General features: G+C 39.7%; 46 protein-coding genes (1 of these 46 running past the window's edge). 26 read left to right on the forward strand and 20 right to left on the reverse strand.

All coding sequences use genetic code 11. The annotated features are described in order from the left end of the window. Window positions 1–29: 29 nt before the first annotated feature. Genes B3P23_RS13395 through B3P23_RS13405 form a run of 3 tightly spaced genes read right to left on the reverse strand, consistent with a single transcriptional unit; the run spans window position 30 to window position 6,474 of the window. On the reverse strand, window positions 30–1,868 hold the full coding sequence (locus B3P23_RS13395; protein WP_293926831.1) for a SusD/RagB family nutrient-binding outer membrane lipoprotein: 1,839 nt from the start codon (window positions 1,866–1,868) through the stop codon (window positions 30–32). 12 nt (window positions 1,869–1,880) lie between these two features. Continuing rightward, the gene (locus B3P23_RS13400) at window positions 1,881–5,276 is read right to left on the reverse strand and encodes a SusC/RagA family TonB-linked outer membrane protein (RefSeq protein WP_293926834.1); all 3,396 of its coding nucleotides are present in this window, start codon (window positions 5,274–5,276) and stop codon (window positions 1,881–1,883) included. A 22-nt stretch (window positions 5,277–5,298) separates the two neighbouring features. After that, a complete protein-coding gene (locus B3P23_RS13405) occupies window positions 5,299–6,474 on the reverse strand; it encodes an ROK family protein (RefSeq protein WP_094773309.1) in 1,176 nt (391 codons plus the stop codon). Window positions 6,475–6,717: 243 nt separating this feature from the next. Here B3P23_RS13405 and B3P23_RS13410 point away from each other — a divergent pair, with 243 nt between their 5' ends. Next, window positions 6,718–6,873: a hypothetical protein gene (locus B3P23_RS13410; RefSeq protein ID WP_293926839.1), complete on the forward strand. Its 156-nt coding sequence runs from the start codon at window positions 6,718–6,720 to the stop codon at window positions 6,871–6,873. Between the two features lie 47 nt (window positions 6,874–6,920). On the opposite strand, the gene B3P23_RS13415 is transcribed toward B3P23_RS13410, so the two are convergent. The 5 genes from B3P23_RS13415 to B3P23_RS13435 all read right to left on the reverse strand — a co-directional run bounded on the left by B3P23_RS13415 (window position 6,921) and on the right by B3P23_RS13435 (window position 14,612). Continuing rightward, a complete protein-coding gene (locus B3P23_RS13415) occupies window positions 6,921–7,175 on the reverse strand; it encodes a hypothetical protein (protein WP_293926842.1) in 255 nt (84 codons plus the stop codon). Between the two features lie 170 nt (window positions 7,176–7,345). Further along, on the reverse strand, window positions 7,346–8,173 hold the full coding sequence (gene murQ, locus B3P23_RS13420) for an N-acetylmuramic acid 6-phosphate etherase (protein WP_293926844.1): 828 nt from the start codon (window positions 8,171–8,173) through the stop codon (window positions 7,346–7,348). Window positions 8,174–8,280: 107 nt separating this feature from the next. Then, window positions 8,281–10,035, reverse strand: a complete 1,755-nt coding sequence (locus B3P23_RS13425; protein WP_293926847.1) for a RagB/SusD family nutrient uptake outer membrane protein — start codon at window positions 10,033–10,035, stop codon at window positions 8,281–8,283. Window positions 10,036–10,039: 4 nt separating this feature from the next. Then, window positions 10,040–13,327, reverse strand: coding sequence for a SusC/RagA family TonB-linked outer membrane protein (locus tag B3P23_RS13430; RefSeq protein ID WP_293926850.1), 3,288 nt, complete (start codon window positions 13,325–13,327; stop codon window positions 10,040–10,042). A gap of 40 nt (window positions 13,328–13,367) precedes the next feature. Continuing rightward, a complete protein-coding gene (locus B3P23_RS13435) occupies window positions 13,368–14,612 on the reverse strand; it encodes an exo-beta-N-acetylmuramidase NamZ family protein (protein WP_293926853.1) in 1,245 nt (414 codons plus the stop codon). Between the two features lie 430 nt (window positions 14,613–15,042). Between B3P23_RS13435 and B3P23_RS13440 the strand changes: the two genes are divergently transcribed. The 4 genes from B3P23_RS13440 (at window position 15,043) to B3P23_RS13455 (ending at window position 16,735) form a co-directional block, all read left to right on the forward strand. After that, window positions 15,043–15,501 (forward strand): sugar transferase, encoded by a 459-nt coding sequence (locus B3P23_RS13440; protein WP_293926856.1) that lies wholly within the window; start codon window positions 15,043–15,045, stop codon window positions 15,499–15,501. Then, window positions 15,480–15,734, forward strand: a complete 255-nt coding sequence (locus B3P23_RS13445; RefSeq protein ID WP_293926859.1) for a sugar transferase — start codon at window positions 15,480–15,482, stop codon at window positions 15,732–15,734. Before B3P23_RS13440 ends, B3P23_RS13445 begins: the two co-directional genes overlap by 22 nt. Window positions 15,735–15,977: 243 nt before the next feature. Further along, window positions 15,978–16,199, forward strand: a complete 222-nt coding sequence (locus B3P23_RS13450) for an ATP-binding cassette domain-containing protein (protein ID WP_293926862.1) — start codon at window positions 15,978–15,980, stop codon at window positions 16,197–16,199. Window positions 16,200–16,225: 26 nt separating this feature from the next. Next, complete coding sequence (locus B3P23_RS13455) at window positions 16,226–16,735, forward strand: ATP-binding cassette domain-containing protein (RefSeq protein WP_293926865.1); 510 nt, start codon at window positions 16,226–16,228, stop codon at window positions 16,733–16,735. Between the two features lie 131 nt (window positions 16,736–16,866). Here B3P23_RS13455 and B3P23_RS13460 read toward each other — a convergent pair whose 3' ends face one another. Next, window positions 16,867–17,067, reverse strand: a complete 201-nt coding sequence (locus tag B3P23_RS13460; protein WP_293926868.1) for a hypothetical protein — start codon at window positions 17,065–17,067, stop codon at window positions 16,867–16,869. A gap of 359 nt (window positions 17,068–17,426) precedes the next feature. Between B3P23_RS13460 and B3P23_RS13465 the strand changes: the two genes are divergently transcribed. From B3P23_RS13465 to B3P23_RS13490, 7 genes are all read left to right on the forward strand, one after another. Continuing rightward, a complete protein-coding gene (locus B3P23_RS13465) occupies window positions 17,427–18,824 on the forward strand; it encodes an AMP-binding protein (RefSeq protein ID WP_293926871.1) in 1,398 nt (465 codons plus the stop codon). A gap of 116 nt (window positions 18,825–18,940) precedes the next feature. Continuing rightward, window positions 18,941–19,996, forward strand: a complete 1,056-nt coding sequence (locus B3P23_RS13470; protein WP_293926874.1) for a polysaccharide pyruvyl transferase family protein — start codon at window positions 18,941–18,943, stop codon at window positions 19,994–19,996. Between the two features lie 322 nt (window positions 19,997–20,318). Continuing rightward, window positions 20,319–21,509 carry an exo-beta-N-acetylmuramidase NamZ family protein gene (locus tag B3P23_RS13475; RefSeq protein WP_293926877.1) on the forward strand — a complete coding sequence of 397 codons (1,191 nt, stop codon included), beginning with the start codon at window positions 20,319–20,321 and terminating at the stop codon, window positions 21,507–21,509. A 105-nt stretch (window positions 21,510–21,614) separates the two neighbouring features. Beyond that, window positions 21,615–24,047 (forward strand): outer membrane beta-barrel protein, encoded by a 2,433-nt coding sequence (locus tag B3P23_RS13480; RefSeq protein WP_293926880.1) that lies wholly within the window; start codon window positions 21,615–21,617, stop codon window positions 24,045–24,047. Window positions 24,048–24,252: 205 nt separating this feature from the next. Next, window positions 24,253–24,501: a hypothetical protein gene (locus B3P23_RS13485; RefSeq protein ID WP_045753003.1), complete on the forward strand. Its 249-nt coding sequence runs from the start codon at window positions 24,253–24,255 to the stop codon at window positions 24,499–24,501. A gap of 527 nt (window positions 24,502–25,028) precedes the next feature. After that, complete coding sequence (locus B3P23_RS21495; RefSeq protein WP_414713154.1) at window positions 25,029–25,373, forward strand: family 20 glycosylhydrolase; 345 nt, start codon at window positions 25,029–25,031, stop codon at window positions 25,371–25,373. Window positions 25,374–25,397: 24 nt separating this feature from the next. Next, entirely contained in the window at window positions 25,398–27,878 is a 2,481-nt protein-coding gene (locus B3P23_RS13490; RefSeq protein ID WP_293926884.1) for a glycoside hydrolase family 2 TIM barrel-domain containing protein, read from the forward strand. 519 nt (window positions 27,879–28,397) lie between these two features. On the opposite strand, the gene B3P23_RS13495 is transcribed toward B3P23_RS13490, so the two are convergent. Beyond that, the gene (locus B3P23_RS13495; RefSeq protein WP_293926887.1) at window positions 28,398–28,541 is read right to left on the reverse strand and encodes a hypothetical protein; all 144 of its coding nucleotides are present in this window, start codon (window positions 28,539–28,541) and stop codon (window positions 28,398–28,400) included. A gap of 40 nt (window positions 28,542–28,581) precedes the next feature. Between B3P23_RS13495 and B3P23_RS13500 the strand changes: the two genes are divergently transcribed. The 4 genes from B3P23_RS13500 (at window position 28,582) to B3P23_RS13515 (ending at window position 30,270) form a co-directional block, all read left to right on the forward strand. Further along, window positions 28,582–29,214 (forward strand): fibronectin type III domain-containing protein, encoded by a 633-nt coding sequence (locus tag B3P23_RS13500; protein WP_293926890.1) that lies wholly within the window; start codon window positions 28,582–28,584, stop codon window positions 29,212–29,214. 9 nt (window positions 29,215–29,223) lie between these two features. Then, on the forward strand, window positions 29,224–29,679 hold the full coding sequence (locus B3P23_RS13505; RefSeq protein WP_293926893.1) for a DUF5675 family protein: 456 nt from the start codon (window positions 29,224–29,226) through the stop codon (window positions 29,677–29,679). A 116-nt stretch (window positions 29,680–29,795) separates the two neighbouring features. Then, a complete protein-coding gene (locus B3P23_RS13510; protein ID WP_260947899.1) occupies window positions 29,796–30,116 on the forward strand; it encodes a hypothetical protein in 321 nt (106 codons plus the stop codon). Next, on the forward strand, window positions 30,103–30,270 hold the full coding sequence (locus B3P23_RS13515) for a hypothetical protein (RefSeq protein WP_293926898.1): 168 nt from the start codon (window positions 30,103–30,105) through the stop codon (window positions 30,268–30,270). Before B3P23_RS13510 ends, B3P23_RS13515 begins: the two co-directional genes overlap by 14 nt. A gap of 110 nt (window positions 30,271–30,380) precedes the next feature. Here B3P23_RS13515 and B3P23_RS13520 read toward each other — a convergent pair whose 3' ends face one another. Next, on the reverse strand, window positions 30,381–30,671 hold the full coding sequence (locus tag B3P23_RS13520) for a hypothetical protein (protein WP_293926901.1): 291 nt from the start codon (window positions 30,669–30,671) through the stop codon (window positions 30,381–30,383). 181 nt (window positions 30,672–30,852) lie between these two features. On the opposite strand from B3P23_RS13520, the gene B3P23_RS13525 reads away from it, so the two are divergent. Then, window positions 30,853–30,981 (forward strand): hypothetical protein, encoded by a 129-nt coding sequence (locus tag B3P23_RS13525; protein ID WP_293926904.1) that lies wholly within the window; start codon window positions 30,853–30,855, stop codon window positions 30,979–30,981. A gap of 220 nt (window positions 30,982–31,201) precedes the next feature. Then, complete coding sequence (locus B3P23_RS13530; RefSeq protein WP_293926907.1) at window positions 31,202–32,299, forward strand: PAS domain-containing sensor histidine kinase; 1,098 nt, start codon at window positions 31,202–31,204, stop codon at window positions 32,297–32,299. Here B3P23_RS13530 and B3P23_RS13535 read toward each other — a convergent pair. Next, window positions 32,296–32,631: a hypothetical protein gene (locus B3P23_RS13535; protein ID WP_293926910.1), complete on the reverse strand. Its 336-nt coding sequence runs from the start codon at window positions 32,629–32,631 to the stop codon at window positions 32,296–32,298. The two genes, B3P23_RS13530 and B3P23_RS13535, sit on opposite strands and share 4 nt — an antisense overlap. Window positions 32,632–33,075: 444 nt before the next feature. Here B3P23_RS13535 and B3P23_RS13540 point away from each other — a divergent pair, with 444 nt between their 5' ends. The 4 genes from B3P23_RS13540 (at window position 33,076) to B3P23_RS13555 (ending at window position 40,154) form a co-directional block, all read left to right on the forward strand. Beyond that, window positions 33,076–33,651: an RNA polymerase sigma factor gene (locus B3P23_RS13540; protein ID WP_045752992.1), complete on the forward strand. Its 576-nt coding sequence runs from the start codon at window positions 33,076–33,078 to the stop codon at window positions 33,649–33,651. A 108-nt stretch (window positions 33,652–33,759) separates the two neighbouring features. Beyond that, complete coding sequence (locus B3P23_RS13545; RefSeq protein WP_293926913.1) at window positions 33,760–34,950, forward strand: FecR family protein; 1,191 nt, start codon at window positions 33,760–33,762, stop codon at window positions 34,948–34,950. Between the two features lie 183 nt (window positions 34,951–35,133). Continuing rightward, entirely contained in the window at window positions 35,134–38,469 is a 3,336-nt protein-coding gene (locus B3P23_RS13550; protein ID WP_293926916.1) for a TonB-dependent receptor, read from the forward strand. Between the two features lie 8 nt (window positions 38,470–38,477). Continuing rightward, the gene (locus tag B3P23_RS13555) at window positions 38,478–40,154 is read left to right on the forward strand and encodes a RagB/SusD family nutrient uptake outer membrane protein (RefSeq protein WP_293926919.1); all 1,677 of its coding nucleotides are present in this window, start codon (window positions 38,478–38,480) and stop codon (window positions 40,152–40,154) included. Between the two features lie 149 nt (window positions 40,155–40,303). On the opposite strand, the gene B3P23_RS13560 is transcribed toward B3P23_RS13555, so the two are convergent. The 3 genes from B3P23_RS13560 to B3P23_RS13570 form a co-directional block, all read right to left on the reverse strand. Then, window positions 40,304–41,440: a helix-turn-helix domain-containing protein gene (locus tag B3P23_RS13560; RefSeq protein ID WP_293926922.1), complete on the reverse strand. Its 1,137-nt coding sequence runs from the start codon at window positions 41,438–41,440 to the stop codon at window positions 40,304–40,306. Window position 41,441: 1 nt separating this feature from the next. Next, window positions 41,442–41,615, reverse strand: coding sequence for a hypothetical protein (locus tag B3P23_RS13565; RefSeq protein ID WP_248755334.1), 174 nt, complete (start codon window positions 41,613–41,615; stop codon window positions 41,442–41,444). A gap of 161 nt (window positions 41,616–41,776) precedes the next feature. Continuing rightward, window positions 41,777–42,733, reverse strand: a complete 957-nt coding sequence (locus tag B3P23_RS13570; RefSeq protein ID WP_293926925.1) for a fasciclin domain-containing protein — start codon at window positions 42,731–42,733, stop codon at window positions 41,777–41,779. A 294-nt stretch (window positions 42,734–43,027) separates the two neighbouring features. Between B3P23_RS13570 and B3P23_RS13575 the strand changes: the two genes are divergently transcribed. The 3 genes from B3P23_RS13575 (at window position 43,028) to B3P23_RS13585 (ending at window position 47,553) form a co-directional block, all read left to right on the forward strand. Further along, the gene (locus tag B3P23_RS13575) at window positions 43,028–43,561 is read left to right on the forward strand and encodes an RNA polymerase sigma factor (protein ID WP_293926928.1); all 534 of its coding nucleotides are present in this window, start codon (window positions 43,028–43,030) and stop codon (window positions 43,559–43,561) included. A gap of 269 nt (window positions 43,562–43,830) precedes the next feature. Continuing rightward, a complete protein-coding gene (locus B3P23_RS13580; protein WP_293926931.1) occupies window positions 43,831–46,281 on the forward strand; it encodes a TonB-dependent receptor in 2,451 nt (816 codons plus the stop codon). A gap of 69 nt (window positions 46,282–46,350) precedes the next feature. After that, on the forward strand, window positions 46,351–47,553 hold the full coding sequence (locus B3P23_RS13585; protein ID WP_293926934.1) for a hypothetical protein: 1,203 nt from the start codon (window positions 46,351–46,353) through the stop codon (window positions 47,551–47,553). A gap of 411 nt (window positions 47,554–47,964) precedes the next feature. Here the strand turns inward: B3P23_RS13585 and B3P23_RS13590 are convergent, their stop codons facing one another. From B3P23_RS13590 to B3P23_RS13610, 5 genes are all read right to left on the reverse strand, one after another. Continuing rightward, window positions 47,965–49,023 (reverse strand): hypothetical protein, encoded by a 1,059-nt coding sequence (locus tag B3P23_RS13590; protein ID WP_293926937.1) that lies wholly within the window; start codon window positions 49,021–49,023, stop codon window positions 47,965–47,967. A gap of 93 nt (window positions 49,024–49,116) precedes the next feature. After that, entirely contained in the window at window positions 49,117–49,590 is a 474-nt protein-coding gene (locus B3P23_RS13595; RefSeq protein ID WP_248755340.1) for a hypothetical protein, read from the reverse strand. Between the two features lie 249 nt (window positions 49,591–49,839). Further along, a complete protein-coding gene (locus B3P23_RS13600) occupies window positions 49,840–50,439 on the reverse strand; it encodes a helix-turn-helix domain-containing protein (protein ID WP_293926941.1) in 600 nt (199 codons plus the stop codon). Window positions 50,440–52,001: 1,562 nt separating this feature from the next. Then, the gene (locus tag B3P23_RS13605) at window positions 52,002–53,579 is read right to left on the reverse strand and encodes a RagB/SusD family nutrient uptake outer membrane protein (protein WP_293926944.1); all 1,578 of its coding nucleotides are present in this window, start codon (window positions 53,577–53,579) and stop codon (window positions 52,002–52,004) included. 10 nt (window positions 53,580–53,589) lie between these two features. After that, on the reverse strand, window positions 53,590–56,721 hold the full coding sequence (locus B3P23_RS13610) for a SusC/RagA family TonB-linked outer membrane protein (protein WP_045752990.1): 3,132 nt from the start codon (window positions 56,719–56,721) through the stop codon (window positions 53,590–53,592). Between the two features lie 635 nt (window positions 56,722–57,356). Between B3P23_RS13610 and B3P23_RS13615 the strand changes: the two genes are divergently transcribed. Continuing rightward, a protein-coding gene (locus tag B3P23_RS13615; protein ID WP_281046689.1) for an acyloxyacyl hydrolase crosses the window boundary here: on the forward strand, window positions 57,357–57,671 show its start. It continues 870 nt past the right edge of the window; the window shows 315 of its 1,185 coding nt (coding positions 1–315); the start codon lies at window positions 57,357–57,359; its stop codon lies off the right edge, out of view.

Here is a 57,671-nt window from a genome sequence, read left to right on the forward strand (position 1 = left end):
TGATCAGGCCTTTTCTATGGATAAGGAGATTATTGTACATCCCAGAATATTCTTCCTTCTGTCTTATTCTGTTCGAGATATAATGGATTAGCAATCAATTTATTTAATGCATCATTATAATTGTTATTATTTGCCGCGTTTGGTACCGGTAGGGTAGATCTTCGAGGTATTAAAAATGTAGTGCCTCCAGATTTTATCTCATCTAAGAAAGCAGTACCATCTGCAGGATTAGCTTGTGTAAAAGTCTTAAATTTAGGAAGGCCTGTCCGTTTCCAAGTAGCCCACGCTTCTTCGGGTCTCATAAAGAAATTGACCCAAGCTTGTGAAATGATTAATTCCAATTTATGCTGCTGGCTTCCGGTGTACTGTACTTGTGGCTGTGCCAGGTACTGATCGATCTTTGTATTGTCTATCGGATTGTAATCGGAAGCTGTATTATTTGCGGCGGCAAGAACCTTCATTCTCACTCCCCATTCTTGATACTGCTCCATAGATGCTCTTATTCCAGATTCATACCATGTTTTTGCATCTTTTCCACCTTTTGAAGCACCTGCTTTCTCTGAAATTTCGGCCATCATAAAGCATACTTCCGCATAGGTGATCTGCGGAGAAAATAATTTCATCTCATCATTATTGTCATATCTCGGGTAGTCGATATTTCTTGCCCCACCAGCGGTTTCTGCATTTCCTCCATTTTTGACAAAATAACGGCTTTGGATCTGAGAAATAGCACGAACGGTATAACTTACAGGTCCTGTGCTGGTCGTTTCGTTAAAACTCACATATTCGTTATATTTTTCATCGGTAGACAAGTCGGGTGAGGCTGGCCTGCCAATATAGCGGTCTGTATATAATTTGTAGGCAGCATCAGTACTGTAGTTCGGATGATATTGCTTTAATCTAGCTTCAACGGCGTCATTGTCTGGATTATTATTTCCTGTACCAAATCCGTTTCTTCTCACAAGAAGCGGAAGTCGTGGATCACTATTCGATTCCAGAAAGGTGACAAACGCATTACTTGCTAAATATTGGTATGTCAATACAGCTGTATCCCAAGTATCGTTATTGTGTTCGATATTGTGGTAATAGATACAGGATTCAGCATTTGATGCTATCAATCCTCCTGGATTTGCCAGTACATCGGTAAGTACAGATTGAAAATGAGCATTGTCTACTTTTTCAAATCGTTGTGCCATTTTTATACGAAGGGTATTTCCAAATTTAATCCATTTATTCACATCTCCTCTGTAAAAAAAATCATTATTACCTAGCGCGATCTGATCTGTAGGTTTAGAATTCAGTAACGCAACGGATTCTTTAACCAAATTATCAAATAACTTGTAATTTTCCTCGTACATATCATATTTAGGCGTGCTATTTCCTAATAATCCCTGCAATGCGTCGGCGTATGGAGCAGCACCATGAGTGTCGAAGACCAGAAAAGCTTGATAGGTCTGCAGTATTTTGGCAATTGCCGCAATATTTTTAAAACGGTCTTTATCAATTCTATTTTCAATGACTGTACTGATCAGATAATTGAGTTTATTTCCATAATTATTATAATAATAATTATAATACGGTAGATATGGTGTAGGGTTTTTGCTTGCCGTTGGGTTTGCATAAATGGCGTCAGACCCACCATTGTTGCCGACAATATATTGCATCAGCTGCATGACACCACTGTATTTACCCGCTAAATCTCCGCGGGATGCATTATTCCAGTTTAAGGTCGCATTGGTGAATATAAATTTTGGATCGGTCGACACTAACAGTTCTTCGTTTGTATTCATCTCAACCATATCTTTTTTACAGCTTGCTAAAGTCAACGAGAAAAGACTAAAGAGCATTATTCTATTTATTTTTTTCATGATTTAATTCTTTTAAAATTTAACATTTAAGGAAACCGAGAAACTTCTGGAGTAAGGTACACCGCCATATTCATATGGAGTCAATGGGTTATTGGATTGTATGGATTCAGGATTCAAGCCCGCCTTTAATCCATTATAAATGTAAAATAGATTTCTTCCCGTGATCCCCAAACGGGCATATTCTAATTTGAATTTCTTCGTTAGTGATGCGGGCAGTTTATATCCAATCGTTATTTCACGCATCATGATCCATGAATTATCCATAATCGGGTCCTCCACATTGGCTCCCCACCCATAATTATAAGCATAGAAACTAGAAGCCATCATCGGATTTATTAACCCTGATTCTACCGCTTCCTTATAAGTCATTCCACCGACTGCTACCGTTTTGCTCGGATCCAATTTGGAGGGTGCTTGTGTTCCTTCTTTAAATACGCCATCTAGCATAATACCGTCATAAACAGTATTCCCTTTATAATCTGTTCGCGCAATGCCACCATGCGCTTGATCTCGGCCATAAAGTGATTCTTCAAGTGCTCCTCGTCCCATCGCATACTTATAGGTGTGGGAGTAAAACTGTCCACCTATACGTCCATCTGCCTGAGCATAGAAGTCGAAGTTTTTATAGTATAAACTGGTGTTAAGACCTCCAATGAAATCGGGTTCAATTTTTCCCAGAACTTTTCGTTCAGGCTTGCCCATATCTGCTTCGGTGCTCCAATAATAGACATAGGCAGGATTAGGACTGCCCGTTTTACCTCCGTATTCCAGTATTCTTTTTCCATTGTTTGGATCATTGGGATTACTTTCATTGTTGTATAGGGCTGGTGCAGATGCATAAGTATTATTATATCCAGAAGTAATGACTCCAAAATCGCCACCTTCGTAAGCCCATATCTCTGGTCCCGCATCAACTGAACTCATTAATTGCCATTCTTTGATGTCGGGATGCAATTTTTTGATCTTACCTCTATTGACCGTGTAGTTGAATTGAACATTCCAGCGTAAGTTTTCATTTTTTATCGCATCTACGTCCAACATCAGCTCAATACCTTGATTTTGAATATTTCCGGCATTTATTCTTCGTGTTGAGGATCCTGATTCAATCACATTTCCTAGCGTTAATATTTGATTGAAAGTATTAGTCTTATAGTAGGTGAAATCAATGCCAAATCGATCCTTTAAGAAACGGATATCGGTTCCGAGTTCTATGGATTGCTGAATTTCAGGTTTCAAATCTGTATTGGGTATACTGGATATATTAGGATTGGCTGAGATGATGCTGTTTTTATCCTGATCATATATCGTAGACTGGTTAAATCCTCCTGCACCCACACTTGTGGCATAGGCGGCAGACCCCATTCCTACTCTTGACCAAGACGCTCTTAATTTTCCAAATGAGAATGCTTCAGGAAGTTTGTCCCGAAAGGTATCTGTAAATACCCAAGAGGCATTGGCAGATGGATAGAAAACAGAGTAGTTATTTGTTCCTGCTGTGATCCATGTTGGATAGAGTAAGGACGAGTTCCAGTCATTTCTAGCAGACATTTCTAAGAATAATTGATTTTTATAAGCTAAGTTCAGCACTGCAAATACCCCAAGTACTTTATAATTCCCTTTTGTATAATTGTAAGTTGGATAAATGGTATTGACAGAATTGGAGAAAGCAAATAAGCCAGGAACCACCAACCCGCCATTTGTATTTTTACCCCAATTTTCATTAGCACCGTTCCCGTACATTTCTGACGCTACCTTTAAGTTGGTCGTTAAATCGCCATTTAAAAAATCCTTACTGCCATCGAGCATAAATAGGAAGTTATAATTATTACGTCTGGTACCATTAACCGCGTAATATCCGCCATTGCCTAAATATGGACCTGCACCATACTGTTTATTTGTGGTCAAGGTGTTGTATGTGGTGTAATTGGCTTGAGCTGAAGCTCGGATGTTTTCTGTTATTTGCGCGCGCAATGCCACATTCCCAATGATGCTTTCTTCATCCCTTACCTCATTATAATAATCGAGTCGGTGTAAGAAGTTGGCGAGTGTTCCATAGACTGATTGCGATTTTACAGCGTTTGTGACTGGATCGCGGTATTGTTTATAAAAGCTTGCCAAATCTAAGCTTCTAGGCATATAATAGGTGGTTAACAAGCCTAAATTTTGTCCTTCGCGATAAAAACCTTGATCATAGGCATTCTCGGCAGCTGATTTTGCATAGTTAATACCAAAATCAACCGAAAATATATCGTTGATCTTTCCACTAGACTTTAAACTCAGGGCATCTCTTTTAAATGAATTATTCTTTAAAACGCCTTTGTTGTCTGTGTGCGAATACGAGATTCTGAAAACAGCTCTTTCGTTACCGCCATTGATCGCAAAGTTGGTATTGGAATAATGGCCGTCTTGATAGAGTGCTTTCCAATTATCTTTCTGTGGAGAAAACGGTACTTTTTCTCCATCTGTATAATACTGGTCGACGAGCTGTCCTTCCATAGCTGGACCAAAATTTGAAGTCGAGGTATTGGGATTGCCCGAAGGTAGAAAGTTTCCCTCATAACCATTGCCGACGCTACCTGCTCCAAATATGTTTTGTAGCTTGACATGTGGTGCATAAATTTTTTGGATTTGATAGTTTTGAGAAAAATCTATTCCCAATCCTTTGCGTGCCATTCCCCCTTTGGAAGTAATAACAACTGCTCCGTTTGCACCTCGAGATCCATATAATGCGGTAGCGGCGGCACCCTTCAAGATATCAATGCTCTCATAGTCATCTGGATTTAAGTTTTTTAACTGCGACCCCCAGTCTTTCCCACCATAGGTGTCTGTAATGTTGTTTTCCATAACAATACCATCGACAACAAAAATCGGAGAGTTGTTTTTGTCGAGAGATTTTGCTCCACGTATGGTGATGCTTGACGATGACGTAACTCCTGATGTACCGACAGCATTGATGTTCACTCCTGCTACTTTACCTTGTAGAGCATTGACAACATTCACCGCATTGGCCCGCTGAATTTCTTCTGGTTTCACACTGCTCGCCGCATATCCCAATGCGCGCTGTTTTTTGGTAATACCCATCGCGGTCACGATCACTTCATCTAAAGCGCCAGCATCTTCTTCTAGCGTCATGTTAATCGTTTTAGTTGATCCGACAATAAGTTCGGATATTTTAAAACCGACGTTGGAAAAACGCAGCGTTTCACCCTGCGCTGCCTGAATCGTAAACTGACCATTTGCGTCTGTCTGTGTGACGCGGGTTGTACCTTTTACCGCTACCGTTACCCCCGAAATAGGTCCTTTTGCGTCTGTTACTTTTCCGGTAATAGACTGCTGTGCAAATAGGGAAGAGGCACTAAATAGGGTACATAAGGCCAAACCCGCACTTTTTTTGTAAAAATAACTCATAATAATTGGTTGATTGTTGTGGTTAGTTTTTGTGAAATAGTGTTTGTAAAAAGTTGTCTATAATAAAGGCTGAAGTACCTAGACTCTGAGCCTGTTTGTTGAAATCAGAAATTTTGAGCTGCGTTGCCTGTGCTAACCTGGGGATACAGAATTCGTTGATTGCAGTCTGTATCTGCGGAAGCAGTATGGTCCCTGCACGAGCGCCTCTTCCACTAATAATAATAGCTTCCGGATTGAGGATATGGATAAGTGTCGCAATGCCCTTTCCTAACATATAACCTATTTTGCCGAGGTGGGCAACGGCCAGCTGATCCCCGTTTAATGCACTTTCTAGCAGAGCGTCGCCTTGAACCAATAGGTTATTATAGTGCTCGCTTTCTAAACTTGATTTTTCTCCAGAATGGATGGCGGCCTGAACATTCTTTATTGCTGCAGTCAAGGAGGCCTCAACTTCTAGGCAACCCTTTTTTCCGCAGGAACATAATTCATTGCTGTTACTCAGTGGGATATGGCTAAATTCTCCGGCATATCCACTTGATCCTTTAAATATGTGATCATTGACGATCATACCTAGCCCCACTCCCCAATTGAGATTGATCACTAAAGAACTTTTAATATTTTGAGCTGCTCCAAATTTTTGTTCGGCGAAGGCAATACAGGTAGAGTCATTCTCAATAATAGTAGGTACCTGAAAATGATCGGATATTGTCTTCTTGATATGGTATAGTACAGACTGCTTGTCAAAGGAATCATTGATACCCTTGTCGGTATCCACAAAGCCTGGCATACTGATCCCTATACCCAGGAAATTAGTCAATGGAATCTTTGATTCGCTTATTATTTCCTCTGTCAATGCAATGATGAGTGATAGAGCGCTATCGTTGTCTGATAAAGGATTATAAAAATCAACTTTTTCGACGATGATACTGTTTCCTAAATCAAAAATATAAACGGATGTATAAAATTGATCGAGCGAAATCACAAGTGTATAAGTGTCTAAATTGGTGTTTATTTTAAATTGAACAGCTCTTCTGCCCCCTGTAGAGGTTGCAAATTCATTACCTTCTATGAGCTCCATCTGTAACAAAGACTGGATAGACTTTGTAATAAGTGGTACACTTTTATTAAATGTTTTACTCAATTGTGCAATGGACTGTAACTTTTGAAAGTACAGCGCCTTAATAATTTGGTTATTCATAATTGGATTGGTTTTCCGTTGAGATGAAATTACAATAAATATTATGAATGACATAACACTTTTAGGTTTTTTTTAAAAAGTTTTTTTTCTTCGTACCAGAATTTCAGAAAAAAGGGCTCTTTTATCTATTTAAAACTAATTTGCATACGTTTAATAATTTTTTTTTTTGAAATGATCTTTTGCAATAACTATTGTTATGTCTTATATAATTAGATGTTGATCAGGTAAATTGATCCCATTAAAATGATTGTGCGTGCTGCTAATGCCTGGGGTGCAATCCATTCAAAACAACCTATCCACTATTATGAAGAAGTAGTTCTATTTGGTGAAACAGCTTTATATAAGGATGTTGTATATTTCTTTGAGATGGGAGAACTGGCAAAATTAATGTCTAAGTAGCAGATATCATATATATCCAGCGTAGATAGTACACGTGCTTATTGCCGTTACCGTGGTATAAGAAAAAAAGAAGGTAAGTTATCAACGCAGGTAAAGACTTTTGCTGAGAAGATCACTTCTGCAATATAAACCCCTGCTAGAGCTATCATAAAAGAAGTGATTAGTGATATTGAGGTACTTTCACCGACACTTTTTTCATCGGCAATATGCAGGAGTGAACCAAGCACACCGATGGCAATATGAACATTTTTAAAGGCTTCTTTTATGGAGAGTTTAGGAATGGTAACATAGGTTAAATTCAAGTATTATTATTCGATTGGTCCACTGCAAGAATGGCTGTTGACAGTCCGAGGATCAAAGATGACACAGTGCTCAAAGTGAGCTCCGTGTCTGGTCAACATGTGTCTATTCAGTCGCTCCTGAAACACGTCTCAGACGTGTAGATCAGGTGGATGGACCTCATTAATAATAGTTACAGATGCTTTTTGATGTGTGCAATCGCTTCGCGGACATTGCCGTATTGGTTGATATATAAAGTAGCTTCGGCTTCAGTAGCTCCGGTTTCCTCCATCACAATACGAACGCCACGACCTACAAGTTTATGATTGGAGAGCTGCATATCGACCATTTTATTGCCTTTAATTCTTCCAAGTCGAATCATAACCCCGGTACTGATCATATTCAAGACGAGTTTTTGAGCTGTCCCTGCTTTCATCCTTGTTGAACCCGTAATAAATTCTGGACCTACAACAACTTCTATCGGGTATTGCGCTACTGTAGCAATTGGCGAATGGGTATTGCAAACAATACATCCAGTTGTACATCCATGCACATTTGCTGCTTTCAGTCCTCCGATCACATAAGGTGTGGAACCAGAAGCTGCAATGCCAATAACCGTATCATGCGGTCCGATCTCGTATTCCTGCAGATCCTTCCAGGCCTGCTCCACATCATCCTCTGCAAATTCAACAGCTTTTCGAATGGCACCATCACCCCCGGCAATAAGACCGATAATCCAATCATGAGGTACGCCAAAAGTCGGTGGGCACTCCGAAGCATCCAAGATCCCTAAGCGACCGCTCGTGCCTGCACCGATATAAAAAATTCTTCCTCCTTTCTTCATGGAAGCCACAGCGACAGTGACTAGTTTTTCAATCGCAGGGATAACCAATTCAACCGCGTCGGCAACTCTTCTATCTTCATGATTGATATAGGACAAAATTTCTCTGGTTGACATGTTATCTATTCCCTGATAATTGGACTCACTTTCTGTTACTACGACCGTATGCTTAAAATTCATATCAAATTATTCTTTTGCTTGCGTTTAAAATTTGCTTGTCAGCACTGAAAAATGTCCTCCATATCCAGTATGTAGATATGGAGGACTTTGTATTTAATGGAGATGATTTACCATCCCGGGTTTTGAGCCAGTTCGACTCCCTTACTCTTATAAAGTGAAATCTGATCGATCGGGATCGGATCTAGATAATACTTATCGACCACCAGCCTTTTATTGACGCTGGATGGAATGATATAGCCTTCTTGACTACCGTCAATGGCAATTCCGTTTAATAGTGCAGGTGAATAGTTGGCTTTGACAATATAAGCACCTCTATTGATCGTCGGATTTTTATCGGTATCGGCATATTCTAATTTCTTCCATCGACGGAGGTCATTCAGTCTCAAGCCCTCGAAGATGAGTTCAGAACGGCGTTCCCTCCGAACTTCCCACAGCAGGCTGGAAACCGTAGCATCGCGTGCGGGATCTTCATAGACAACGCCATTAACTGCAGGCTGCAAACCCATAACCTGCAATTTAGGAAGACCGACTCCATTTCTGCTGCGCAGCATATTGATCGATTTGTCTAAAGCGGCTTGATCAAGAACACCCAGCTCTGCGGCTGCCTCCGCATAGTTCATCAATACTTCGCCGTAACGAATAATGGGTGCATCGGTAATATTTAATTGCCCACTTCCAACCGGAACATTTTTGAGACTTTCATTTAAAAATTTTTGAACCGAATAGCCAGAAAATGCATAGTTGGATAAGGTGTTCAGCATTCTGAGTTGCGGTACAACCGTTTGAACTAAACGACCGTCTCGGTTTACCAACGCTTCTGAAACAGATTTATCGCCCTTATAAAGTGGTGATAATCGAATCGGAAGTCCATCGGACAAAAGATAGTTGTCGATTGCATTTTTTGAGATCCCTGCCTGAGGTTCTAGATTATTATACGACATTAAACTATGCTGTAAAACACCTTCTGCATATTCTTTGAACAGAATAATCTCGCTATTTCCTTTCAGGCTTTCAGAACTGAATAAATTGCGGTAGTTGTTTGAAATGGAATAGGCGCCGCTGTTGATGATTTCTTCTGCAGCCCATTTGGCAGCTTCTAGATATTCTTTTGACTTCGCTTCATTTTTATGGTGGTATTTTAACCAGGTTCCTTCAAAGAGAAAAACACGTGACATATACGCTAAGACGACATATTTGGTGACGGATTGCTGTACGGGACCATCGCTTTTACGGACATGCTGTGCCGCAAATTTAAAATCTTCAAGTACTTTGTCCATAACAGAAACACGGGAATCGCGGGGCTTGTAAAGTTCGGGATCGTCTTCTGTCAGCACGCGGTCGACATACGGGATATCTCCAAAAGCATTGACAAAATTTGCATATTCAAGTCCACGGAAGAAGCGTCCAATGCCCAACCAATGGTTTTGAACTTCCTCTGCAAGCTGTGCTTTGGGCACACTCGCTATAAAGTGATTTGCCTTGCGGATACGTGAATAGTAAGAAGAAACGCCTGTCGGTGTTTGATTGGTGGGTAAGGCTGGAGACCAACCGCCGCCTGATGTCGGGATATTCTGCACAAATTCGGTGATGACATTCTCATTGGGGCTCAATGGAGCAGAATCATCATTGATAAATTGTCCAGAAAAATAGGTGCCCCAGGTGAACCCTTGTCCATAACCTTTGAAATACGAATTGTAAAAACCAAAGGTATAGGTGCGGATGTTGTTTTCTGATGACCAGAATGCTGGATCTGTCAGCTGATCCAAGGGATCTTTCTTTAAAAAGTCGTCGCCTAAAAATTCTTTAGAGCAGGAGCAAAAGGATAGTAATCCTGCTACTGCGATATATTTAAATAGTTTCATTTCTCTAAAAAGTTAGTTGAAGCCCGAGTGAAAAAGTTCTGCGATAAGGATAAGAGCGACCAAATGAATTGGCATCTTTAATCCCTTCTTCGGTGTAATCCGTCTCTGGATCGATCGGTATATTTAAGTTGTCAAATTCCAATAGATTTTCGCCTGAGAAGAAGACCCTAAACTTGGAGATTTTGGCCCTTTCTGTAAAAGAAGTCGGCAAAGTGTAGCCCAAAGAAAGGTTTTTCAGTCGCAGATAGGACATATCCAATAGATATCTCGTCTGTGGCATATGATTCATGGTGGTATTGCTCTGGTTCTGATTGGTTGGTCTGTAGTAGAAGGCATTGGTATTGTCCGGTGACCAGTAATCCATCTGGTGATCGTACCACGCCTCCGCAGGTCGCCAGCCTGGAACGGCAAAATCGCCACCAACCCAGTTATGGCGTTGTCCTACACCTTGAAAAAAGATTCCCAAATCAAAGCCTTTAAAATCAAAATCTGCACGGAAGCCATATTGATAACGTGGGTTTGAATTTCCGATAATCCTTCTGTCACCCGGGTTTTCAACGGTACCATCGCCGATGCCGATCACACCGTCACCGTTCAGGTCTTTGTATTTGATATCTCCAGGGCCATATTTAAAGGTTGTCGTTTCGTAATAAGATTGCGAAGGAATGCCTTCTTTCAGTGTGTATGTCCCATTACTGTTTGCTATAAAATCATCCACCTGGAATATCCGATCAGTTTCATATCCCCAGATCTCGCCGATCATCTTTCCATTATAGTTGGAAGAAGTACCATTTACATTGACTTGGGCCTGTCCATCAAATTTTGTAATCGATTCTTTGTAATCGGATAGTTGACCAGACAACCGCATCGTTAAACCATTGCTAAAACTTTGGTTGAACGCAAGTTCCAATTCCCAACCATTGGTTTGCATTTCACCGAAATTGCGCAGCGGTGAAGGTGCTCCAAAGCCAGAAGGTAAAATCACACCGCCAGTGATCAGGTTAGAAATCGTTCTACGATACCGGTTATAGGTCACGTTCAGTTTGTTCTGAAAGAAGGCGAGATCGACACCAATTTCTTTGGTCGTCACGGTTTCCCAGGTCAAATCCTTTGATACAATTGATGGTGTGGTCATCGTCGTTTGGTTAACACCACCTACGACCCAATTGGTCGGGGCTTGGCTTAAAGTAGACAGGTAAAGGCCGGTTGGAACCGTTTGATTGCCGACACTTCCCCAAGAAGCACGTACTTTGAAGAAATCCAGATAAGGCTTGGACCAATCCATAAACTCTTCTTTGGAAATCACATAACCGGCTGATACTGCTGGGAAAAATCCCCAGACATTGTCTTGATTAAAACGAGAAGAACCATCATAACGCGCTAATGCCTCGAAAAGATATTTATCTTGATAGCTGTAATTGACACGGCCGAAAAATCCTAAAGTAGACCAATGTGAAGCCTCCGAGCTGGTGGTCATATCGCCATTGGCCAGGCCAAGTTGCGGATAATTTTGATCAAGAAGTCCCAACCGTTGCCCCCAGACATTGTCCGATTGAAAAAGTTCAGCATTGGCGCCGGCCATCAATTTAAAATTATGCTGGTTGTAGCTCTTATCATAGGTCGCATAGATGTTGGCGACATGCCTATCGGTCATCGTACGTTCTTTTCGTGCCCGATTATAAGCAGCTCCGGTATAGGTGATATATTCAAATTTATTTTTATTCCAAAAATCCCACCCCGTTACCGTACCGCCGTTTTCATTAAATTTGTTGATAAATTGGGAGTATGTATAATCGGCATCCACCATCAAGCCAGGTAGTACTTTGGCTTGTGCACCGAAGGTGTAACGTCCCATATTGAATTTGCGCTCATTCATATTGGCCTGTTGAACATCGGTAATGGCATTACGCATAGGCAATCCATTGATCGTCCCATAAGGAAAGTTACGAGGCCAACGATAGAGATAGAAGATCGGTTCATACACGTTGCCGTTGAACGAAAAAGGCTTGCTGACATCAGAGGATGAAAACAAAATCTTGGCATAACCTGTCAACCAGTTTGTGATATCGGCATTGATACCTAAGTTAAAGTTATAGCGGTTGTATTTATCTGGATTATCTTTCAAGATTCCCGTTTGCGACATTAAACCAAATCCGGCATTATAATTTATTTTATCAGACCCACCATTGATACTCAGGTTATGGTTCTGTTGAGGGGTATATTTTTTCATAAACATATCCTCTGCATCCCACTCCCGATGGAAATAGAGGTAACCGTCCTTCACCTCATAGTCTCGGCCTTCGACCATGTCGAGTCCCAGATCTTGTCCACCGTACAAGCTTTGCCATTCTTCCATCTTTTTGATGGCATAATCATCGTATCGTGTCCCGAGATTAACATATCCGGTCAAGGAAGGATTTGTCCGTTGCATGGCAAGCAATCCTGCTCTTGCACCCGCTGCTCCGCTTGCAATAACGGGTGTGGAGGTCAAGGTCTGAAGGGCAAAATTATTGGAGTAATTGATGGACGTTTTAGTGTTTCTTTTTCCAGATTTAGTTTTGATCAATACCACTCCCCAAGCTGCTCGCGATCCATAGATGGCTGCAGAGGCATCTTTAATGACCGATATGCTTTCGATATCTGTGGGATTGATCATCGATAAACTGCTTATTTCAACACCATCTACCAGGATGAGCGGAGAGGCACCGCCTTGCGTTTGCAAAGATCCACTGACACCACGTAGCCGTATTTTTGGATCACCCCCTAGATCTCCACTTGCTGTGGATACGGATAGACCGGCTACTGCTCCCTGTAAGGCGCGACCGACATCAGTTACTGGACGGGTTTCAAAAGTCTTTTTCGTATCTACGGTCGATACGGCTCCGGTTACATTGGAGCGCTTCTGTGTACCATAACCGACCACTACGACTTCATCCATGTTGGTCGCATCGGATGTTAACGTGACATTGACCATGGAAGAACTCGCACTGATCTCCTGTGTCGTATACCCAATGCTGCTAAACCGTAACATAGCACCGGTCGAAGCGCTGATTTTAAATTTACCTTTGGCATCTGTCTGGGTGGATATGGAAGATCCAACGACCGTAACCGTAACTCCTGCTAATGGACCTGATGAATCTGATACTGTTCCCTGTATCGTATTCTGCAAGGTCTCATAAACGAGATGAGACCATGCTGGCTTTGGCGTAAATAGGTTACTCGTTGAGCGGTTGTGCCCATGAGCCTGCATAATTACTCCTAAAGCAGTAGAAAAAAGTAGTATTCTTCTCATACAATTTAGTGTTTAATGACGTTTATGGAAAATAAAAGGTTTATTCAGCATCTGGATACAACAGGTATTTATGACGCATCTGCTTATATTGATCGAGGTCTTCTTGCCAGGACGCTTTAATCTCGCTTTCGGAAAGTCCAGCAATAATCTGCTTTCTCAAGACATCGGTTCCTGCGAGTTTATCAAAAAACTCTGCTCTGGAAAAAAATTTACTTTTGTCCGGCATTTTATTGTAGAAATCCAATACATATTTGAGGGTGAAGGTCTGCTTGTCCGGATCTAAGCCACGCAGATCCAATCCATAATGCAATTCTCCTTTTCCAGCCACATGTTTGGCCATTCCGGATTTTTCTCCAGGTGTAAACTGAAAACTGCCGAATACCGGGTCGGGGTAACCAATGACTTGAAAGGGCCAGTCGGTACCTCTACCTTCTGAAATACTTGTGCCTTCAAATAAACATAATGAACCATACAACCGTACGGAGAGATGGTTGGGCAATGAAGGAGAAGGGATGACCGGTAATTTGTAAACAAGTGCATGATGGTAGTTTTTTAAGGGAATGACCGTTAGGTTGCACTGCCTTCCTTCTTCTAACCATTTTTCTCCGTTGATCATTTGAGCCATTTCACCCATGGTGAGTCCATGCATAATAGCAACCTTGTGAAAGGAAATATCGGCTTTAAATTTATCATCGTGACGTACAGGACCATCGATCTGGTCTCCACATGGGTTTGGCCGATCTAAGACGATAAGGTGTTTATTGTGCTTGGCACATAATTCCATCAAGTGGTGTAAGGAAGCCATGTAGGTATAAAATCGCGCTCCAACATCTTGGATATCGAAGATCATGACATCGATGGACTGCACAATCGAATCTTGTTTTTCATTACCGCCATATAACGTATATAAAGGTAAGCCAGATTTTTCATCCCGATCATTGCTCACTTGCTCACCGCGTTCGATTTCGCCACGAAAACCATGCTCTGGCGCAAATGCAAAACGGAGGTCTACTTTCTCGCGCTGTAAGACATCAGCCAAATGCTCTAAATTGGCACTTAGTACGGTCGTTTGATTGCCCATAAGACCTACTTTCTTGTCTTTTAAGAGTGGTAAATAGGCTTCCAGCTGGTCGGCGCCAAGCTGCAGTTGGGAAGATTGATTTGCGTTCTGCTCGGCAGGCGAAGATGTTTTGCTCGAAGACTGACACGATACACAGATGACTATCGTCGCTATAGCGACCATATGACACACGTATATAACCAAGGGATGAGGTTTACATTTCATGTTTATTATTGATTAGTTACACTAAAATTAAAAAAATAATGCGGAATTATGCATATTTAATTTTAAAGTGTGCGTAAAAATGTTCTTTTTCAATGTAAACTTTCGTTTAAATAACACCACTATTGCAAAAACATTATGATTTTCGATAAGATAAAAACGCTACAAAATTCATTTGCAATCGTTTAAAACAGTTTTCTGGGTAAGTTTGATGCGTTAAAATAAAATCTCATTTTCGATTATTGTAATAATTTAGTTGCAATTAATTTTCTGCTTTTATATCGGGGATCTCACTGTTTGTGCATTATTTTTATGGTACAATTCTTAATTTTTGGATATTCTTTAGTATTTTGTAAATAATTTAATTGATTCTCTTAAACCTGTATGTTGATTTCCTGATAGATCATAGGAGATTATAACCGATAAATTAACTATGAAGCATCCATACGCGAACGCTTACGATTATGTTCTGCCGGTGTACAAGCGCTTTTTTGATCTGGTCATGGCAATCGTTTTACTGATCATCACATGGCCGATATGGATGCTTATTGCTATTTTGATAGGGGTCGAAACAAAGGGACAAGTGATCTATCATACAAAACGGGTCGGTGCTGGACGCAAAGTTTTTACGCTTTATAAGTTCAGAACGATGTGTATCGGTGCGGATCGGATGGTAGGCGACATGGCTCATCTGAACGTTTACCATCAAGATGATCTGGCTGATAAAGCTTTGATTTTTAATAAATTTGAGCCTGATTTTAGAGTGACTAAAATCGGTAATTTTTTAAGGCTCTCCCATCTGGATGAATTGCCACAGCTTTTCAATGTCATCAAAGGTGAAATGTCTATTGTCGCGAATAGACCGCTAGAATGCTACGAAGCAGACAGTTGATCAATAGGAATGAAACATTGCGTTTTGATGCGCCTTCTGGTATGACCGGTCTCTGGCAAGTGCAACAATATCGAAAAAAGAGGCTACTGGAGCAGGAGCGCATAGCACTCGACAACCGCTATGCTGTAGAACAATCTTTTGCCATGGACATGTTAATTCTTATCAAAACAATTCCAATCGTATTGATCTGGCCTAAATTTACCCATAACGATCAGCGAGAGGTCAATAATTAACAAATAAACCACTATTTTCTTTTAGTCATATGAGGAGACAGGTCATCTGCGGCTTTTTTTTATCATATGCTATATTTCTTGCTTCATGCTATTGTTTTGTAACGTAAAATGCATATTTTTATACAGCAACCAATTCGTTGTCCATTAGCTAATTGTATAGCCATGCGGTGATGGGCATTTTAGAAAAAACTTGACCGTTAAACATGTACCTGGTTTATTATGATCCATATTAAAAATGTTTCCATGACCTTTCCAGTCCCCAAAAGATATGTGGATTATCTACTTTTTAGAAAAAACCAATATTTCTTTGCGCTTGACGATATTAACTTAAATATTGAAGATGGCGATCGTGTGGCTTTTCTTGGGGTGAATGGAGCAGGGAAAACAACGTTATTAAAACTAATTGGGGGGTTGCTGTATCCCAGGTACTGGAACGATCGAGGTGAATCACTGCGATACCAGTAAAGAAAATATAAAATCGCGTAAAAAATGTGGGTTTTGTCTTAAACGAGGAACGTAGTTTTTATTGGCGATTGAGTGGTATAGAAAATCTGGAGTTTTTTGGTGTTTTGGATAATTTGAACGGTGAAACGTTACACGTTAAAATTAAGGAGCTGATCCGTTTAGTAGGACTAGAAGGTTTCGAACATAAACAGGTGGCGACCTATTCCTCGGGGATGAAACAACGGCTTGCATTAGCAAGGGGGTTGCTGCGAGACCCCAAGATATTAATTTTGGATGAACCTACCCGTACGCTTGATCCGCAAGCTGTACAAGATGTCAAGCTGTTGATATCAAGTAAAATACATGACGATCAGCAACGGACTTTATTAATCGCGACACATCGTTTTGATGAAGCCGAAGAGCTCTGTAATAAGGTCTGCATCATGAAAAAGGGAAAACTGTTAGCCTGTACGTCTATACAAGAGATTAAAGCGGAATTTCAAAATTTAGAATCCTATTATCACAGTATCATGAACAAAATCGAACACATCATATGATGATATATGCTAAAATGAAAGGTTTTCTTAAGAGGGATTACCTCATAGAATCGCGGTATAAGCTTAATTTTATGCTTAAATTTGTGAATTCTATTTTTCCTGTCGTTTCCTTTTTTTTGTTTCTAAGCTTATCAATGGATCGGATGCAGGAAGAAGGTCTTTTTCTTTTCCGCATCGTATAGCCATTCAAAAACTAAGATTTCGGATGCAATGCCGCTCGCTGCAAGTTGTTGTTGAATGATCTGAGCAGGAAGGTAGATGCCGTAGCCGATGAGCGAAGTAAGAATCTTTAAGCTGTAGGGCTTGGGCAATTTTTTTTCGATTTCCTTCATAAAAATGCTATTAAATCAACTTGTAAGGCAAAAATTAAGAGTAAGGATGTCATGAGGTTTGAAAAATGGTTAAGCCACTGTAAAACAGTGGCTCATCGCCAATGGTAAGTTACAAAATAATGTGAATAATGTCAAGAATATTTGTTCTGAAAAGAAGATAAGATTAACGAATAATAAATATTCGCCCATTTTTTATTTCTTTTTCATCTTATTCTTTTTTATATTTACTTATAAGTCACTAGCGTAAACGCAGGATTGACGCTATTCATTAGCAGTATTCCATGGAAAAGCCTTATTTCTATGAAATCTCTGACTGATGGAGAAATATTAGATGTAAACCTTTATTCAAATGTTAATTCATGGCGGTATACTCGCAGCAACAGGGACACTTGTTTAGGTATTTTTATGATCACGTGATTCGTCGTCCTCAGGAGCTGTATTTATCTAGTTCTGGCCAAACATGGACTTTTCAGGAGGCTGACGATGTAATCTTCTCCATTGGTCGTTTAGTTTTAACTGCGGCGGCAGATGATCTGACGACCGTAATCATCAATTTTAATGATCAGAGAAAACTGCTGTTGTCTTTCTGGGCATGTGTCGCCCTGGAATTGGATATAATTCTGGTACCACAACATCGCGTCAGTGCGCCCGATCTGCTAGCACGATCGGGTTGTCAGGGTTCCAGTATTACTCTTTCTGATGATCAGGAAGAGCATAGTCATGATGTCTGTATCGATATCCCGTCTCAAGGTGCTCAATGGTCGGAGATGCCAACGAAAATGCAGCAGTACAGCCATATCTTTTTTTTCACCAGTGGAACAACTGGGCAATCCAAACTCATTAAAACATCCTATTATCAACTAATAAATGCGATAGATACGATCAGAAACACTGGAATCATGCCATACACCCAATCACAACTTGTGCTGATCAGCATTCCTTTATTTCATTCTTATGGTATAAGTGCTGTGGTAGAGTATACGCAAGGGGGGAGTGCAGTCTTTCTGCCAGATGCGAAAGATAGCATCAGTCCGATCCAACTGTTGTTTGATCAAGACGTGAATACTAAAATCACAGCAATCGAAGGAGTTCCTTATTTCTATAAGCAATTGTTGCTCATCTGCAATCGGATAAAAATACCGCATCTTCAGCATCTGGGTTTTGGTGGCGATGCGGTACCGCTGGAACTGTTAAAGGAGCTACATGGAAAATTTGAACAAGTGTCTTTTTCCATTCGATACGGGGTCACGGAAATACCGTCCATCATTGCCTTAAATTATGTGAACGATATCGGTAATGCGCAGCTCACGTGTATCGGTCAGGTACTTCCTATTTATGATCTTTATCTAGCAGATGAAGCTGCGCTAGTGAAGCAGCAACATACAAAAGGCGAATTGATCGTGCAATGTGATGTATACCCCGATCATCAGCTTAGGGTTGAAACGCACGATGTGATGGAAAAAATCGGGAATCACTATCATTTTATTAGTCGAAATCTATTTATTAAATATAAAGGATATAAAATTAATCCGGTTCAGGTAGAGACCTGCCTAAATGAGGTGAGCGGCATTGCCGATGCTAAGGTATATTTAAAGAACGACCACCTAACGGCAGATCTCATGATCCATGCAGAATTTAAAGGTATTCAAGCATTAAAAAAGGAATTGGCTCAATCCTTAAATAGCTATTTGATTCTCGATCATTTTGTATTGGTGGAACAAATTGAACGAACTAAAACAGGGAAAATAAAGCGTTAGACTTTTTTTTAGATCTGACGTTACGACATGTATGATCTCCTCATCAATATGCGGTATCACGATGCATAAGCGGGAGATAGCAATTTTCTTCTAATATTTAATTTCAGGTGTGAATTATGATTGGTATTTTAACTTTTTCTCGGTGTTACAATTATGGTGCTTTTCTTCAAGCTTATGCCTTGCAGCATTTTTTAATTGAAAATGGATATGACAACGAACTGATCGATTATAGAACGCAAAAAAGCATTCATAATGAAATGAAAACGATGTTTAGTCAGGATGGAAATACACCTGTCCTTTACCTTAAATTACTGTATAAATTTATGAAATTTAGGTATTACCATCGCAACTTTAAGAAGACAAGACATTATCTGCTGCGGGAAGAATTGGGGGAAAAGCACTATCGTACGGTAATCATTGGTAGCGATCAAATATGGTGCTACACCAAGGAGTGGGGAGGAGTGGATACACCGTATTTTTCAGATCAGCTGTCTGCCGATAAAATCATGGCTAATGCTGCAAGTATGGGGCCGGATAATTTCGATCGGCAGCACCCCAGAAGTATTGTTAGGCTGATGAAAAACTTTGATTCTATAGGCGTAAGAGATCTCAATACCTTTAAATTTGCCACATCTTTGAATGAAAATACCGTGCGGCTCGTTTTGGACCCAACACTTATTTATAGTTTTGATCAGGAAATCAAGGATGTAAAACTCAAAAACTATATCCTTTTTTATTCTGATGGGCTTCTTCCTGATGAAAAAATTATTGAGGAAATGAAAACTTTAAGTCGGGAAAAGGGATTAAAAATCATATCAATTGGCAAAAAATTTGAGTGGGCAGATCGAAATGTTATTGCTCCCTCGCCTTTTCGATGGATGGGATATCTTAAACATGCCGATTTTGTCTTTACTTGTATGTTTCATGGTCTTTTATTTTCCATCAAGTTTAATACACAATTTGCACTTTTTTTAATTCCCGAGCGGGAAAATAAATGTTTAGATTTTCTAAAGCGTGTCGATCTGACTGATAGGGTCGTACGGCAGGAATCGGATATGAGGCACTTACTGGAATCAAAAATAGATTATCGCCCCATAAATGAATTTTTAAAGAAAGAGCAGGTTGTATCGGCTTCATTTTTACATGCAAATTTGAAAAGTAATAAGCTGTAATATTTCTTGATCATGCAAAAAGAAAGATTTATGATTGCGTTTTTATGCTACTCTTGTCGTCTGTAATTTGATTCTCATGAAGAGTTTTTGGTCTTCATTGTTCTGTTAGATAGGTTATTATAGTTGTAGTGTAACGAATTTGTTGTTTTTTATGTAATTAACTTGCGCTTTCTTGCGTATTTTGTTTTTAATGCTTATCCTTACAGAAGAAAAAAGGAATGACTCGTACATTTTTCTTTTATACAATTGTAAACTCCGTATAACTTCATTGTACCAAAATAACGAATAAAAAAGTCCAGGTTATAGGAATAATCTCATCAATATGAAAACAATTAAAATTATCTTCAGCTTTTGCATCGTCCTGTTATTTGTCCATCCGCTTGTTGCGCAAATTCGTACAGGAGCGGATCAAACTTCTGAATATCTCGATTATTTGAAAGGTAAAAGAATTGGCATGGTGGTCAATCCTACTTCACGAATCGGAGATCAATCCAGTGTGGATAGTCTGATCGCACTTGGGGTCAATATCGTGAAAGTATTTGGTCCGGAACATGGCTTCCGTGGCGATGTCGGCGCAGGGGTAAAGGTGACAGATGCCATCGATCCGAAGACCGGGGTCAAAATCGTTTCTTTATATGGTAAGACCAATAAGCCGACTAAAGAGATGCTGGAAGATGTGGATCTGATGATTTTTGATATTCAAGACATCGGTGTTCGCTATTTTACGTATATCGGAACCATGCACCGTGTCATGGAAGCCTGTGCGGAGCATGGAAAAGAGTTGTTGATCTTCGATCGGCCAAATCCCAACGGCTACTTTATCGATGGACCGATACTGGATATGGCATACAAATCAGGAATCGGGATGCATCCTGTTCCCGTCACGCATGGTATGACAGTCGGCGAATATGCACAGATGATCAATGGGGAGGGCTGGCTCGCAAATGGCGTGCAGTGCAACATCAAGATTGTACCGGTGGCCAACTATACGCATGATATGGAATATATACCGCCTGTACATATGTCTCCGAATATCAATACCTATCAGGCTGTGCTGTTATACCCCTCGACTTGCTTATTTGAAGGTACAGTGCTCAGTGAGGGAAGAGGCACTCTATTTCCATTTACCGTGATTGGTGCGCCTGAATTAAAGGATAAATATGATTTTTCGTTTACGCCAGTCCGTATACCGAATATGAGTGCAACCCCTATTCACCTCAATAAACTATGCTATGGCTTGGATTTAAGAACAGTCGATCTACAAAAATTAAGAGCATCCAAGCAAATCGACCTTTCGTGGTTGATCGAGACCTATCAGAACTATCCGAATCAAAAAATATTTTTTGATCATAAGCAAAGTAAAGAAATTGTCGTATTTGATAAGTTAGCGGGGGGACCTGCGCTACGGGAGGCTATCATTGCGGGTCAGTCTGCGGATGAAATTCGTAAAAGCTGGGAACCGGGATTAGCGACCTATAAAGAGATGAGAAAAAAATATTTAATTTATGAGTAAGGTTAGCCCATTACGTTACTTGGTCACTTCGTAACTCTGTTACTATTTGTAGAGTTAGAAGGTTATATAGTTAGAAGATTAGCTAGTTTATGTCATATTAAACCGATGATATCATCTCCAGTTTTAAGATCCTTATGGGTTGGAATAATTGTTTTATTTTGCACACAGCTGTATGGACAGGTGCAGTATAAACGCATTAGTGGAAAGGTTGTTGATGAGAACCGATCGCCTATATCATTGGTTACGATCAGCCTGTATGATCACACTGAAAAGTTAGTTTTGAGTACTGCAACAGATCGTTTGGGGAAATTTCAGATGAAATTTGATCAAACAGGACGCTATTTTGTAAAAGTGAGTCATATGGGCCATCAAGAACAGCAGTCTGCAGTTTTTGATGGGGCAACGATCGATCTGGGGACCATTATGCTTAAGCCAGTGGCCAGTACATTGGCAGAGGTGGCTGTGGAAGGAAAGAAAAAACTGATCCAAATCGACGGTGGTACACTTATTTACCATGTCGACGGCACGATTGGAGGACAGGATGTTTCTGTTTTGGAAGCATTGAAAAGAGCTCCAGGTGTCTATGTTGAAAATGAAAGTGACATTACGCTCCATGGAAAAAGTGGGGTGCAGATTTTGTTGGATGGTCGTCAGACTTTTCTTTCTGGAAAAGAATTGACAGATCTGTTAAAATCATTGTCATCCAATAATCTCAAGTCCATTGAAATCATCAATAGCCCAACGGCTAAATACGATGCTACCGGATCAGCAGGTATTATCCATATTAAAACAAAAAAAAATCAAGTAACAGGGCTTAATGGTACGATCAGCAGTACTGTAGCGTATGGTATCAGTGCTAAACAGCTGCAAAATGTAGCGCTCAATTACCGCAAAGACAAATTAAATGTATACGGTAATTATAGCCATACTTTGGGCAATTACCACTATTTATACGGCACAAATCGTCAGCAAAATGGAAAGGCCTATGATAGCCATACGGATGATGTGGATAAACGCCAGAAAATGTCTACGCAGGTGGGGGTGGATTATAATCTGAACGATAAAAATACCATCGGTTTTATGGCAAACGGTAATTTTATCTTTGGAGGGGGGATCACCGATACCCGGACAGCAATCAGTACCCTGCCGTCCTTCGTGATGGAAGAAACCCTAGATGCTATCAATGATTATTATGGACAAGGTACTGCTCGTTATCATGTTAACTTCAACTACAGATACGAAGATACGCTGGGCAGGAGCTTGAATATCGATGCGGATTATGGTTTTTTTGATAAGTGGAATAAAAATTTACAATCCAATACCTACCGCGATGCGCAACAAAGCATTTTTCAGGAAAATCTATATCGGACGCTCAATGGAATCGATATCGATCTAAAAGGAATCAAAATAGACTATGGTACGAAGCTCTGGCGAGGTAAGCTGGAAACAGGTTTGAAGTATTCGAATGTGGGTTCTCGAAACAATTCGAGGTTTTATCATGTAGGTGCTGCCGCTGATAGTTTGGATAATCGACGCTCCAATGATTTTTATTTTGATGAGCATACCTCCAGTGCTTATGTGGATTATAAACGAACGCTAGGAAAATGGTCGCTCCAGGGTGGATTGAGATTAGAAAATTCGCGTTCAACAGGCCAGTTATTTTACAAAGAGAACGGTGCTGATCTGGACGATGTAATTAATCGTAATTTTACCAATCTCTTTCCATTTTTTTCTGCTACCAGACCGTTTGGTGAACAGCAGACCCTTTCTTTGTCCTATGCCAAACGGATCGAAAGACCAGCTTATGCCGATCTGAACCCGTTTATTTATATGCTGGACGAATTATCTTTTTGGCAGGGAAATCCGTTTTTAAGTCCATCGCTCACCCATCGCTTTACAGCTTTATACTCCCTAAAGAGTGCCACGGTGATCTCGTTTAACTTTGCTTATACGGATCAGTTGAATGCGAAGGTAACGGATACGCTCGATAGCGATAAAATGGTAATGATCAGCAAGAATGTAGGTACACAAAAACACTGGTCACTAACGCTGACGCAGAATCTTGCTCCTAAACCGTGGTGGGATCTTACTTTTAATGGTCTTTTTTATTATATCCAAAATGATGTTTCTTTTGATCAGTATAGAAATCTGAACTTGCAACAGGCAGCAGGTCGTGTGAGTTTAATACAATCTTTTAAGCTGCCTTATAAGATGAAAGCCGAACTGGCGGCTGTCTATCATTCAAGACGTCTCAGTGGTGCCAATACGCTGAGCAGGGCTGTTAGTCAGGTTGATATTGCTTTTCAGAAAACGATGCTACAGGATAAAGCGACGGTCAGGTTTGCGATCAATGACATCTATAAAGGGAATCAAAGTAAGTACACGCAAAATTTCCCTGGATTTGTTTCGAATAGCTATGGTTACTACGAGTCCAGACAGGTGCGGTTGAGTTTCAGTTATCGATTCAGCAGTGGAACGGCAAAAGCACAACGCGCACGGAAATCGGCATTGGAAAGTGAAAGTGGAAGAATTCCCTAATTATATCACATCAGTTGATGATTTATTCAAGCTATGTTGCTAAATCGATCAAGATAGCACCTATTTTGTTACATTTCTGATTTTTGATATTTTTTAAAAATTTTGACGTTTAATGCCTAATTATACCTATTTTTCTTACTTTTCATGTACTTTTTAGCTTAAAATTGAAATAACATTTCATTTATTTTTTGTACATTAGTATAATATGGAATTAGCAAATATTACAAAAGAGCGGCTTGTAGAAGCTCAAAAAAATGGATATACTGCAATTATTACGAAGTACAATTCAAATCCTTTGGATCCCATCTGGATCTTTGAAAAGGTAAAAAAAGATCAATTTTTTCAATTTTCGGAAGACCTTCAGGACACGTATCAACTATGTTACCCCATCTCGGATGCTATTGAAACGGTAGAAGAATATCCGTTTATAGGAAAATTAAAATTACCGGATTAAAGATGGCGCATGAGGTCGGCCTGATATGAGGGGATGATGAGATTAAATCATAAAAAATAATATCAATATCAAGACGACGAACAATAAAATAGCCTTCTAATAAAAAACCCGCAACATCGAGCTGTTACGGGTTTTCTTTATATAAACCCTATTATGAATAGAAAACTATGCATAATGGAAGATAATAAAAAATATGATCACTAGCAAATATAGTGAAACATATTAGGATTTTCGGGTCCTCACAATTGATCTTTTTTGTACGCTGATCTTTTAAATACATGCTCTCTAGCCAGTACCTGACATAAAGCCTTGCTGATGAAAATAGCATAAGTGATTTGAAATGGGGTTGCGAACTTTTGGTTGATGGCAAAGATGATGTTAAAGCGATCGGTGGTAGTTATGTGCCTGTATGAGTCCGAACTACAGAGTTATTTTATAAAACGGATAGCACGATTTTTAGAAACCAACGACCGCAAATTGGTCGGATGGGACAAAATTTTGGAAGGTGGATAGCCTAAAAATACTCGATCAATACCTTAGCGCGGGTATATGCTAATGATCCCTACCCTCGGGCACTGACGGCAGCGCAACGCAAATATGTAAAAGGCATACAGCTGGCGCTGTGGAATGAATTTATTCCAAATCGAAACCAATTGGAATATATGCTTCTGCCCGCAGCGGAAGTGGCGTGGTCAAAACCGGAAAATAAAAATTTCGAAAAATTTATTGAACGCTTGAATCTGGGACATTTTCAGTCTTGGAGCTGGAAAGGTTGCACCCCCATTATTATACACGTTAAATTCGCCTTTTCTCCCATTTCTATTTTGATAAGCGGTGTATTTTTTGTTAATTTTGAGTTGTGTCATACATAACACTAACAACCTAATTTGCTATATATGAAGTATTTTTTATTATTATGTTCCACTTTTTTGATGTTCTTTTTGGGCCACGCGCAGAGCCGTAAAGAAATTCTCCTGGATAAAAATTGGAAATTCTCCCGAACTGAAGATCCTACTTTCACACAACCTGCCTTTGATGATCAAAAATGGCAGTCTGTGCGCATTCCTCATGATTGGGCTATTTATGGGCCATTTTCATCAATAAATGACAAGCAAGTCATGGCTATTGCCCAAGATGGACAAAAGGAGGCTTTGGAACACGCTGGACGTACTGGCGGTCTGCCTTTTGTTGGCGTTGGACAATATCGGACGCAATTTAGATCACCTGAATTTACGAAGGGTAAAAGAGCTCAGCTGGTATTTGATGGTGCCATGAGCAATGCCCAGGTATATATCAACGGGCGGAAGGTAGGCTATTGGCCGTATGGCTATAATACTTTCCATTTTGATGTGACGGAATTTCTTTATGCAGACGGTACTGAGAATACATTGGCGGTTCATCTGGAAAATCTCCCCCAATCATCACGTTGGTATCCTGGAGCCGGATTGTACCGCAATGTGCATTTAATCATTACAGACGAAACGCATATCCCGGTGTGGGGTACGCAGGTGACTACTCCTGTTATTAAAAAGGAATATGCCGAAGTACACATCAAAACAAAAATGAAAACGAGTAATCCGCAGACAATTCGTTATGTGCTAAAAACAGCTATATTAAATCCAGATGGTGATACCGTTGGCCGTATTTCAACCGATCTATCGGCCTATGATGATCAGGTTTTTACGCAACAGATCAGAGTCGATCGTCCGTCACTGTGGGATCTAGATCACCCTCATCTGTACCGTGCTGTATCGCAGCTGTATGGTGATGCACAGCTGAAAGATGAATTGGAGACCCCATTTGGTATCCGTAGTATGGCGATTGTTCCTGATCAGGGCTTTTTCTTAAATGGAAAGTGCCTGAAATTTCAAGGGGTATGTAACCACCATGATCTTGGGCCGTTGGGGTCTGCTGTCAATGAAGCTGCCATACGTCGACAAGTGCGTATAATGAAGGATATGGGTGCAAATGCCATTCGAACTTCACATCATATGCCTGCTCCGGAACTGGTTCGTATCTGTGACGAAATGGGCATGATGCTGATGATCGAAACTTTTGACGAATGGAAAATACCGAAAATGAGCAATGGATACAATCGTTATTTTGATGAATGGGCGGAAAAGGATTTAGTAAATGTTATTCATCATTATCGCAATAATCCATCTGTGGTGATGTGGTGCATCGGAAATGAAGTGGAAGAGCAGAGTGTCAAGACGGGGGCTAGAGTGTCGCGTTTCTTGCAGGATATCTGCCACAGAGAAGACCCTACGCGTCCCGTGACAAACGGTATGGATAGACCCGATGGCGTTTTATTTAACGGTATGGCAGCATCTTTGGATGTCGCAGGATTTAATTACCGCCCGCATCGTTATCAGGAAGAATACGAACGTCTCCCGCAGCAGATTATTTTAGGAACAGAAACAGCATCTACCCTGAGTTCAAGAGGAATATATAAGTTTCCTGTACAACGAAGATCGATGGCAAAGTACGATGACCATCAGGCATCTTCCTACGATATGGAGCATTGTGGCTGGTCTAATCTGCCTGAAGATGATTTTATTCAGCACGAAGATCTACCTTATACGATCGGCGAATTTGTTTGGACAGGATTTGATTATCTGGGCGAGCCGACTCCTTATTATACGGACTGGCCAAGCCATAGTTCCTTGTTTGGTATTGTCGATTTGGCCGGTATCCCTAAAGATCGTTATTATTTGTACAGAAGCCATTGGAATAAAACGGCAAATACCTTGCATATACTGCCGCACTGGACATTTCCGGGACGGGAGGGTCAGGTGACCCCTGTATTTGCCTATACCAATTATCCGACAGCTGAACTCTTTATCAATGGGAAAAGTCAAGGTAAAATAAGTAAAGACACTTCGGTCACACTCTTTAATTCAAATGATAAAACTGTTGATAGACAAAAACGGTATCGCTTGATGTGGATGGATTGTAAGTATGAACCAGGCACAATAAAAGTAGTTGCTTATGATCGAGACGGCCGTGTCGCAGCAGAGCAGGTGGTCCATACAGCCGGCAAGCCTCACCGTATTCAGCTCAAGACAGATCGTAAAAACCTGAAAGCTGATGGAAAGGATTTATCTTTTATTGAGGTCAGTATGGTTGATAAAGATGGAAATTTGTGTCCAGATGAAACACGTGAAATACAATTTAAAGTGAAAGGTTTGGGCCAATTTAAGGCTGCAGCTAATGGAAATCCAGCCAGTCTGGAGTCTTTTCAATCGCCTTTTATGAAATTGTTCAGTGGCCGATTAACAGCTATCGTCGAATCTTCGGAACACCGTGGGAAAATCATCTTCGAAGCCTCTGCGAAGGGTGTTAAATCTGCTAAGCTAGAGCTGATATCCGAATAGATAGATCACCTGCAGTAGCGATTTGAATGGAGGTCAAACCGCAGCGTTCTAAACTTGTGCTCACACTTTTATGCCTACCGAAAGCCTGATTTATTGATCAGGCTTTCGCTTGATAGGAACTGATCACTCCGGCAGTCCCTCATGCGCTGAATAAAGGAATAATGAGCCCATAATCACGATGATGTGCTAAATCAATAAAATATTTCGAAATAGCTGTTTTATACTGCATAAGTAGCTATTTAAACGGTTAACGAATTAATCGTATTTTTTGCAGCTGCCACCGGGCATGCTAATTTGTAGGAAATAATTATTTTCATCAAGTGCGATCGTATGCTGAAGTTAGCGGGCAACCACTTCACTAAAAGTCTTGATCGAGTGTTCTCGATATGCAACCGCTATGACAAACAAACCCTCTTCTTTCCAAGATGTGATCACTTGTTGTCAAGATGTGATCCAAACGTTAAAGATAGACCTCCTGAACGTCAATAAGAGATGACTTTATGGCATCAATTTCTGATTTTATAGAAATTGTTGTCCCACATTTGCCGTTTCTTGTCCCACATTTTGATTTGCTGTCCCATTTTGTCCCACATTTCGATTTGTACTCCGATTCGATTTTATGTTTGCTTCATGATGTTCGTCCGGAAGGGCATCAGTTATCATTTATTTATTCATGGAGCAACAGCTCAAAAAAGTAATGACTATGAGAAAGAAAAAAGTAATCTTAGACTACTCACAAATTAACGATGATGGGTTTAACACGTTGGTTGGAAAAGTACTGGATTGCCTGAAAGATCATGCGGTCCTGGTTGATTTGCCTGTAAGTTTGGAAGATCTTCAAAGTCAAGCAGATGATTTTAAGGTAAAGTGGCAGAAAGCAAGCCGCGGCGGCAGTGTGTTGGAAATTGCAGAGAAGAATGATAGTAAAAGGATCGTGGCGGATAGTCTTAAAAAGACGGCATTCTACGTTAATATGGTAGCCGATGGATCGCGTTCCATCTTATTGAGTTCGGGTCTTATCTTGGAAAATGATGCTAAAACAGCACAGATCCCGGTGCAAGTGCAAGGTGCTGCACTTGTCGATGGTAGACAGAGCAATCAAATGCAAGTCAAATTTAAGCCGATCAAAGATGCTTTGTTGTACGAGTACCAGGTGACGAGTGATTTAGATCAGTTTGATCAACCTGTATGGGGGGAAATCTTTCAGACGAGTACGAGCTATGCTAATATTTTCTCTCCGGTAAAGCCAGGTTTTACCTATCATTTAAGGATACGTGCGCGTAATCGAAGAGGTATCGGGGATTGGTGTGAGCCCGTTCGTCTAACAGCACGCTAAACGATTGATATGGCGAAGATGCTGGTCAAGCGAATCAGACAGGGGAACAACAGTACCCTGTCTGAAATCTATGTCGACGATGTGATGATTAGCTATGGTCTAGAAGATGCGGTAAGGGAACGTAAAATAAAAGGTGAGACTGCGATTCCTGCTGGTGAATATCCGCTTATATTAAATACCTATGGCGCCATGAATGCGCGATATAAACGTAAATTTCAGGCCGTACATCAAGGTATGGTGGAGATCAAAGAGATCCCGAATTACAGCTATGTATATATCCATATCGGAAACCATATCGGTGATACGGCAGGTTGTCTGCTGGTCGGACAAAGCTGGGAGTTGATCGAAGGCGATTATGAACTTCGACGTTCAAAAAAAGCCTATATCGCTCTTTATCAAAAGCTGATCAAGCTCATGGCGAAGGAACAGGTTTTTATAGTGATCAGTAACGAAGTGAACAAGTGACGGAGTGATCTATTCATAAACTCCTGCTTAACTATCTAACCGTCTAACTATCTAACCGTCTAACTATTTAACTATCTAACCCTCTAACTATCTAACCCTCTAACTTTAAAATAACAATGAAAAAAATTATCAAAAAAATAAGTGGAGCTATCCAGGTGATTTTGCTTGCTCCGATCCAATTGCCAGGTAAATTTATCCATATCATCAAGTATATTGGTCTTGGACTTGGTATAATCGAATCGGTCATTACGGACAAAGATGAACAGGTGCAAAATAGCGAGGAACCAGACTGTAAAACTACGCCTGCACAATTGCTTTCTGATGGTGATGATTTAGTGCCTCCTGCTAAGGAAAGTTCCGAATCTAAAAATGTATCCGGTCGTGTGATACGATACGATCTGGAAACTGGTAAGGAGGTGTCGGATGAAACCGAATGATATCCGGCTATCGGCATGGGGAGGTACGATATGCTCCATATGGGGAAGTTTTACTTTTGGAGACCTGTTACAGACCATAATCTTAGCGGCTGTGGGGACGCTCGTTAGTTTTGTGACCAGTCGTTTACTGGGGAAATTGACCAGACGTAAGTAGCCAATCCATACTTTTGTCGTTAATTTAACTACTCAAGAGCCGTTCTGATGGTGGAACGGCTCTTTTTTGTTGATTCTCAGGTGGATGTAATCGATAGATACTCATGGAGATCATCCGCGTAGGAAATATTGGGACTTCTGCGTAACCTTTGTTTTCAAAATATTGGTCGATATCTCGCGACATACGGTGCATAGGAATGTCATAGCAAGCAGCAATCGTTTGCCCTTTTTGTAGATCGGCTGGAGTCCAGAATTTGTAAAGGAAGTATATTGTGCTGCAATGACTTGGTTCATTTTGGTATTATGGCGTTCGGTCTGGTCGACCCGAACAGCCCATTTTATGCGCAACGCTTGTGGAGGCAGCTGATCGTCTCTAAGAAAGATAAAGCTATCGAAAATCAATCCTGCTACGGTATGGCTTTTCGTCCAGGAATGTAGTTTTGACCATTCTGAATCCGATAATGGATCAGAAAGTATGAGCGATCCTTAGCTCCATAATCCAATGCGTAATAATGGAAAAAAATGCCTTTAAGTCTATTGTCTATAAATATGAGCGCAGGCTTAACCAAAAATAGTCATTTTTATGAGTATTCAGCCCATCTGTACGGAGGAATGTGTACTGGATCAGCTGATGCTTTCAGTCCCTAAAGAAAAGACATGGAATAGTCTGCGTTTTTTTGCTTGTAAACTCAAATTAGTACAGCTTTCTTAATAAAATAATCATCATCATATTACAAAATTATGCTTATATTAACGCTACCTTTACCGGAATTTTTATCATCGTTTGATAGTGTTTGAATGCAAATCTTTTGAAGTGCCACAAATGAATTAAAATGATTTGTACTTAAAAAGAACACTCCATAGAGCTCTTGTGCGATAAAGATTCTTTTATAGATGTTTATTTTTTTTGATTTATTTTAATTGTTTTATCAATGATCGATCATAATAGCTTTATTCTGTCGGTTCTAGACCATTCGCCGCAAGCAACCGCAATCTATGACCATGCTGACCTAAATATTGCGTATGCCAACCAGGTCATGCTTGAGATTTGGTGTGCTGATACATCCGTGATTGGCACCACTCTGTGCAAAGCTTTCCCCAGTTTTGCACAGGAGGGTTTTTCTTCTATTCTGAAAAATGTCTGGAAGACAGGGATTACATATCGTGCGCAGGATGTAGCAGCGACGATTGTAGCTGGGGACAAACACATAAAACGTTTTTTTGATTTTGAATATAAAGCGATCGTTGATGATGCGGGGCAGACCCATGCCATATTGCACACGGCAAGTGATGTCACGGAACGCAATCTCACTAATAGACGTATGGAAAGGCAGAGGGATGAACTGTCGTTGAGCTATAAACTTGACCGCTTTGCAAATACCTTGGCTCACGATCTCAAGAATCCCTTGTCAGTATTAAAATTAGGGAATGATTTTTTGAGCAGAAATACATATGCCTCTGCTGATGTTACGCAGCGATGGTATAAAAATTTTGCCGAATCGATACAAAATATTGAATCTATTATCAATCAGACGCTCCAGCTTAATGAAGTAAGAGGGGTAAAAAATATAGCTGCACTAGTAGAGATCGATAAAAAGATCGGAGGCTGGATCGATGAGGTAAAGTTAAATTTTCCGGATCAGCACATAGAATTTAAGTTGGGACAATTATATCCTGTAAGTGCAGATAAAGGTACGGTCTATCAAATTTTTGCGAATCTAATCGGTAACGCTGTTAAATACGCCAAGGAAGCAGATGCTTATCTGCACATCTACAGCGAGTCTACGAACAATGGCATCGTGTATGTTTTTGAAGATAACGGGATCGGTATTCCTGAAGATGAATTAAGTCAAATTTTCATGATGCAGGTGCGTGGTAGCAATGCGGCACATCGATCAGGGACTGGAATCGGACTGTCACTGGTCAAAGACCTCATGGAATTTATGGGTGCAACCATCAACCTCTCCAGTGCCTTGGGCAAAGGAACAATCATCCGGTTGTTTTTTCCGCACGGTGTTGAAGAGTGCTAGAAGAAATCGAGCGATTGTTGGGTGATGATTAGAGCACAATCTGTCAGGTCTGCAGATACTTGCGGAAATAGAGGATCATCACGTTTGGAACGGCATGAAAAGTAAAATTTTGTACCAAGTGCATCTCGGTTATGCGCAAAAAAATGGGGTATTTCATTTAGGATACTATAGGCCATTGCGAAGTGTATTGCTTTGTTGTGGTCAAGAACTGAGAGCACTCCCAATAGCTGCCCTATGACCTGCGCGACAACGCTAAATTTGGGTCGAATACGCGTTCTTCTTCTACGCTTTGCGTCAGCGCTACTGACACTTTCCAGTGGTATAGCGCTCATGTAGGTGTCGATACGCTAGTGAGTTGATACAGATCGTCAATCATTGTGCACTTAAGCGCTAAAACCAACTATTTTCAGCTAAACATGTACTTCATCCTTGCAGACAGGTCAAGTTCAAGCTTTTATTGCGATATATGGTATGAGGTAGTCTGACTGCATGAACTTTCATGATTATAGATCGGCTACTAAAATGATCTAATAAAGTGGTAATAGGGGGGGATTTGTGTCTTTTTTATTCATGGAAGGAATTTAGAACGATGGACTGCTCAAATTTAAAATTTTATTAATATATTCAGCCTGTGCCAATATAAAATAAAGATTAACATTATGTTATGGTTTCTTTTTCACTGAGCCTTTTATGATTTTTGATGCTAATATTTAATATTTTTGGTGCCTTGATCAAGTCGATAAGACTTCGTCTGTGATTTCGTAAATTAAATTTTAATGAAGCAATCATCTATTATTGAATCTCTGCGTCAAGAAAATGAAGACGGCTTGGTCGCCATCTACCGGTTATATAATCGTTCGCTACTTTTTTTTGCTCGTAAATATGGTGCATCTGTGCAGGAAGCAGAAGAGGTGGTGTCCGAAGCTTTTCTAAAAGTTTGGGAAAAAAGGACCGAATTTGAACATCTGGATAAGATCCGCTCTTTTTTGTATGTGGTGGTCAAAAATTTGTGTTTGAACCGCAACAGAAAAAGTAGATTTGTTGTGCAGATCGATGACATCACTGATTATGAAGAGGTGCTTGTGGAAGATACGGATTTTTTGATGCAAATCGTGCGTACAGAGTTACTTGCGCAGATAAATCAAGAGGTGAATCTGCTGCCTGAAAAACAGAAAATGATTTTTGAGATGAGCTTTATGGAAGATTTGACCATCGAGCAGATCAGTGCCAAATTGGCGATGACACCAAATGCGGTGTACGCTAACAAATCCCGTGCTTTGACCACTCTCCGCCAAAAATTGGACCTGAAGAATTCCTGTATTTTCTTGCTGATATTTAAAGATTTACTCTAATCTTATGCGCTGCTAAGTATGTTTAGGCGGTTTTTTACTTCTGCTGTATAAACTGATGTAAGGTTTTTCAACTTGTTGTGTTATAAGAGTAGGGACTACTTATTATTTATGCAACACATCGATCAGATCGTTTCTTTAATCAAGGATAAACTGCAAGGAACACTGTCTCCGGAAAAAGAACTGATACTAGAAAAAATACTGCTTGACCATCCGAGATTGAAGGAAATCTTTCAAGAATTTGATTCATCGGAGCGGATCCTTCATGCCGTATCGGAGTATCAGCAGTTTCTCCATGTCCATGCTCAGGAACGGGAAGAGGTTTTATTGCACGATCTCTTGATCAAGGTAAAGCAACAAGGACATCATCAGGGCGCTGATACTTTCCGATATCCGATCAAGAGACGTCGTTATTTATATCTTGCAGCTTCTTGTTTTATGATTTTTTTGCTTGCAGGCTATTTGATCTTGGAGCCGCAAAGGAAATCACAATATCTGCACCATAAAATGATCGCTGATTTTGATCCAGGAAAGAAACGTGCTCTGTTAAGCATGGATAATGGTGAAAAGATTGTCTTGAGCGATGCTCATGAGGGTATAAGTCTGATGGGTGCATTAAGCTATACAGATGGCACAGTGCTAGCAGATGAACGCGAAATTGCTGCTAAAGTAATGACTCTTCGTGTTCCTAGAGGTGGCGAATACCAGGTCGTCCTATCCGATGGAACTCATGTATGGCTCAACGCCGATTCTAAATTGATCTATCCCCAATCTTTTGCAAAAAATCAACGCGAAGTAACCTTAGTCGGGGAAGCGTATTTTGAAGTGAGCATTGACAAGAACCGTCCTTTTATCGTGCATACGGAAGATCAGAAAGTTGAAGTATTGGGTACACATTTTAATATTACAGCTTATCCGGAGGAGGCTGTGTCATTGGTATCACTGGTTGAAGGTAAAGTTAGGGTTTCGCATGAAAACCAGCCTGCGCATCTTTTGATACCGGGACAGCAGGCAGCCTTTAGGGATGGACAGATACAGGTTTATCCTGTCCATATGGAGGAGTTTACCGCTTGGAAAAAGGGTGAATTTATATTTAATAATGAGCCGCTGTCTACGGTTATTCAAAAATTGGCCCGTTGGTATGATGTAGAATTGATCTTGGACGAAAAACTCAAAAATATGAAAATCTGGGGCTCTATTGGAAGAAATAGCCGTTTTAGTCATGTGCTGCGACTGATCAAAATGACCGATGAAGATATCCACTATAAAATTGAAGGAAGGAGGGTAACATTCATGAAATAAATGTACTCAGGGATGTTGAACAAAATACCGGAATAGCGCTAACTATCCCGGGAATAAAGTTCAAGTGATGATAATCGCATATTGTAGATACTATATTTAAACTTAAACCAGTCAAAGGTAATGAAAAAAAATAATCTCGGAATGGACAAAAGGTTCCATTCCCAGCACTTTAAATACTTCGTCATGATGAAATTTTTGATCCTGTTTATTTTCTGTTCTGTTGTGCAGCTTCAAGCAACTGTACGGGCGCAGACGGTCACGATTAAACAAAAAAATATGCCCTTTGTGAAATTCCTAACGGAATTAAAGAATCAGACGGGTTATCATATTTTATGTAAAAGTGACGTCATCAAAGAGGTGAAAAATCTAAACGTCGATCTGAGCAATCAACCGATAACTGCTGCATTGGATCAATTGTTGGCTACCCGTAATCTCCAGTATACGATCGATCAAAAGTCGATTGTGATTCAAAGAAGAAAGGCGACTGTTCTTCCAGATCGGCGCGCTTCGATGCAGGCGGATGTCGACCAGCAGCAGCATTTTTCTGGACGTATTACGGATGTTGCGGGTGAGGTACTTTCGGGTGTCAGTGTTGTGGTGAAAGGGAAGTCGGCGGGCGGTATTGCTACGGATGCTGAAGGACGCTTTTCGATCTTAGCCCATTCTGGCGATGTCGTGGTGATATCTTTTATAGGATATAAAAAGCAGGAAATTGTGCTTGGTAATCAACAGGTCTTGGAAATTCAGCTTCAACAGGAAGAGAAGTTGATGGATGAAGTCGTGGTCGTAGGGTATGGCGTACAAAAAAAGATAAATATGACAGGTGCCGTTGCAACCTTGTCTGGCAAGGAATTGGAAAGCCGTCCGATTACCAATGTCGGTAGGGGACTACAGGGACAACTCCCTGGACTAACGATCCGAAGTCAGAACACAAGTCCGGGAAATGCTGCTCCTGAGATGCGAATCCGTGGTGTAGGGACTTGGGGCGATGCCAATCCGTTGGTGGTGATCGACGGTATACCCGGTGGCAATCTCCATATTTTGAATCCGGACGATATCGAAAACGTGTCGGTGCTGAAAGATGCGGCCTCTTCATCGATATATGGTGTACGCGGAGCAAATGGCGTTATATTAATCACGACTAAAAAGGGAAAGACAGGTACAACGAGTCTCAGTTTCAATAGTTACTATGGACTGCAGACTCCTACTGCTTTACCACATTTTTTAGGTTCTGTAGATTATATGTTGCTGCAGAATGAAGCTAACCGAAATGCCAACCAGGGTCCGACCTACAGTGAACAGGATATCGAAACGGCGCGAAACGGTAGTGACCTTAATTATTTTGCCAATACCGATTGGATCGATGAAGTATATAAAAAGAATGCTGCACAGCAAAATTATAACTTGAGCCTGCAGGGTGGTACAGACAAGAGCAACTACTACGTTTCTTATGGTTACCTAGGCGAGGGGGGACTGGTGGTCGGTGATAATTTTAAAGCGGGACGTCATAATGCGCGTATGCGATTCAATACTGAACTGATCGATCGTATTAAGATCGATGCCAACTTGGGGTACATTGATCGTGGTTATTACGGTTCGGCGTCGGGTACGAGTGCGCTTTCGGGTGCGACTTCCATCCGTCCTTTAGTGCCTGTAAAATTTTCAAATGGAAGCTGGGGCTATCATGGTGGACAAAGTAATCCGGTGGCGGTGGCAACAGATGGCGGTACCAACCGTTTTACTTCGCAAGAAATTACGGCCAATATCGCAGCTACACTTAGCTTGATGAAAGGTTTCGATCTTAGGGGGCAATATGGCTTAGTAAAATATAATTCGAAGCGAAACACGCTTCTGAAGACAATCAATTATTTTAGTCCCGATGATAATAAATTGATCTATCAGACCAATAATCCAAACAGCATCAAGATGGACCATTATTCGGGCACTTATCAAACATTCGTGGGTACGGCCAATTATATAACAAGTATTCAAGATAAACACAATATCACCGGACTGTTGGGGTTTTCAGTAGAAGAGACTGTGGGAAATGACTTTTGGGCTTCAAGACAAAATCTCCCGGTCCAGGAACTGGAATCGCTTGCTGTCGGTACGGACAACCAGTTGAACAGCAGCTCCAGTAACCAGAATGCGTTGATGTCTTTTTTTGGAAGGATTAACTATGACTACAACAGTAAATATCTGCTGGAAGGTAATTTTCGCCGTGATGGTTCCTCGCGATTTCATAAGGATGTGCGATGGAACTGGTTTGGCTCTTTCTCTGCAGGTTGGGTTTTGAGTGAAGAGCAATTCTTTGAAAATATGAAGGGATTCTGGGATCTTGCCAAGATTCGCTTCTCTTATGGTACACAAGGAAATGACAAGGTAGGACGTGATTTCCCGTATATGGCGACCTTAGCTTCTGTACAGATGACCAGTAACAATCCGATCGGCGATGAAGGGCAGGTAGGTTTTAGGCAAACGTTTATTCCTAACCAGTTTATTACCTGGGAATCTGCTGAAAAAACAAATATAGGGGTAGATTTAGCATTTTTAAATAGTCGGTTAAGCTTGACCGGAGAATATTTTATCAATAATACGAATGCGATTATTTTAAATCCGCCGTTGCCCGATGTGATCGGTGTGGGTACTGCTTATCCTGCACAAAATTCGGGATCAGTACAGAATAAAGGATGGGAACTGGTTATGGGCTGGCGTGATCAAATCGGAGATGTTAAATATGCGGCCAATTTTAATCTTTCGGACGTCAAAAATAAAATCACCAAGCTTGAAAATTTCGCGAATAATCTAGGAGATCAAGTTCGATTGGAAGGATATCCATTGGATGCATTTTATGGATTTGTGGCTGATCGAATTGCTCAAGAAAGTGACTTTAATATCGTAGATGGAAAATACGTTCCTAAATTTCCATTCCAAAAGGGTGATCTGGTGGCTCCTGGTGACCTGATTTACAAACCTGCAGATGCAGATGCAACAGAAATAACGGTATTGAAAGATCGTGTAATTCTTGGCAGTGAAATTCCTCGTTATACCTATGGATTTAGAGGTGATCTGGACTATAAGGGGTTTGACTTTAGTTTCTTTCTGCAAGGGGTAGGCAAAGCCGATGGCTATTTGGGCGGCGCTGCACGTCACCCTTTTATTAATAACAGTGCTATGCCTCAAGATGTGCATCTGGATCGCTGGACTCCAGAAAATACCGATGCTTCTTATCCCAGATTGGTTTATATGCGTACTCATAACACACGTCTATCGTCCAAATGGATCGAAGATGCAGCTTACCTGAGGTTAAAAAATATACAGATTGGATATACTTTTCCAAAAGCGATGATGGAAAGAATCAGGGTTTCCAAGTTGAGAATATATTTCTCTGCGGATAACCTATTGACCAAAACTAATTTCTACAAAGGTTATGATCCGGAAATACCTGCTGGTAATACCGGTGGTTATTATCCGCAAGTGAAAACCTATGTTGTCGGCCTCAATTTTAACCTTAAATAGTCAAGATCATGTTACTTCAAAATTATAAAACCCGTACCTTAAAAATGATGCTGCTCGTTGTGGGATTGGCTGCATTGAGCAGTTGTACTAAATTTCTGGATCGCTATCCGCAAGATGAAATTGTGGACGATACGTACTGGAAGACACAAGAGCAGTTGGAAATGGCGGTTACAGCGATATACTCGCGTGTAAAAGCGAAGAATATCGTGGATATGGAAAACTTGGCCGAAAATACGATGTGGCCGACCACAACTGAATATAAAGATATTGGATCTGGTGTATTTCCGGTCACTCAGCCTACAGTGGATGCTGAATGGCGCAATATGTATCGTGATATACGAGAATGTAATGTCTTTTTGGAAAAGTACAAAAATGCGGAAGAAACTACTCCAGGTGCTAATGAACAGCTTGCTGCTGAAGTACGCGTGATCAGAGCTTTGGGATACAGTTTTTTGACGTCTTTTTACGGAGATATTCCGTTGTCTTTGGTACCGCTGAACCCAGGTGATCCTGAGCTCTATGATGGTAGAACGGCACAAGCAGAAGTGGTTGATTTCCTATTGGAGGAGCTGGATGAAGCTGCTGCTGTGCTCCCGAAAGCAATTCCAACAGCGAAAAATCTAGGACGTATTAGCAAAGGTACTGCCCTTGCGTTAAAAGCGCGGATTGCGCTGGCATATGGACGATATGAAATCGCTGAAAAGGCGGCCAAAGATGTCATGGATCTAGGTGTATATAGGTTATATACCACTGGTAGTCCCAAAACTGCTTATCAGGAACTGTTTACACGCAATGGCAAAGTGGCCATGGGGAAAAATCAGGAAACGCTGTTTGCCAGATTGCATAAAATGGATATTATTATGCATAATTTAAGTAGGGAAATTCAGGTCCCTGATCAGTTTGCACGTTTTGTGCCAACCAAATCGCTTGTTGATTCTTATTTAGCATCGGATGGTCTACCGATCGATAAATCACCATTGTATAAAGACGATACTTATGAAGATGTTTTCAAAAATAGAGATCCGAGAATGACACAGACGATCTTGGTGCCGGGTGATAAATGGGGTGGACGATATGATGGGAGACCGATTGCGAGCAATCCGGACCCTACGATCTTCCAAGTTCCTAAATTTAGTCAAGATGGCCGTGGATCGGTAACGACAACGGGGTACTATTATAAAAAATATGTGGAGCTATCTGCTGTTCCAAATTATAACAGAGATGATAATGATATTCATCATATCCGGTACGCAGAGGTATTGCTGACCTATGCGGAGGCGCGAATGGAGCAGGGCAAACTGACCCAGGCTGATCTGGACATTTCGATCAATCTGTTGCGTGATCGTGTGGGGATGAAACGTATGGAGCTTAGTTTTTTAGCACAGCACGGTATGGATATCCGTACCGAAATCCGCAGGGAAAGGCGGGTAGAACTGGTGTTGGAGGGACAACGTTATTTTGATGTCCGAAGATGGAAAGAAGGAAACCGTCTAGCGGCTGATATCGAGGGCGTAAAAGCTTCTTGGTTTCCGCAGCTAGCAAGTGCTGCTTATCGTAAAAATAAAGATGGTTTTTTGGTCGTGCAGTGGAACCGTGCTTTTGAAAATCCCAAAAACTACCTGTGGCCTGTGCCGCAGACACAGTGGGAAAGAAATCCAAATCTAGGACAAAACCCGGGTTGGTAATATAGACCAAACTGCTACTCATAATGGTAGTTCTTTAAATAACCTGGGTGGTAACATGCGGAGAAATAATCCTATTATTCTCCGCATGTTGTGTTTCATGTCGCTATGGGTTGTAGGGTATCTTTTTTTATTCTTGCTCTAGCTCTTTATTATCCTTCTTTATTGATCGCCCAATAGCCTCCGCTTTTACGGGTACCGCAATATTCGATTTTACCTTGTTCTTGTAGTTTTTGTAATTTGCTTTGCAATACTGTGGCCTTGACGTCAAATACGGTCAAATAAAAGGAGAGACGTTGGTTAGGGTGACCCGCAATCAGCTCATACAATTGATCTAAAGATACCGGATCTTCTATTTGCTCCTGTTGGTCGAGCACTCCGGAACTATATTCATCCCTATTTTTGGTCTTTTTTATGATCATATGATCTTCTGCGTTTTTATTCTTTGCACGTTGTGGTCGAGATTTAATATACGTAACTGTAGGTTTGTTAGATCGTGTTCCGATCGCGGTGTACTGGACCGCTTTAATCTTTGTGAGTTCATTATTCGTATATTTTTTCAAATAGGAATAGACATTGCCTGCACTTATTGATAGATTATATCGGAGTTTGAGGTCTTCAATAATATCCTTGGGGCTTCGCGGTGTCGAAAAGTAATCTGTATGCTTGACTAGGTCATCAAAAGTTCTACTATGAACCTTCCTTAAGGTGCTTGTCGTCTTGTCCTCTTTAACTATATGATCGTTACCCGTGGATTGATCCATGAACAATACCTCATTTGGCTGCCTATTGATGTCATCTACCAGTTCAAGCTTGAGGACCGCTTTCTTTTTTGTACCATCATAAAAATATTCAAATAGTGTACTAGGTGTTATCCCAAATGCGATCGCTAATGAACAGATTTCATAGGCATAAAATTGATCATATGATCTATTAAATAAATCGTTGATGCGAGCTTCACTTAAGCCTGTTGCGGCGGAAACATCGCTTTTACTGTTTAAAAATATGCCAAATAGTTTTTCTAATGGACTGCCAAAGGTCTGTAACCGGGTTGACGGCAGGTTTTTAAAAAACTCATAGCACACTACAGTCAGGTCCAATTTTAAAGCATGGGAGACCCTAAAGAACGATTTTGCGGTCAACTGTTGCTCCTCGTTCTCAAGTAGATGCGCAAGTTGATGTATCGTTTTATTGACAATTGATTTGTCAGGATATACCGAGGAGATTTGTGCTCTCAATAAGATCTCGAAAGCACGTACATCGTATTGTTTTGGGTCAATTTTTTTCATTTTAGGCTGATGCTTTAAGGTTGGTCAATTTAGCATAAATAATTAATTTTTTAGCCATTAGTTTTGACACTGGAATATCTGGATGAAAGGATGGAATAAGCAGTTTTTTACGAGCAGGGTGCCATTCATGATATCCCAATCCAGTAGGTAACTGATAGGGTAGCGGGATGTCCACTTATGTTGTGCTAAAGTCAGCGATTTGATCGTGGTTACTTCATTAAAGACAACTATCAATATTGAAGTACAATGGCGTTGGCTCTTGAGATTTTGAGAAAAAATAAGCACGATAAGTTTGAAGCTTATCGTGCTTGGAATTGGAAAACTAATCGATGTTAATTAAGGTAATAGTACTTGGTCAATGACGTGGATCACGCCATTGGTCGTTAATAAGTTCGCTGGCGATATCGTCGCTGCTGTTGCATTTTTATTTCCTTTTACTTTTGCGCCACCAGATAATGAGATCATGACTTTGCCACCATTGACAGTCGCTGGCTGTGCAGCTTCGGTCAGATCACTCGATAAAACACGTCCTGAAATGACATGGTAAGTCAGAATGCTGGTCAATACCGCTGGATCGGCAGCTTGAATAGCCGCAACTGTTGCAAATCCTGCATTTATAAAGGCGTCATTTGTAGGAGCAAATACCGTAAGTGGACCTGTTCCGGATAACACTTGTGCAACATTGGTCGAACCTTGGCTGGCTCTTAATACAGCAGCTACTAAAAAAGTGAAATTCGAATTTGCTTGAGCAACCTGTACAATATTGCCCGTGGGTGGCATCAAAACCGTATTGATCACATGAATCACACCATTAGTAGCCATCACATCAGCTTGGGTTACTGCCGCGCCATTGACAAAAACACCATTGTTGTTTTTAGTAATAAATACATCAGCTTCTGCTTGGGTTTTGACAGCTGTATTGGCTGCATTTGGAAGTGATGATGAAACCGTCTTTTGACTTAAAACATGATACAATAAGATCTTCTTTAGATCGGCTACTGGTAATGCTTTAATTTTCGTTTCGGAATCCAAGCCTGCAGCCACAAAAGCAGCATTGTTAGGCGCAAATACAGTAAATGGTCCATTTCCTGCTAATACATCAACTAGATCCGCTTGGATCAAGGCAGACTTCAGTAAAGAAAAATCTTTGTTTGTACTAACGATCGCAGAAATAGTGGTTACTTCTTGTTCTGGATGATCATCATCTTTACAAGAGCCCATAAAAATTAACGTCGCTATGCCCAGGATAGCAGCTGACTTTTTGAAGAGTGTAAAATTTAATTTTTTCATCATTTAGTATATTTATATACTAAATTACAACCAAACATCATACCAAAGGAATTAAAATAGCCTTTATTTCTTTTGATTTTTATTTCTTCTTTCGATATGGTATATATTAATACTATTTTTAATGCCAATTAGGACAGATAATTATAATTATTGAAAAGTTGGATTTTCATTTATTCCCATACAAGATAACTTAATTCCATTATTTTTAAATAGAGGGTACGTGCATTTTAGGGTTTATTTCATTTCTTATTTGGATTGTATCTAAATTAAGTTAAATTTGTCGAGCCAGTGAACGATATGAGCGATCAAAATAAAATATTGTCTTGTAAGTCAATCGATGCCAAGAGCTTCGAACAGATTTATATACGGTATTGGGATCAAGTTTTGCAGTATGCGATCTGTATTGTCCATGATGAATCTTTGGCAAAGGACATGGTGCAGCATGTTTTTGTGTCCCTCTGGGACAAGAGAAAAGAGCGTCAGATTGAACATATCGAAATTTATCTCAAAAGGGCGGTAAAATATGCCGCATTGCACGAAATCAAGAAAAGATTGATTATTGATGATAAAATGGATCTGAATGATGTTGATATCATCTCCGATCAGGAATCCGATCAGGACATGATGTATCAAGATCTTCATCTGGCCATCGATCATATGATGACAAAGCTCCCCTCCAAGAGTAAAGATATGTTTGTGCTTAAATTTAGAGATGGGCTAGACAATAGTGCCATTGCTGATGCGCTAGACCTATCCGAAAAAACGATTCGTAATAAACTCTCTATTTGCCTGAAATCGGTTAGAATGAACCTGAAAAAAGTAGGTTTTTAAGGCGCTTTATTTCCTTATTTATATTAAGTATAAATAAATCGGGACAATTTCTATAAAAACGACACTATACTCATATAGGGTGTTCGTCAATCACCATCAACAGATATCCTAATTTCCTTATGACAGCATAAGAAGGAATGGCGTCTTGCTCTTTCCACTGATTGGAAAGCGGTGTGCATTCCTGTTATTCTGTGAGGTACCAACAAAATGAGGTGTTTTTTAAAAAGTTGTAAACATTGGGAAAATTTAAAGCGATAATAAAACAATTAATGCAAGCTAAACAATTATTTTTAACAGGATTTTTTTTACACATCTCGCTCTTACTGTGTGCACAAAAAATAGAAACGTTTAATCTTTCGGGTTACGTAAAAGACACTTTTGGAAAACCTATCGCTGGTGCGACTATCTCGATACAGGAATTGGATTTGGGAACAACCAGTGATGTCGATGGATCCTACCAATTCTTGAAATTAAAGCAGGCACATTTCAATGTGCGCGTATCAAGTGTCGGTTTTCACTCGGACACGAGGAAGATTAATCTGGCGACAAACACCAATACCTTTTTGGATTTCCAGCTTCGTCGGGATGAAAAATCACTCGATGAGGTCTCTGTTGTTGGGAAAACCTTAAACCAACGTAAGGTGCAGGAAATAAAACAGTCGGGCTATGCGGTCAATGTGATCGATTTAAATACACAGGTGGATAAGGTGGCTGATCTCAATCAGCTATTGAGACGCTCTCCTGGGGTGACCATTCGTGAAGACGGGGGAATGGGGTCTGACTTCTCCTTTAAAATCAATGGCTTGGATGCCAAAATATTTATCGATGCGGTACCCATGGAAAATTATGGGAGCTCCATGACCTTAAATAATATTCCGGTCAATTTAGTTGACCGTATTGAAGTGTATAAGGGTGTTGTGCCGGCTTACTTGCCAACGGATGTGTTGGGAGGTGCTGTCAATATCATCACCAAACGTAGAAATAAACAATTTTTTGATTTTAGCTATGGTTATGGCTCTTTCAATACCCACCAAGCCTCCTTGATCGCCAATATGCGGGATGCAAAGACCGGATTGATGGTGAAAGCGGATGCGTTTTTCAACCATTCGGACAATAATTATAGGATGTACAGCAATCCGAAGTATGGGATTAATCTCGACGGATACTTCAAATCCTTTGTTGATGAAGAAACAGGGATCGTGCAGAATCAGTTGGTGAAAGTCGATCAAGCGCGACGTTTTCATGATGCTTACACCTCGGGAATGGGAAAAATAGAGGCTGGTTTTGAAAACGTGAAATGGGCAGATCGTCTCCTTTTTGGACTGGGCTATTCGGAAAATAACAAGCAAATCCAAATGGGATCCAATATCAAATCGGTATATGGTGGTCGATGGTCTGAAAATAAGTTCCTGACTCCAAGTATCCAGTATCGTAAAAATGGGCTCTTCCTTCCGGATTTATATGTGGATATTTTTGCAAGCTATGGTGATAGCCGGACCGATGTAAGGGATACTGCAAAATATATCTATTACTGGTCTGGGATACCGCAAAGTAATGGCACATTCAAGGATGAAGCTTATGATCAGATTGTCAACAAGAGTTATATCGCAAAGACCGATTTTTCTTATAATCTGAATAAGCAAAAATCGCAAGTGATCAATTTGAGCTATAACCTCAGTACCAATCAGCAAAAGAATTTTGATCTAATGAAAACTGAGGAGTATCGGGAAATCAACAGCAGGCCCAAACGTCTAAATAAACACCTGATCAACTTGGCTTGGCAGGGGCAATGGCTCGATGGAAAACTAAGTTCTGTGGTATTCTTTAAATATTATGGTATGGATAACAGCTATACGGCAGATGAGCGGAAATACGATAGTGAGGGCAATCTGATTGCAGGTGATGTGGTCAAGTATGACAACTATAAAGATTATAAAAGCGGTGGCTTGACCTTAAGATATCTCTTGAAGAAGGATATAGGTATCAAAACATCGATTGAAAAATCATATAAATTACCTTCGGTAGAACAGCTCTATGGTAACGTAGTCTATGTATTGCCCAATATTGACCTGAAACCTGAAGAAGCGAATAATGTAAATCTCGGTGTGTTTTATAATGGCTATTTTCAGGATAAGCATTTTATCAATTTAGATGTCACTACGTTCTTACGCAACACCAATAATTATATCCAGATGGTCAGTGCTGGTAATTATTATCGATACTCCAACTTGGATGGAGCACGATTGTATGGGATCGAGTTTGACGCTAAATATGGCTATAAAGATTTATTTCGGGTCGATGTCAACGGGAGTTATGATAAAGCAATTGTAACCAAATTGCAAACCGATGAATCTATTGATCCGGCAGCATCCATCCTACACAAACAACTGCCCAATAGACCGTATCTGTATGGAAATGTGGATATTTCAATTGGAAAAAATGACTGGTTGGGAATGGGAACCCGTATTGAACTGACCTATATGAATCAGTATACGCATAAATTTTATATGAGTTGGGAGAACCTAGCATCGCAATCGACCAAGCTCTATATTCCGAATCAAGATGTGCATTCTGCGATTTTGTCTTACTCTTGGAAGCATAATAAATACGGGATTTCTATGGAAGCTAGAAATTTTACCAACGAAAGACTTTACGATAATTTTGGACTGCAAAAAGCAGGTCGTGCATTCTATACAAAATTGAGAATGTCCATATTTTAATTTAATTTTTAACAATTATACTATACAACTATGCGTTTTTTTAATACTTATTTTAAAAAATCATGTCTAATGGCCACTGTGGCTTTAAGTTTTGCTGCCTGTAAAAATTCTTCTGATCATCCGGCTCCAGAAGAGATCACGAAAGACTCGAAGTATGGTGTAACCATACAGGTGGAAGCAGCAGGTGAAAAGCACGATTATATTTTACCGGTAGAAGATCTGATGAAAGAAGGTTCGGTATCACCTGTAGGATTTGGTATTGACGTAACAGGAAAAATAGACCAGACCTATGGTGTACGGGAGGGATCCAATATTTTTATAACGGAAGGTAATGCTGTTTTTAAATATTCGGTCGCAACGGGTGATATTGTTGAAAAAGGAAATGCGGTAGTTTCTAACCCGGGCAACTATATGGGGATGATGAAATCCGCATTTATGGATGGCCGTTTAAACTTTATCAATTGGGCGGCTCAATACAATGCGACAACGGAAGCTATTGATAAGCGCTTATTTATTATCGATACAGCAACGATGATCGTGAAGGGCGAATCGGCATTGAATTTTAAAGTTCCTGCGATTGCTAAGGCGGGTAAACCAAATGAATTTTATGAAAAATCAACAATCCAATTGTCTCCAACTAGTTTAGGTATCAGAAATGGTAAGATCTATGTCGGATTTTTATACCTAACGCCGGAGTGGGCTGCTCCAGCAAAGCAAGTCGCTTATGTATTGACTGCAGATTATCCGAGTTTGCAAAATCAAAAGATTGCATCTAATGATCAATATGGACATACAACAGGTACTTGGTATCAAACAAAATCAAGTTTCTTTGATGAAAGTGGTAACTATTATTTCACGACGATCCGCGAGGATAAATTCTACACCTTGTTGCGTGTCAAAGCAGGTACTACAGAGATCGATCCGGATTATGCCTTTGATCTTTCCAACTACAGCTTATTTTCGGAAGGATTTATGGGGCAGCAATCGGATCAGCATACTTACCTAAAAGACGGAAAAGCACTATTGGGCGCTTATATTTTTGATATCAACAAGAAGGTGATGGTCAAAAATCTGAATGATTCTGGATTAGGGAAAGTTCAAATTGTACCTTCCAACGGTGTACTAATCGAGGGTAGTAAAGCATATGTTTTTGTTAAAACTGTAGATTCTCAATGGTATATCGCTTGTTATGATACCGATAAAAATGAATTTAAAAGAGGAATTCAAATCAAAGGTGGTATGACATCGGCATACGGTATCGTTAAATATTAATAAACACGATCAAAAGAGCTTTATGCTTTTTTAGCTATGTAAAGAGGTTATCTTTTTGAGATAACCTCTTTTTATGTTTTATTATAAACGTTTATCAACTGAGGTAGTGTTTTTAATATGATGCTTAATACCGTTTTTAAAAACGGATCATCTGTTTTTTCATATTGGCAATTTGAGCAATTTCTGTTATTCCTCAATCTCCTATTTGTTCAAGGTATTCTAATAGGTTTAGAGTATGTTGTTCCCGACTGATTGGAATTACTTCTGAGTACAATTGGCTGCATGGAAGAAGCCGCTTTATTGAATAACCTAAGATGCATTATTGTACTGTACTGACTCTTAGGTCATAATCCTATATGACTACGCTGTCCATATTCGTAGAATTGAAACATATAGAATCCTTTATACCTTTTATTGACTTGTTTTTTGATGGATGATATACATGCTTTGGCTGTTTGAAGAATAAAAAGCAAATCCATTGGGGGAAATGTAAAATGACGGTCGGAATGTTATTGCGGGATAGGATGATTCTACAATGGTATAAAATCTATTTTTATAATTGTCAAATTTTTCTTTTTCCACCGCAATATGAGGACTGAAAAAATTAAAGTCATTTTCTCCAATTTTTGTTTGAAAAAAAGCTTTACCTCGCCAGTTCGTGACGCTAAACCCCGGACTTCCGCCTCCAATATTATGGCTATATTTTAATTTTTCTTCTGGATGAAAATGCACAAAATTAACATTTTCGGGTAGATATGGATCTATTTCTCCTGTCCAAAAAACATCCTTTCTGAAGCGATTGGCTGTCTCCTGATCATCAGGACTTTTGTATTCCGATACTTTTTGCCACAACAGGTACCATTGCTTGTTTTCATGATAGAAAAACTGCATATAGTATTGATCATTTTTGGTCACATTTTTTAAAAACCAATATGGTACATTCTTTTTTACCTGTTCAATTTTTTTATTTACTTTTTCTTCGTTCCAATTTAGGTCTTGATTTAAAATTTGAATAGCATGTCTTGAGGTATCGCCATTTTGAGGCCAAGTAGTATAGTAAGATTGATCATCAGTGGTGAAAATTATAAAATCATCAATGAAATCGGGCCAGTATTGATTTAGGTTTAACTGTAAGCTGTCTTCAACAGTCCCGTTGTTTTTTATCTTATAATAAACCATATCACCTTGGGTTTTCACATTTTTTTCGGCATCACAAGAAACAATGAGTTGGTTATTGACGGACTGAAATATGCGTATCGGATTGGGTGAACTTGAACTCGATACTTGGGTTTTACAAAATAATTTTACCTCGAAAATATCAGAACGATAATTTTCATTGATTTCTTGAACAGGTACATATGCGGAATCCAGTGGTTGTTCGTTACGTTCTAAAATACCATGACAGGAATAAGAAAAAATTGAAATGAGTAAAGTGATGAAAGTGGAGGTGTTCACAGATTTATCTTGCATGTGATATGATTAACATCTTGTTTTAGATTATGTAGAGAAATTGTCTTTTAAGCTCCTTCAATCTTCATTAATAAGGCTTATTTAGATAAATATTCAATATTTATTAAAAAAATCTTCACGTTCAACTAAATCTGGGATTAGCTGTAATTTGCTTTTTTCCCAACTCTGAAAAATTTCTTTTGGAATTTTCATTTTTAAGAGACTTATTATGGGGTGTCCTGACTGAATTCCCATTGACCATCTTTTCTGATTTTTTAAGAAACTAGACAAAATAAAATCTGGAATAATATTATCCTTGGTAACAGAAAATCCCCGATCTGAAATGATAACCTTAAATACATAATCGGAATATAGTTTTTTATTCGTTAATACACCTGCCTGATTCAGAGAATCCAAATAATTAATCCACTGCAATTTGAAATTCTTTATCCCTTTTGGGGGATGAAGAGGAGCTTCAACTGTTTCAAAAACCACGCTTGTTGTATCAATAATTGATTTTTCTTGTGCTTTAATCAATGTGGTACATAGCAAACTGACGAAAATACAGGTAGCAATAATTTTAGTCATAATTTTTTTATTAAATACTTCTTTTTGGATCTATTCGCGACCCAATTTGTTCTTCAATAACAAATTCAAGCTTTTATAGTATTAAGTTTATCTAGCCGTTTTATTTGCTTGAGCTGATTGAGTTAAACCCTATAAGAGGTCGACCGACATCTCCGTATAATATCCTTAAGACAATCCATGATGGTGATTGATAACAAATCAAAATATTATAAACTATTCGACAAGTTGACAGACCAAATATAGCTATTGCTATGCTTTTTTATAAAGGAATATCATTCTATTTGAAGTAGAATGATCATGATTAATGCGTGTCGATTTTTCTCTTTTTATTTCATGATCCACGTATTTGCGGAGTAATTCATAAATACGACCAGATTCGAGGACAAGTTCAAAATCTTTTGCAAAATCGATAGCCATTTCAGCAATTGATCTTGGTGTATGGAAATAATCTGTATGAAAAATAATGTATTTCATCATATCACGTTCCCATTTGTTGCCGGATCCGATGGGTTTGGTAACAAATTTATCTCCCTCATCTTTTAACAGCTTATTTTTGGCAAGCACGTATTTTATTTGAAATTCTTGGGCATGTTTAATGACCTTTGGATTAATGGACAATGCTTGATCGGAATTGAAAAAATCAGTAAGCGTAATTTGATAAGCGTCGCATATCTTTTTCAATGTTTCGACCGAAATTCGAATGGTTCTGCTATGGTAAGTTCTGAAATTACGGTATCCAATCTTTGCATATGCAGCAAATACTTCAAGTTCCAATTCTGTTGCTTTCATCATTTCATTGAAACGGTCTGAAATAAATTTTGCTAACTCTTTATTGACTGTTTTTGCCATTATGTTGTATGTAAAATATTTTTGTTCATTATATTTGTATATTTCATACAGTTTTATTATGTTTGTATTACAATCAGTTGACTGATTGGAGTCTCGATACCGAAACGGCAAATTTCAATAGACACGAGGCGTAGGGTTTGCAGCCCCCCAGACTTTTTGTATTTTTACAAATAGAAGGGGCAAGCTCCCTATTCGAAACTGTGTCTAAGGTTCTTTGCCGTACCAGGTGTCAGTGTAGAGTAGGGGCTTACCTTGTTTATGTTAAGCCTGATTACTCGACTACAGACTCATTTTCATTGAATACATATTTTAACCAATGATATGATGAAAAGAAAAGAGCTTAAAAATCCAATTTTATGGCAGCCGACTCCAGATCGGGAAGGGCATCATGCCATTGATACATTGCTAAAAAACAAGCTTCGAGAACCGGAATAGTTTGCAGATTCTTAAAAACCAAGAAGGACCCATCTACCTGTGTAGGGCGATGAAAGCTGGCGATAATGGTTTGCTGCCATGTTGAGAGCCCTGACCTTGCTGGTTTTGCCGATTCATTTATGCAGTCTCGTATGCTATACCAATCAATTTTTGTTCTTTTATTCTTGACACATTAAAAGTAATGAATTATTTATTGTAAGCAAAGCTATATTTGCTTGTTGTATAGAAATTCTGCATATTTGAATCGGATTTTATTTCAAATACATGCATATAAAAGCGCGATGACCAAGTTAACCCTTGACGAGAACTTAAAAATGTATTTTTTTAATCTTAATGATTAGCCGCAGAGGCTGTCTTGGTGACACGAAGATTTCTTAAGTATTGATCGCAGGACTGCGCCTACTGTAATCTTTAGCATGATGCTCATATTAATAGGGAAAGTTACTCGCGATCATCGATGGAAAAAATATGTTTTTGTGCTTCTTAGGGCGTAAGCTGATCATGGATCAGAATATAAATGATACGTCGCGGTAAATTAATGAAACACCATGCAGCTATGATCCTTGAGATGCTGATCTGTAGGAATATGAAAAATAAGGTTTGAGTGTTTATAAATCCCCTTTCTGCCGAGGGTAAACAAATGACTTTGGGATCGAGTCTCCCTCGGTATGAATGGGTACATTAGAGCTAGCAATCAGATAGATCACGATAATGAGTAAACTTTATACATATATTCCGGTTGATTCATTTAAATGTTATCAAGTCCGGATCTTGAAACAGAAAAGGAGGTCGTGAATGAAATGGAATGATATTCGTCTTTCGTGTGTAGGAGGTACCACCTGTTCGATCGGAGCTAGTTTTTCGTTTTGAAATCTTGCTCAAACAGCGATGATGCCCGCTTTAGGTATGCTGATCAGCTTTGTGACCAGTCGATTCTTTGTCAAGTTGAATAGGAGAGAATGCTAGAAAGGTAATGGAGTAAGACTAACGATTAACGAATAGTGCACTAAATTGGGTATAGCTCAAAGGTTAAAAATATTCCGTTAGGATGTCTCTAATCCAAAAATAACAAATAAGACTGCCCCAACTAAGTAGAGGCAGTCTTTTAACAGGAGATCAGTGGTATGTTAATAATTTTTATTTTGAACTAAACTTCCTTTTCCTGCATCAATGGCACTTTGCGGTATCGGCCAAAGTTCATTTTTACCAGCAGTGAAGGTTCTTTTTTCCACTAGGAATCGATCGGTTAAATTTGTAAAAGTAACTTCACCTGTAGTGGCATTGACGGATCCTTTGGATAGACTTCCGTATACGGTTGCATTCATCACATCGTTGGCAATACCCCAACGGATAATGTCAAATCTGCGTCTACCTTCACCGGCTAATTCAACTCTAAATTCGCGCCTAACCAGCTCCCTTAACTTGCCTTGAGAGGCATATTCAGATTCATTTACTTTAGGTAAACCTGCTCTTACTCTTACCTTGTTGAGTTGATCGTAAACGGTCGCATTAATTTGATTTAGTTCAATTTTAGCTTCAGCATTTAGCAGTAAAATCTCCGCATATCTCTGTACAATAATATTCACGCCTACATTCCACACATTACTATAAGATGAAGGGTTTTGAAGATATTTACGGTAATTATATCCTGAATTAGATGCGTTATCTGCACTTGCCGGATGATCTTTGGTATCGCCTAATGGGTCGAAGTATTTTCCAGCATACAATGCTCCTGGGTAGACGATCGTAGCAGCTAGTCTTGGATCTCGATTATCATAAGGTTTAGCAGGGTTGTAAGTCGTAGAGGAAGCAATAGTTTTTCCGTCCTTCGTTTCGTAAGCGTCTACCAGGCTTTGGAGCGGAATAATCGAACTCCAACCTCCAATGGTATTCGGCATCATAATACCCAGCTCGGTATAACCAAATGTATTTTCGATGTACTGGATATCTGAAATGACTTCTAAGTTATTTTCGTTGGCAGCCTCAAACAGATTGGCATAGTCATTAAATAATTGATAATGGTTGAAATCTATGATTTGCTGCGTTGCCTTCAAAACATCAGCATGTTTATTCTGAAAAGCATAAGTTCGAGCTAAAAAACCTAAGGCTGCGCCTTTGGTCATTCTTCCTTTTTCAGCTTGAACGACAGGTAGATCTGCTGCCGCGGCTGTTAATTCATCTTCGATAAATTTAAAAACCTCTGCCCTTGGGTTTGCAGGAACTGCGGATTCTTCAATGGTTAAGGTTTTGGTGATTAAAGGCACGTCACCAAAAAGAATAGCTAAATCTAAATAGCGATAAGCGCGCAGTGTTTTGACTTCTGCTATTAATCGTTTCTTTAAATCTGCCGCAATTGGAGCTTGATCAATATGCTCTAAAATCCAGTTTGCCCTTCTAATATGTGTGTAGGTGTATCTGGAACTCGCATTACCTGGGTTTGTCGGGTTGAACGATCCATTACCGATCTGTTGAAAGCCTTCATGTGAAAAATCATTATGTGAATTGTCTGAGGCACAATCCATGTAAAAGATCTGACTTCCGGACTCCCATCCATTATATAATCCCGTTACCGCAAAAAGCGTTTCTTTTTCTGACGTCCAAAACGTTTTTTCACTTAATCGGTCTAATGGCTGTTGGTCTAATGACTCGCAAGAAGCTAATCCTAAGGCACATGCCAATACGATGTATTTATATTTACGTAACATTCTTTTTCTTTTAAAAGTTAACATTCAAACCAAAAATATTGGTCTTTACCTGTGGGTAATAATTTCCTCTTGAATCTGCTGGTGCTTCTGGATCAAATCCATTGGCAAATCCTGTAATTGTCAATAAGTTTTGACCACTGTAGTATACTTTTGCTCCTTTGATACCAATTTTGTTCAATACACTTTGTGGTATATTGTATCCTAATGTGATGTTTTTCAAACGGACATAACTTGCATTTTGAACCCAAAAATCGGAAGGATTTGTGGAGGCCGAATTTTGACTCCATGAAGTTAGCGCACGAGGCATCGATCCATTTGGATTATTGACAATATGGAAACGGTCGGCATAAATTTCTGTTGGTTTATCCGAACCGGTAATGCTACCTAAGGCTTCACCCCAGAGGTATCCTTTTACATCAGCAGCTCCTTGCCAAAACATGTTGAGATCAAAATTTTTGTAGGAGAAATTCGTCGTAAGGCCGAAAATAAATTTAGGATCAGGTGAACCTAAATAAACACGGTCATTTCCATCAATTTTACCATCACCGTTTTGATCTTTGTAGATTAAATCGCCTGCACCAACATCACCCGTTACACCTTTAACTTTTGAATCCACATATTCTTGATCGGAACGGTAGATACCCAATGTCTCATAACCATAAAATGAACGAAGTGGTAAGCCACGATCACGGACATAAAAAGTAGAATGTGGCTCCGCAGCATCTGATTTCCACTCTAGGATCTCATTCTTAATATAAGATGCATTTGCACCGATGTCAAATTTAAATTCTCCAGCTCTGTTAGCATAATTTGCTTGAACTTCAAGACCTCTATTTCTAACTTTTCCGGCATTTTGAGTCGGAGAAGGAAGTCCAAATTGAATTGGTATAGGTAAAGTTGTATATAAACGATCGGTCGTGCGATTGAAATAATCGATTACAAAACTCCACTTGTTTTTAAAGTTTAAATCTAAACCGATGTTGGAACTGACCGATCTTTCCCACAGCAAAGCTGGATTTGCGGCAACAGAAACGGTGCCTCCAGACGACAAGGCATTGCCAAATGCATAGTTAAAACCAGAGTTGATGGTATAAATGCCTGGATACCACTCGTCGTTGGTCGGGTAAGCGTTTTCGCCTACACCAGTTAACGTTTGATTACCTAAGATACCCCATCCGCCTCTAAGTTTTAATTCAGATATGGAATTTGCTAAACTTGAATTTTGAAAGAAATTTTCTTGTGCTATGCGCCATCCTGCAGAGAATGATGGGAAGGTATTCCACTGATTGCTACTGACAAATCTGGATGAACCATCTCGTCGCACATTGGCTTCAAATAAATACTTATCAGCAAACACATAATTGATACGACCAAAATAGGATCTTAAAATCAATTTTTTAGCTCCACCATTTGCCACTTGTCCAGATGGGTCTCCTAGTACTAATTCTTGCAATTCAGTGCCTAAAAAGTTCTGACGGTATGCACTTGAAAAATCAGCACGTCTGGTTTCGTCCATAAAACCACCTAACACATTAACTTGATGCTTGCCAAAAGTCTTGTCGTAGGTTAGTAAGGATTGAAGCGTCAATAATTCTTCTTGATTGTTATAAACCGTTAAGTTATTTACACCTTGTTTTTGACTGGGTAACCCCGTGGTGTTATCATAGAATTGAATTTCCTTTACAAATTTTGAAGACATATTATCTCTAGGCTGGAAACTCACGACCTGTTTAAATTTAAGCCCTTCTACAATTTGGTACTCAGCGGATACATTGATGTTGGCATGTTTATAGATCATGGCATCAGTCGATTTCATGTCTAACCAGGCAATGGGATTTCCATCGCCATAATAGCCATAATATCCATTGGAGTATTTATAGGGAATAAAAGAGGGGATGCGGTTGGCTTGTCTAAAAATTTGAGCCATATCTCCTGTATATGGATTTACAGGCTCGTTGATTCGTTGATAGTTATAGGATAAGCCTAAATTCATCGAAAGCTTTGACGTAATTTTAGCTCCCAGATTTGTTCTAAAGTTATAACGGTCGGACTTAGCGACGTCGATAACACCTTTCTGGTCCATGAAACCCAAAGAAGCCATGTAATTTACTTTTTCGGTAGCACCAGAATACTGCAGATTGTGTGACTGCTGTAGACCGCTTCCAGAATATAATAAATCTAACCAATCGGTATCGGGATATTTGTCGGGATTAGATTTATTTTTGAATCCTTCTAAGTCTGCTTCTGAAAATCGCAGTGCTAATTTTTGATTTGCTAATGCTTCATTCAAGATAACGGCATGATCGTATGATCGCATATATTTGGGTAAGCGTGTCGGATCTTGCCAGCCCGCATAACCGCTATAGGTTAATTGCGGATCGCCCATTTTCCCTTTTTTTGTGGTGATTAAAACAACCCCATTGGCCGCTTTAGATCCATAAATTGCCGCACTAGGACCATCTTTTAGGACAGAGATGTTTTCAATATCATTGGGGTTGATATTGTTCATGGAGCTCTCAACACCGTCTACCAAAACTAAAGGGTTGGCATTGTTGGTAGTACCCAGTCCACGGATACGAATCGTTCCGCCGTCTTTGCCGGGTTGTCCCGAGTTTTGAATGATCGTGACCCCCGCAAATTTACCTTGTAATGCCGTTGACACATTGGTTACCGGACGATCTTGTAGATCTTTACTGCTGATTGCTTGTACTGCTCCAGTTAGGTTCACTTTTTTCTGGGTTCCAAAACCAACAACTACAACTTCATTCAACGTTTCGTTGGATTCGGTAAGTTGTACAGACATATTGGCTGATGTGATGACCTGTTCTAATTTTTCAAATCCAACTAAAGAAAAAACTAAGGTTTGGCCCGACTTAGCTTGGATTGAAAATTTTCCTTTATTATCCGTTGAAGTCGCTAATGCAGGATTTTCTTTAACAGTTATCGTGACACCGTTAAGGGGACCGGAACTGGAAGATACTGAGCCCGAGACAGCTTGCTGCTGGTTGAGCTGAGATTGCATACTGTTATTATCTGCATGATTTGCACGTACATGATTGGGCAAAGTCAAAGCCAACATGAGGGCAGATGTCATGGGATAAAAGCTAGTTACAAAAAAAGGTTTAGTAATCTTTTTTATCATAATGTATTAATTAGTGTGTGTGGTTTAGTTATGATTTGACATCATAAGTGTCCAAAATACACCAAAAAAAATTAAAACAAAAGGAGTGCAAAAAGACAATCGATTGCGTAAAATGAGGCGTTCAATATTTACAATTTAAGATTAAAAACATATTCTTACCTGTCTTAGCTTGGGACAAGGATAATCAAAAACGCCTATATTTTGCTGAGATTTTATTCATGTACGTAGCTTGTTTTAAGACCAAGCAAGCTGTTTTTTTGGGTAACTAGGTCAGGTACTCCTATCTCCTTGCGCCAATTAATTTGATATACCTGAACATGTGTACACACTGCTCTATGCATAAGCATGGCCTGGGGTAAAAGGTGAAATATAGCTGATGTTGCTACAGAACAATCAGTCGATGGAATCTGGAATATCGCTGCATCACGCTGTCATTATGATGTTAAAGGGTCACTGTGTTACGATTGTGAGGACTATTAAGTGAGTAGCAAACGACCTTCTTGGTCTTTTGATGTAACATCTTATTGTTTTGCAATTGAACATGGAGTTGTTACCTTTGTGCGTTTTCAAATGTTGACTCCGAGTTAACCGTTTTTTAAACAAATTAATCCGCTTTTAAATTAAGTACCCATTTCATGACAGTAAGAGTTCTGATTTTTATCGCCCTAGCATTTACTTCCTTTTCATTGGCCGCTCAGGTGACTCCTCGTATTTCAAGTTCCTTAGATTCCAGTAAAGCGACCGGTTCGGGCAAGCCTAGATTGATCTTTCAGCTTGAACATGAAAGTGGTGGCGAATTGAAGATGAATGAACGTACTAAAGAGACACTGGCTGATTCTTATTACAATGGCATCAACTTTCGCATTGGTTTCCAGAGCCAGTATAAAGATTCGGTGCAGAGTGTGTACAATGAATTGTACCATTACCCCATCTATGGTATTGGTGTGTAC

Origin of the sequence: Sphingobacterium sp. UBA6320, from assembly GCF_002440335.1 — a bacterium.
Lineage (GTDB): Bacteria > Bacteroidota > Bacteroidia > Sphingobacteriales > Sphingobacteriaceae > Sphingobacterium.

Excerpts from the sequence above, each read along its gene's own strand:
- B3P23_RS13395 (WP_293926831.1), bottom strand. The coding sequence starts at position 1,868 with ATGAAAAAAATAAATAGAATAATGCTCTTTAGTCTTTTCTCGTTGACT.
- B3P23_RS13400 (WP_293926834.1), bottom strand. The coding sequence starts at position 5,276 with ATGAGTTATTTTTACAAAAAAAGTGCGGGTTTGGCCTTATGTACCCTA.
- B3P23_RS13405 (WP_094773309.1), bottom strand. The coding sequence starts at position 6,474 with ATGAATAACCAAATTATTAAGGCGCTGTACTTTCAAAAGTTACAGTCC.
- B3P23_RS13410 (WP_293926839.1), top strand. The coding sequence starts at position 6,718 with ATGATTGTGCGTGCTGCTAATGCCTGGGGTGCAATCCATTCAAAACAA.
- murQ (WP_293926844.1), bottom strand. The coding sequence starts at position 8,173 with ATGAATTTTAAGCATACGGTCGTAGTAACAGAAAGTGAGTCCAATTAT.
- B3P23_RS13425 (WP_293926847.1), bottom strand. The coding sequence starts at position 10,035 with ATGAAACTATTTAAATATATCGCAGTAGCAGGATTACTATCCTTTTGC.
- B3P23_RS13430 (WP_293926850.1), bottom strand. The coding sequence starts at position 13,327 with ATGAGAAGAATACTACTTTTTTCTACTGCTTTAGGAGTAATTATGCAG.
- B3P23_RS13435 (WP_293926853.1), bottom strand. The coding sequence starts at position 14,612 with ATGAAATGTAAACCTCATCCCTTGGTTATATACGTGTGTCATATGGTC.
- B3P23_RS13440 (WP_293926856.1), top strand. The coding sequence starts at position 15,043 with ATGAAGCATCCATACGCGAACGCTTACGATTATGTTCTGCCGGTGTAC.
- B3P23_RS13445 (WP_293926859.1), top strand. The coding sequence starts at position 15,480 with ATGCTACGAAGCAGACAGTTGATCAATAGGAATGAAACATTGCGTTTT.
- B3P23_RS13450 (WP_293926862.1), top strand. The coding sequence starts at position 15,978 with ATGACCTTTCCAGTCCCCAAAAGATATGTGGATTATCTACTTTTTAGA.
- B3P23_RS13460 (WP_293926868.1), bottom strand. The coding sequence starts at position 17,067 with ATGAAGGAAATCGAAAAAAAATTGCCCAAGCCCTACAGCTTAAAGATT.
- B3P23_RS13465 (WP_293926871.1), top strand. The coding sequence starts at position 17,427 with ATGGCGGTATACTCGCAGCAACAGGGACACTTGTTTAGGTATTTTTAT.
- B3P23_RS13470 (WP_293926874.1), top strand. The coding sequence starts at position 18,941 with ATGATTGGTATTTTAACTTTTTCTCGGTGTTACAATTATGGTGCTTTT.
- B3P23_RS13475 (WP_293926877.1), top strand. The coding sequence starts at position 20,319 with ATGAAAACAATTAAAATTATCTTCAGCTTTTGCATCGTCCTGTTATTT.
- B3P23_RS13480 (WP_293926880.1), top strand. The coding sequence starts at position 21,615 with ATGATATCATCTCCAGTTTTAAGATCCTTATGGGTTGGAATAATTGTT.
- B3P23_RS13485 (WP_045753003.1), top strand. The coding sequence starts at position 24,253 with ATGGAATTAGCAAATATTACAAAAGAGCGGCTTGTAGAAGCTCAAAAA.
- B3P23_RS13490 (WP_293926884.1), top strand. The coding sequence starts at position 25,398 with ATGAAGTATTTTTTATTATTATGTTCCACTTTTTTGATGTTCTTTTTG.
- B3P23_RS13495 (WP_293926887.1), bottom strand. The coding sequence starts at position 28,541 with ATGATAACTGATGCCCTTCCGGACGAACATCATGAAGCAAACATAAAA.
- B3P23_RS13500 (WP_293926890.1), top strand. The coding sequence starts at position 28,582 with ATGAGAAAGAAAAAAGTAATCTTAGACTACTCACAAATTAACGATGAT.
- B3P23_RS13505 (WP_293926893.1), top strand. The coding sequence starts at position 29,224 with ATGGCGAAGATGCTGGTCAAGCGAATCAGACAGGGGAACAACAGTACC.
- B3P23_RS13510 (WP_260947899.1), top strand. The coding sequence starts at position 29,796 with ATGAAAAAAATTATCAAAAAAATAAGTGGAGCTATCCAGGTGATTTTG.
- B3P23_RS13515 (WP_293926898.1), top strand. The coding sequence starts at position 30,103 with ATGAAACCGAATGATATCCGGCTATCGGCATGGGGAGGTACGATATGC.
- B3P23_RS13525 (WP_293926904.1), top strand. The coding sequence starts at position 30,853 with ATGAGTATTCAGCCCATCTGTACGGAGGAATGTGTACTGGATCAGCTG.
- B3P23_RS13530 (WP_293926907.1), top strand. The coding sequence starts at position 31,202 with ATGATCGATCATAATAGCTTTATTCTGTCGGTTCTAGACCATTCGCCG.
- B3P23_RS13535 (WP_293926910.1), bottom strand. The coding sequence starts at position 32,631 with ATGAGCGCTATACCACTGGAAAGTGTCAGTAGCGCTGACGCAAAGCGT.
- B3P23_RS13540 (WP_045752992.1), top strand. The coding sequence starts at position 33,076 with ATGAAGCAATCATCTATTATTGAATCTCTGCGTCAAGAAAATGAAGAC.
- B3P23_RS13545 (WP_293926913.1), top strand. The coding sequence starts at position 33,760 with ATGCAACACATCGATCAGATCGTTTCTTTAATCAAGGATAAACTGCAA.
- B3P23_RS13550 (WP_293926916.1), top strand. The coding sequence starts at position 35,134 with ATGATGAAATTTTTGATCCTGTTTATTTTCTGTTCTGTTGTGCAGCTT.
- B3P23_RS13555 (WP_293926919.1), top strand. The coding sequence starts at position 38,478 with ATGTTACTTCAAAATTATAAAACCCGTACCTTAAAAATGATGCTGCTC.
- B3P23_RS13560 (WP_293926922.1), bottom strand. The coding sequence starts at position 41,440 with ATGAAAAAAATTGACCCAAAACAATACGATGTACGTGCTTTCGAGATC.
- B3P23_RS13570 (WP_293926925.1), bottom strand. The coding sequence starts at position 42,733 with ATGATGAAAAAATTAAATTTTACACTCTTCAAAAAGTCAGCTGCTATC.
- B3P23_RS13575 (WP_293926928.1), top strand. The coding sequence starts at position 43,028 with ATGAGCGATCAAAATAAAATATTGTCTTGTAAGTCAATCGATGCCAAG.
- B3P23_RS13580 (WP_293926931.1), top strand. The coding sequence starts at position 43,831 with ATGCAAGCTAAACAATTATTTTTAACAGGATTTTTTTTACACATCTCG.
- B3P23_RS13585 (WP_293926934.1), top strand. The coding sequence starts at position 46,351 with ATGGCCACTGTGGCTTTAAGTTTTGCTGCCTGTAAAAATTCTTCTGAT.
- B3P23_RS13590 (WP_293926937.1), bottom strand. The coding sequence starts at position 49,023 with ATGCAAGATAAATCTGTGAACACCTCCACTTTCATCACTTTACTCATT.
- B3P23_RS13595 (WP_248755340.1), bottom strand. The coding sequence starts at position 49,590 with ATGACTAAAATTATTGCTACCTGTATTTTCGTCAGTTTGCTATGTACC.
- B3P23_RS13600 (WP_293926941.1), bottom strand. The coding sequence starts at position 50,439 with ATGGCAAAAACAGTCAATAAAGAGTTAGCAAAATTTATTTCAGACCGT.
- B3P23_RS13605 (WP_293926944.1), bottom strand. The coding sequence starts at position 53,579 with ATGTTACGTAAATATAAATACATCGTATTGGCATGTGCCTTAGGATTA.
- B3P23_RS13610 (WP_045752990.1), bottom strand. The coding sequence starts at position 56,721 with ATGATAAAAAAGATTACTAAACCTTTTTTTGTAACTAGCTTTTATCCC.